The 55091-nt window shown below is 39.8% G+C and carries 68 protein-coding genes and 2 pseudogenes (1 of these 70 running past the window's edge); 23 read left to right on the top strand and 47 right to left on the bottom strand.

Features of this window, described 5'->3' with window-relative positions; translation table 11 throughout:
• The 7 genes from O3611_RS04980 to O3611_RS04950 all read right to left on the bottom strand — a co-directional run.
• Positions 1 to 351, bottom strand: partial view of a purine-nucleoside phosphorylase gene (locus O3611_RS04980; protein ID WP_371607996.1) — the 5' portion only. The gene continues 459 nt to the left of window position 1, outside the view; only the first 351 of its 810 coding nucleotides appear in the window; it begins with the start codon at positions 349 to 351; its stop codon lies off the left edge, out of view.
• Positions 348 to 908, bottom strand: coding sequence for a DUF1697 domain-containing protein (locus O3611_RS04975; protein ID WP_315638913.1), 561 nt, complete (start codon positions 906 to 908; stop codon positions 348 to 350). The genes O3611_RS04980 and O3611_RS04975 overlap by 4 nt, the downstream gene beginning before the upstream one ends.
• 1 nt (position 909) lies before the next feature.
• Positions 910 to 2121, bottom strand: coding sequence for a phosphopentomutase (locus O3611_RS04970; protein ID WP_371607995.1), 1212 nt, complete (start codon positions 2119 to 2121; stop codon positions 910 to 912).
• Between the two features lie 12 nt (positions 2122 to 2133).
• On the bottom strand, positions 2134 to 2817 hold the full coding sequence (gene rpiA, locus O3611_RS04965) for a ribose-5-phosphate isomerase RpiA (RefSeq protein WP_045763755.1): 684 nt from the start codon (positions 2815 to 2817) through the stop codon (positions 2134 to 2136).
• 105 nt (positions 2818 to 2922) lie between these two features.
• Positions 2923 to 3852, bottom strand: a complete 930-nt coding sequence (locus tag O3611_RS04960; RefSeq protein WP_371607994.1) for a peptidase U32 family protein — start codon at positions 3850 to 3852, stop codon at positions 2923 to 2925.
• 127 nt (positions 3853 to 3979) lie between these two features.
• Positions 3980 to 4660 carry an ABC transporter ATP-binding protein gene (locus tag O3611_RS04955; RefSeq protein WP_371607993.1) on the bottom strand — a complete coding sequence of 227 codons (681 nt, stop codon included), beginning with the start codon at positions 4658 to 4660 and terminating at the stop codon, positions 3980 to 3982.
• A gap of 13 nt (positions 4661 to 4673) precedes the next feature.
• Positions 4674 to 5729 (bottom strand): ABC transporter permease, encoded by a 1056-nt coding sequence (locus tag O3611_RS04950; RefSeq protein ID WP_371607992.1) that lies wholly within the window; start codon positions 5727 to 5729, stop codon positions 4674 to 4676.
• Positions 5730 to 6078: 349 nt separating this feature from the next.
• Between O3611_RS04950 and O3611_RS04945 the strand changes: the two genes are divergently transcribed.
• Complete coding sequence (locus O3611_RS04945) at positions 6079 to 6354, top strand: DUF3270 family protein (RefSeq protein WP_001145235.1); 276 nt, start codon at positions 6079 to 6081, stop codon at positions 6352 to 6354.
• A 108-nt stretch (positions 6355 to 6462) separates the two neighbouring features.
• Here the strand turns inward: O3611_RS04945 and O3611_RS04940 are convergent, their stop codons facing one another.
• The 15 genes and pseudogenes from O3611_RS04940 to O3611_RS04870 all read right to left on the bottom strand — a co-directional run bounded on the left by O3611_RS04940 (position 6463) and on the right by O3611_RS04870 (position 18833).
• Positions 6463 to 7797 (bottom strand): sensor histidine kinase, encoded by a 1335-nt coding sequence (locus O3611_RS04940; RefSeq protein WP_371607991.1) that lies wholly within the window; start codon positions 7795 to 7797, stop codon positions 6463 to 6465.
• A complete protein-coding gene (locus O3611_RS04935; RefSeq protein WP_371607990.1) occupies positions 7790 to 8461 on the bottom strand; it encodes a response regulator transcription factor in 672 nt (223 codons plus the stop codon). The genes O3611_RS04940 and O3611_RS04935 overlap by 8 nt, the downstream gene beginning before the upstream one ends.
• Before the next feature lie 114 nt (positions 8462 to 8575).
• Complete coding sequence (locus O3611_RS04930) at positions 8576 to 11122, bottom strand: M1 family metallopeptidase (RefSeq protein ID WP_371607989.1); 2547 nt, start codon at positions 11120 to 11122, stop codon at positions 8576 to 8578.
• A 122-nt stretch (positions 11123 to 11244) separates the two neighbouring features.
• Positions 11245 to 11685 (bottom strand): ASCH domain-containing protein, encoded by a 441-nt coding sequence (locus tag O3611_RS04925; protein ID WP_371607988.1) that lies wholly within the window; start codon positions 11683 to 11685, stop codon positions 11245 to 11247.
• Positions 11682 to 12530: a putative PEP-binding protein gene (locus O3611_RS04920; RefSeq protein WP_371607987.1), complete on the bottom strand. Its 849-nt coding sequence runs from the start codon at positions 12528 to 12530 to the stop codon at positions 11682 to 11684. Before O3611_RS04920 ends, O3611_RS04925 begins: the two co-directional genes overlap by 4 nt.
• Positions 12508 to 13011, bottom strand: coding sequence for an NUDIX hydrolase (locus O3611_RS04915; RefSeq protein ID WP_371607986.1), 504 nt, complete (start codon positions 13009 to 13011; stop codon positions 12508 to 12510). The genes O3611_RS04920 and O3611_RS04915 overlap by 23 nt, the downstream gene beginning before the upstream one ends.
• Before the next feature lie 39 nt (positions 13012 to 13050).
• Positions 13051 to 13656, bottom strand: a complete 606-nt coding sequence (locus O3611_RS04910) for a DUF6707 family protein (protein WP_371607985.1) — start codon at positions 13654 to 13656, stop codon at positions 13051 to 13053.
• 51 nt (positions 13657 to 13707) lie between these two features.
• The gene (locus O3611_RS04905) at positions 13708 to 14070 is read right to left on the bottom strand and encodes an Imm51 family immunity protein (protein ID WP_371607984.1); all 363 of its coding nucleotides are present in this window, start codon (positions 14068 to 14070) and stop codon (positions 13708 to 13710) included.
• A gap of 61 nt (positions 14071 to 14131) precedes the next feature.
• Entirely contained in the window at positions 14132 to 14470 is a 339-nt protein-coding gene (locus O3611_RS04900) for a hypothetical protein (RefSeq protein ID WP_371607983.1), read from the bottom strand.
• 12 nt (positions 14471 to 14482) lie between these two features.
• Complete coding sequence (locus O3611_RS04895) at positions 14483 to 14908, bottom strand: SMI1/KNR4 family protein (RefSeq protein WP_371607982.1); 426 nt, start codon at positions 14906 to 14908, stop codon at positions 14483 to 14485.
• 18 nt (positions 14909 to 14926) lie between these two features.
• Complete coding sequence (locus tag O3611_RS04890) at positions 14927 to 15262, bottom strand: hypothetical protein (RefSeq protein WP_153224807.1); 336 nt, start codon at positions 15260 to 15262, stop codon at positions 14927 to 14929.
• Between the two features lie 36 nt (positions 15263 to 15298).
• Positions 15299 to 15997 (bottom strand): 3-oxoacyl-ACP reductase, encoded by a 699-nt coding sequence (locus tag O3611_RS04885; protein WP_371607981.1) that lies wholly within the window; start codon positions 15995 to 15997, stop codon positions 15299 to 15301.
• Positions 15990 to 16226 (bottom strand): DUF2829 domain-containing protein, encoded by a 237-nt coding sequence (locus O3611_RS04880; RefSeq protein WP_033584053.1) that lies wholly within the window; start codon positions 16224 to 16226, stop codon positions 15990 to 15992. The genes O3611_RS04885 and O3611_RS04880 overlap by 8 nt, the downstream gene beginning before the upstream one ends.
• A gap of 96 nt (positions 16227 to 16322) precedes the next feature.
• Positions 16323 to 17467 (bottom strand): annotated as a pseudogene (locus tag O3611_RS04875) (tyrosine-type recombinase/integrase).
• Between the two features lie 652 nt (positions 17468 to 18119).
• Positions 18120 to 18833 (bottom strand): helix-turn-helix domain-containing protein, encoded by a 714-nt coding sequence (locus tag O3611_RS04870; RefSeq protein WP_315638896.1) that lies wholly within the window; start codon positions 18831 to 18833, stop codon positions 18120 to 18122.
• A gap of 152 nt (positions 18834 to 18985) precedes the next feature.
• Between O3611_RS04870 and O3611_RS04865 the strand changes: the two genes are divergently transcribed.
• The 15 genes from O3611_RS04865 to O3611_RS04795 all read left to right on the top strand — a co-directional run bounded on the left by O3611_RS04865 (position 18986) and on the right by O3611_RS04795 (position 27439).
• On the top strand, positions 18986 to 19216 hold the full coding sequence (locus O3611_RS04865) for a helix-turn-helix domain-containing protein (RefSeq protein WP_000090006.1): 231 nt from the start codon (positions 18986 to 18988) through the stop codon (positions 19214 to 19216).
• 15 nt (positions 19217 to 19231) lie between these two features.
• Complete coding sequence (locus O3611_RS04860) at positions 19232 to 19858, top strand: Rha family transcriptional regulator (RefSeq protein WP_315638895.1); 627 nt, start codon at positions 19232 to 19234, stop codon at positions 19856 to 19858.
• 374 nt (positions 19859 to 20232) lie between these two features.
• Positions 20233 to 20685, top strand: coding sequence for a hypothetical protein (locus O3611_RS04855; protein ID WP_315638894.1), 453 nt, complete (start codon positions 20233 to 20235; stop codon positions 20683 to 20685).
• Positions 20682 to 20912, top strand: a complete 231-nt coding sequence (locus tag O3611_RS04850) for a hypothetical protein (protein ID WP_248034458.1) — start codon at positions 20682 to 20684, stop codon at positions 20910 to 20912. Before O3611_RS04855 ends, O3611_RS04850 begins: the two co-directional genes overlap by 4 nt.
• Positions 20893 to 21234, top strand: a complete 342-nt coding sequence (locus O3611_RS04845) for a DNA-binding protein (RefSeq protein ID WP_248034457.1) — start codon at positions 20893 to 20895, stop codon at positions 21232 to 21234. Before O3611_RS04850 ends, O3611_RS04845 begins: the two co-directional genes overlap by 20 nt.
• A complete protein-coding gene (locus tag O3611_RS04840) occupies positions 21227 to 21502 on the top strand; it encodes an XRE family transcriptional regulator (protein ID WP_248034534.1) in 276 nt (91 codons plus the stop codon). Before O3611_RS04845 ends, O3611_RS04840 begins: the two co-directional genes overlap by 8 nt.
• A complete protein-coding gene (locus O3611_RS04835) occupies positions 21495 to 21641 on the top strand; it encodes a hypothetical protein (protein WP_371607980.1) in 147 nt (48 codons plus the stop codon). The genes O3611_RS04840 and O3611_RS04835 overlap by 8 nt, the downstream gene beginning before the upstream one ends.
• 1 nt (position 21642) lies before the next feature.
• Positions 21643 to 22503 carry a primase alpha helix C-terminal domain-containing protein gene (locus O3611_RS04830; RefSeq protein ID WP_248034456.1) on the top strand — a complete coding sequence of 287 codons (861 nt, stop codon included), beginning with the start codon at positions 21643 to 21645 and terminating at the stop codon, positions 22501 to 22503.
• A 79-nt stretch (positions 22504 to 22582) separates the two neighbouring features.
• Positions 22583 to 24025: a phage/plasmid primase, P4 family gene (locus tag O3611_RS04825; protein WP_248034533.1), complete on the top strand. Its 1443-nt coding sequence runs from the start codon at positions 22583 to 22585 to the stop codon at positions 24023 to 24025.
• Positions 24026 to 24320: 295 nt separating this feature from the next.
• A complete protein-coding gene (locus O3611_RS04820) occupies positions 24321 to 24854 on the top strand; it encodes a hypothetical protein (RefSeq protein ID WP_248034455.1) in 534 nt (177 codons plus the stop codon).
• A gap of 102 nt (positions 24855 to 24956) precedes the next feature.
• Positions 24957 to 25460, top strand: a complete 504-nt coding sequence (locus O3611_RS04815) for a hypothetical protein (protein WP_371608047.1) — start codon at positions 24957 to 24959, stop codon at positions 25458 to 25460.
• A gap of 321 nt (positions 25461 to 25781) precedes the next feature.
• Positions 25782 to 26201, top strand: a complete 420-nt coding sequence (locus O3611_RS04810; protein ID WP_248034454.1) for a DUF1492 domain-containing protein — start codon at positions 25782 to 25784, stop codon at positions 26199 to 26201.
• A 236-nt stretch (positions 26202 to 26437) separates the two neighbouring features.
• Entirely contained in the window at positions 26438 to 26617 is a 180-nt protein-coding gene (locus tag O3611_RS04805; protein WP_001132280.1) for a type II toxin-antitoxin system HicA family toxin, read from the top strand.
• 43 nt (positions 26618 to 26660) lie between these two features.
• Entirely contained in the window at positions 26661 to 27113 is a 453-nt protein-coding gene (locus O3611_RS04800) for a type II toxin-antitoxin system HicB family antitoxin (protein WP_261050117.1), read from the top strand.
• A 116-nt stretch (positions 27114 to 27229) separates the two neighbouring features.
• Positions 27230 to 27439 carry a BOW99_gp33 family protein gene (locus tag O3611_RS04795; protein WP_315638885.1) on the top strand — a complete coding sequence of 70 codons (210 nt, stop codon included), beginning with the start codon at positions 27230 to 27232 and terminating at the stop codon, positions 27437 to 27439.
• 568 nt (positions 27440 to 28007) lie between these two features.
• On the opposite strand, the gene O3611_RS04790 is transcribed toward O3611_RS04795, so the two are convergent.
• From O3611_RS04790 to O3611_RS04770, 5 genes are all read right to left on the bottom strand, one after another.
• The gene (locus O3611_RS04790; RefSeq protein WP_371607979.1) at positions 28008 to 28934 is read right to left on the bottom strand and encodes an aldo/keto reductase family oxidoreductase; all 927 of its coding nucleotides are present in this window, start codon (positions 28932 to 28934) and stop codon (positions 28008 to 28010) included.
• Between the two features lie 101 nt (positions 28935 to 29035).
• Entirely contained in the window at positions 29036 to 31033 is a 1998-nt protein-coding gene (gene metG / locus O3611_RS04785; protein WP_371607978.1) for a methionine--tRNA ligase, read from the bottom strand.
• 135 nt (positions 31034 to 31168) lie between these two features.
• Positions 31169 to 32428: an ABC transporter permease gene (locus O3611_RS04780; RefSeq protein ID WP_371607977.1), complete on the bottom strand. Its 1260-nt coding sequence runs from the start codon at positions 32426 to 32428 to the stop codon at positions 31169 to 31171.
• A 1-nt stretch (position 32429) separates the two neighbouring features.
• Entirely contained in the window at positions 32430 to 33131 is a 702-nt protein-coding gene (locus tag O3611_RS04775; RefSeq protein ID WP_371607976.1) for an ABC transporter ATP-binding protein, read from the bottom strand.
• Entirely contained in the window at positions 33115 to 34302 is a 1188-nt protein-coding gene (locus O3611_RS04770; RefSeq protein WP_371607975.1) for an efflux RND transporter periplasmic adaptor subunit, read from the bottom strand. The genes O3611_RS04775 and O3611_RS04770 overlap by 17 nt, the downstream gene beginning before the upstream one ends.
• 238 nt (positions 34303 to 34540) lie before the next feature.
• Here O3611_RS04770 and gor point away from each other — a divergent pair, with 238 nt between their 5' ends.
• Positions 34541 to 35887, top strand: coding sequence for a glutathione-disulfide reductase (gene gor, locus O3611_RS04765; protein ID WP_371607974.1), 1347 nt, complete (start codon positions 34541 to 34543; stop codon positions 35885 to 35887).
• A 139-nt stretch (positions 35888 to 36026) separates the two neighbouring features.
• Positions 36027 to 36566 (top strand): biotin transporter BioY, encoded by a 540-nt coding sequence (locus O3611_RS04760; protein ID WP_371607973.1) that lies wholly within the window; start codon positions 36027 to 36029, stop codon positions 36564 to 36566.
• Between the two features lie 54 nt (positions 36567 to 36620).
• On the opposite strand, the gene O3611_RS04755 is transcribed toward O3611_RS04760, so the two are convergent.
• Positions 36621 to 36836, bottom strand: coding sequence for a YdbC family protein (locus O3611_RS04755; RefSeq protein WP_000807425.1), 216 nt, complete (start codon positions 36834 to 36836; stop codon positions 36621 to 36623).
• Between the two features lie 98 nt (positions 36837 to 36934).
• Here O3611_RS04755 and O3611_RS04750 point away from each other — a divergent pair, with 98 nt between their 5' ends.
• Positions 36935 to 37255 carry a hypothetical protein gene (locus O3611_RS04750; protein ID WP_049509144.1) on the top strand — a complete coding sequence of 107 codons (321 nt, stop codon included), beginning with the start codon at positions 36935 to 36937 and terminating at the stop codon, positions 37253 to 37255.
• 30 nt (positions 37256 to 37285) lie between these two features.
• On the opposite strand, the gene O3611_RS04745 is transcribed toward O3611_RS04750, so the two are convergent.
• From O3611_RS04745 to rpsP, 6 genes are all read right to left on the bottom strand, one after another.
• Entirely contained in the window at positions 37286 to 37624 is a 339-nt protein-coding gene (locus tag O3611_RS04745) for an ATP cone domain-containing protein (RefSeq protein WP_001196044.1), read from the bottom strand.
• A gap of 12 nt (positions 37625 to 37636) precedes the next feature.
• Positions 37637 to 38356: a tRNA (guanosine(37)-N1)-methyltransferase TrmD gene (gene trmD, locus O3611_RS04740; protein ID WP_371607972.1), complete on the bottom strand. Its 720-nt coding sequence runs from the start codon at positions 38354 to 38356 to the stop codon at positions 37637 to 37639.
• Entirely contained in the window at positions 38346 to 38864 is a 519-nt protein-coding gene (gene rimM, locus O3611_RS04735; RefSeq protein ID WP_311522653.1) for a ribosome maturation factor RimM, read from the bottom strand. The genes trmD and rimM overlap by 11 nt, the downstream gene beginning before the upstream one ends.
• 71 nt (positions 38865 to 38935) lie before the next feature.
• Positions 38936 to 39271 (bottom strand): MazG nucleotide pyrophosphohydrolase domain-containing protein, encoded by a 336-nt coding sequence (locus tag O3611_RS04730; protein ID WP_371607971.1) that lies wholly within the window; start codon positions 39269 to 39271, stop codon positions 38936 to 38938.
• 42 nt (positions 39272 to 39313) lie between these two features.
• Positions 39314 to 39553, bottom strand: coding sequence for an RNA-binding protein KphA (gene kphA / locus O3611_RS04725; RefSeq protein WP_000379617.1), 240 nt, complete (start codon positions 39551 to 39553; stop codon positions 39314 to 39316).
• A gap of 19 nt (positions 39554 to 39572) precedes the next feature.
• On the bottom strand, positions 39573 to 39845 hold the full coding sequence (gene rpsP, locus O3611_RS04720; RefSeq protein WP_000268760.1) for a 30S ribosomal protein S16: 273 nt from the start codon (positions 39843 to 39845) through the stop codon (positions 39573 to 39575).
• 179 nt (positions 39846 to 40024) lie between these two features.
• Here rpsP and O3611_RS04715 point away from each other — a divergent pair.
• The 3 genes and pseudogenes from O3611_RS04715 to O3611_RS04705 all read left to right on the top strand — a co-directional run bounded on the left by O3611_RS04715 (position 40025) and on the right by O3611_RS04705 (position 42057).
• Positions 40025 to 40556, top strand: a pseudogene (locus O3611_RS04715) (hypothetical protein).
• 400 nt (positions 40557 to 40956) lie between these two features.
• Positions 40957 to 41172, top strand: coding sequence for a hypothetical protein (locus O3611_RS04710; RefSeq protein ID WP_060956389.1), 216 nt, complete (start codon positions 40957 to 40959; stop codon positions 41170 to 41172).
• Positions 41173 to 41253: 81 nt separating this feature from the next.
• A complete protein-coding gene (locus O3611_RS04705; protein WP_075231938.1) occupies positions 41254 to 42057 on the top strand; it encodes a peptidylprolyl isomerase in 804 nt (267 codons plus the stop codon).
• 53 nt (positions 42058 to 42110) lie between these two features.
• Here O3611_RS04705 and abc-f read toward each other — a convergent pair whose 3' ends face one another.
• The 10 genes from abc-f to O3611_RS04655 form a co-directional block, all read right to left on the bottom strand.
• Positions 42111 to 43652, bottom strand: a complete 1542-nt coding sequence (abc-f, locus tag O3611_RS04700; protein WP_049549120.1) for a ribosomal protection-like ABC-F family protein — start codon at positions 43650 to 43652, stop codon at positions 42111 to 42113.
• A 1-nt stretch (position 43653) separates the two neighbouring features.
• The gene (locus tag O3611_RS04695; protein ID WP_371607970.1) at positions 43654 to 44127 is read right to left on the bottom strand and encodes a VanZ family protein; all 474 of its coding nucleotides are present in this window, start codon (positions 44125 to 44127) and stop codon (positions 43654 to 43656) included.
• Position 44128: 1 nt separating this feature from the next.
• Positions 44129 to 45214 (bottom strand): 23S rRNA (adenine(2503)-C(2))-methyltransferase RlmN, encoded by a 1086-nt coding sequence (gene rlmN / locus O3611_RS04690; RefSeq protein WP_153224790.1) that lies wholly within the window; start codon positions 45212 to 45214, stop codon positions 44129 to 44131.
• Positions 45215 to 45234: 20 nt separating this feature from the next.
• A complete protein-coding gene (locus O3611_RS04685; RefSeq protein ID WP_371607969.1) occupies positions 45235 to 45765 on the bottom strand; it encodes a YutD family protein in 531 nt (176 codons plus the stop codon).
• 162 nt (positions 45766 to 45927) lie between these two features.
• Positions 45928 to 46797, bottom strand: a complete 870-nt coding sequence (gene gla, locus O3611_RS04680) for an aquaglyceroporin Gla (RefSeq protein ID WP_281335100.1) — start codon at positions 46795 to 46797, stop codon at positions 45928 to 45930.
• 158 nt (positions 46798 to 46955) lie between these two features.
• On the bottom strand, positions 46956 to 48122 hold the full coding sequence (locus O3611_RS04675; RefSeq protein ID WP_371607968.1) for an acetyl-CoA carboxylase biotin carboxylase subunit family protein: 1167 nt from the start codon (positions 48120 to 48122) through the stop codon (positions 46956 to 46958).
• 12 nt (positions 48123 to 48134) lie between these two features.
• On the bottom strand, positions 48135 to 48875 hold the full coding sequence (locus O3611_RS04670; RefSeq protein ID WP_371607967.1) for an esterase family protein: 741 nt from the start codon (positions 48873 to 48875) through the stop codon (positions 48135 to 48137).
• Between the two features lie 21 nt (positions 48876 to 48896).
• The gene (locus O3611_RS04665; protein ID WP_371607966.1) at positions 48897 to 49721 is read right to left on the bottom strand and encodes an alpha/beta hydrolase; all 825 of its coding nucleotides are present in this window, start codon (positions 49719 to 49721) and stop codon (positions 48897 to 48899) included.
• Between the two features lie 135 nt (positions 49722 to 49856).
• The gene (gene thiI, locus O3611_RS04660; protein WP_153224784.1) at positions 49857 to 51071 is read right to left on the bottom strand and encodes a tRNA uracil 4-sulfurtransferase ThiI; all 1215 of its coding nucleotides are present in this window, start codon (positions 51069 to 51071) and stop codon (positions 49857 to 49859) included.
• 8 nt (positions 51072 to 51079) lie between these two features.
• Positions 51080 to 52222, bottom strand: a complete 1143-nt coding sequence (locus tag O3611_RS04655; protein WP_153224783.1) for a cysteine desulfurase family protein — start codon at positions 52220 to 52222, stop codon at positions 51080 to 51082.
• Positions 52223 to 52358: 136 nt separating this feature from the next.
• Here O3611_RS04655 and O3611_RS04650 point away from each other — a divergent pair, with 136 nt between their 5' ends.
• A complete protein-coding gene (locus O3611_RS04650; protein ID WP_153224782.1) occupies positions 52359 to 52778 on the top strand; it encodes a DUF6556 family protein in 420 nt (139 codons plus the stop codon).
• A gap of 281 nt (positions 52779 to 53059) precedes the next feature.
• Here O3611_RS04650 and O3611_RS04645 read toward each other — a convergent pair whose 3' ends face one another.
• From O3611_RS04645 to O3611_RS04635, 3 genes are all read right to left on the bottom strand, one after another.
• Positions 53060 to 53761: a CPBP family intramembrane glutamic endopeptidase gene (locus O3611_RS04645; protein WP_228113861.1), complete on the bottom strand. Its 702-nt coding sequence runs from the start codon at positions 53759 to 53761 to the stop codon at positions 53060 to 53062.
• Positions 53762 to 53812: 51 nt separating this feature from the next.
• Complete coding sequence (locus tag O3611_RS04640; protein WP_153224781.1) at positions 53813 to 53977, bottom strand: hypothetical protein; 165 nt, start codon at positions 53975 to 53977, stop codon at positions 53813 to 53815.
• Between the two features lie 706 nt (positions 53978 to 54683).
• On the bottom strand, positions 54684 to 55091 hold a 408-nt coding region (locus O3611_RS04635), incomplete at its 5' end, for an SIALI-17 repeat-containing surface protein (protein ID WP_371607965.1).

The raw sequence follows: 55091 nt of genomic DNA, 5'->3' as shown, positions 1-55091 counted from the left end.
GATACCACCAGCAGCATTGGTAACAATCACACCTTCACAGCCTAAAACTTTCATAACACGAACTGGGAAAGTAACGACTTCAAGAGGATTTCCTTCGTAGAAGTGGAAACGTCCTTGAAGGGCCAAGACTTTACGTCCTGCAAGTTCACCGTACACCAATTTTCCAGCGTGTCCAACAACAGTCGAACGTCCCCAGTTTGGAATCTCAGCATAGTCTACCACAACTGGATTTTCGATTTCTTCAGCAAGTTCTCCAAGTCCTGATCCAAGAATCAAGCCAAACTCTGGTGCTTTTACTCCCTTTTCTTTTAAGAAAGCAGCTGTTTCATTGATTTTTGCTAATAATGTCATTGTCTGTCTCCTTCATAATCTTTTAAAAATTGACCGATTTTGTCAAAGGTTTTTGCATTTCGAATAGTAATATTACGATAGAAAGGCATCTTAAGCAGGTACTTGTGATAGGCTGTTTTGCTATAGGTTTCTTCTGAGAATTTGCCCCAGAAGATTCCCAGTTTCCCGAAATGAAGCACTTCATCTACCAGTTCCATACTTTCGACTTTCTCGATAACTTGCTTGATATCCAGTCCCTCAGTATAAAAGAGAACATCCTTTCGAGCTATTTCTTGGAACCACCATTCCGGAAGAGTTCTAAGCTCCTCTTCGTAATCTTCTTGACTTAACAAGGAAAAATGTTGAATAAATGGATAATGTTCTTTAAAGAAATCCTGTAGCCTCTCAACCAACTGAGTTCTAGGCATGCTAGTATCAAAGAAAATATTGCCACTATTGATGTAGGTTTCAACATTTTCTAATCCCAACTCTGTCAATTCTTGACGAAGCTGGGCCATGACCACCTTATGTTTCCCACCGACATTGATCCCTCTAACCAGTAATGCCAAGCGAGTCATCTTAAACCAATTTATCTAAGAAGCTTTCACCAATCATAGCCTTATCTACGCCAAAGTTATCAGCGATTGTCGCAGAAATATCTGCAAAATGACCGATTGGTAGGTGTCCATTTCCTTTTAGTGATGGGCTACAGACCAAAAGTGGAATGTATTCACGAGTATGGTCTGTACCTGCATAAGTAGGGTCATTACCATGATCTGCAGTAATCATGAGTAGATCATCTTCTCTCATAGCAGCGATAAGCTCAGGCAAACGTTGATCAAACTCATGCAAGCAATCGCGGTAACCATGTGGATCACGGCGGTGACCGTAAAGTGCATCAAAGTCGACCAAGTTAGTGAATGAGAATCCTTTTTCAAACTCAGCAAGGCCCATTGTTGTCAAAAGCGTATCAATTCCATGGCTATTAGACTTATTGTGGCCCATATCATGGTTCACCCCAGCACCATTAAAGATATCGCTAATCTTACCTACTGAGTAAGTATCAATACCTGCTTCGTTAAGTTTGTCCAAAACTGTTGGAGCAAATGGTGATACAGCCAAGTCACGACGATTTGCAGTACGTGTGAAGTTTCCAGGCTCACCAACATAAGGACGAGCGATAATACGTCCAAGAAGAGCTGGACGCTCTAAAGTAATCGAACGAGCGTATTCACAGATACGGTAGAGTTCATCCAAAGGAATAATGTCTTCGTGAGCAGCAATTTGAAGAACCGGGTCAGCTGATGTATAGATGAGCAACTCGCCTGTTTCCATTTGGCGTGGTCCAAAATCATCGATAACAGCAGTTCCTGAGTAAGGTTTATTTGCTTCACGGATTACTTTACGACCTGAGAATTCTTCAATCTTTGTAAGGATTTCTTCTGGGAATCCATTCCAGAAAGTATCGAAAGGTTCAGTGATATTGAGGCCCATGATTTCCCAGTGACCTGTCATGGTGTCTTTACCTAATGACACTTCCTCAAGTTTAGTGTAGTAACCACTAGGATTTGCTTCTGCGGGAACCGTTTTAAGGGCTGTCTCACGCTCGATGTTCCCAAGACCAATCTTAGCCATGTTAGGAACATTCAAACCAACAGATTTTGAAATATGCCCAAGTGTATCAGATGCTCCATCTGGAACCCCTGCATTGACGAAGTTATTAGCATCTGGTGCTGCACCGATTCCTACAGAATCGAGCACTACCAAATGAATACGTTTAAATTTTGACATCGTTTGCCTCCTTTATTTCCCTTTTGTTGAAGTTAAAACCTGAACGCCAGCTTGCCCTGCTACAATCACTTTATCAACCATTTGATTAAATAAACCGTGCTCAACAATACCGACCTGAAGATCCAGTTGATGACCAAAAGCAATCGGATCTTCAATAACACCTAAATCAAGATCAATGATGAAATTTTTCATATCCGTCACAAAGCGTTGGCCATCTTTTTCACGAAAACTTGGCTTGTAACCAGCTTTTTCAAAACGACGGAAAACCTGTTCTGCTCCGTATTGGACAACTTCGACAGGTAGTTTGAAAGCGCCCAGTTTCTCAACCATTTTGCTCTCATCTACCACCCAGATATACTGTTTGGTTGGTGTCGCAACTACTTTTTCCATTAGAAGCGCACCACCGCCTCCTTTGATACCATTAAACTGGCGATCTACCTCATCGGCTCCATCAACAGTCACATCAACCTCATCCACCTCATCAATCGACTTAAGTGGGATATTTAATCCTTGTGCCTGTTTTGTTGTTACACTCGAGGTCGTTACGGCTGTAATTTGAAGTCCTTCTTCTTTAATTCTACGTCCGATCTCCTCTACGAAATAATAGGCAGTCGAGCCTGTTCCAAGTCCTACAACCATTCCGTCGGTTACGAACTCAGCAGCCTTGATGCCTGCTATTTTTTTCAGATTTTCCACTTAAACACCTCCAAACAAAAAGCTACTTTTATTATAACATGAATACGCTTTAAATTCATCCTTGCACTAGAAAAACCCGAACATTTTATTTCGGGTTTTTGATTCTTATTTAACCATGTCAGGATCGTAGTCATAAAATCCTGTGTCAAGGAAACGATTTTTTGGATGGAGTTTACGGACTTGCTCATCCAACAAGAAGGCTTGGTCATGCGTAAAGCTTCCCTCTTGAATCAAGCTACGGGCTTGGATGAAGAGTTTTGCAATCTCAACAAAATCTTGACCTGGAGTATAAAGTCCCTCTAGTTTCCAATGAGTGAAACCATGCTCTACCAACTCTGGCAATTTGGTCATCAAATCAAGGTCGTTGTTGGCAAAAATGTGAGTTCCATGATTATCCTCAAAAATAGAGTAATGACTCTCTGGGTCACTCGGTTCTGCAAGGAACAAATCACGTTGACGGGTTTTTTCATCATCAATCTGAGTAAAATTATAGTAATTCTGCAAGAGTGGACGCTTAGAGTGGTGGATGACACTAGCACCGTAAACCAAAACTTCAGCAGGAATTTCTAAAATTTCAGGCATTTTGAAAAGTTCTGCAGATGGGATTTCACGCGCCAAAACTGCTTCTGACGCTCTTGCTTTTTGTCCCCAGAAATTAATCTGACGACTACTTGTGACCATGGTTGAGGCATCGTAAATCGTTTTGAAAGAATATTTATCACGGTTAACCACATAAAAGACACCTGCGTCCCCAACTGTGATATAGTCCGTTTTGATTTCTTCTAAAAAGTCCAAGAAGGGCTTGATACGGTCCATCATGTCTTGGTGCATAAGAGCATTGACCGCAACGATTAATTCCTTACCGGCATCATGAACAATTTTTGCGATTTCACGCAATTCTTCATGACTAAAGGTAGTTGGCAAACGAAGACCAAAATCTTTCTCACCAACATAGATGCGGTCAACTCCCGCCTCTAGTAATTCTTTTACTTGTTCAATGCTTTCAGCAGTTGCTGTAATAATAATCTTTTCCATAAGAAAAATTATACCACATTTCTGAAAAATCAGCTATGGGCAATCTATTTTTTAAGAAAAGTTATACTCTTCACTTTTAGAAACATAAAAAGTGAACTACCTTTACTAGAGTTCACTTTATATTCTTTTATGCTTGTATTTCTTCAACAAGGTGACCATCATTCATGATAAAGACACGATCGACCTTATCGAGAAGTCTGGTGTCATGCGTAATCATCACTACTCCTCTTCCCTGCTCATGTGCAATTGAAGCAAGCATATCCGTTACTTGGTAAGCTCTTTGGGTATCAAGACTAGCCGTTGGTTCGTCAGCAAGAACGATGCTAGGATTGTTATAGAGTGCTCTGGCAATTGCTGCTCGTTGACGTTCTCCCCCAGATAAGGCCTTGGGATAATAATTTTGAACTTTGTTCAGGTCCAACAAATCAAATAACTCTTGGCGGTCACTTTTCGAAGATTTGTCTTTATCTAGTCGATCAATTAGGTCTAATTGTTCCTTAACAGTTAAAAAAGGAATCAGGTTTGAAGCCTGTAATATAAAACCAAATTCCTTAAACCGAAGATCTGTTTTCTCTTTTTCAGTCAAATTACCCGTTTCTGTTCCCTTTACTAAAATCTTCCCACCTGAAGGCTCCTGCAACTGCCCTAAGGTGGTCAAAAAGGTTGTTTTACCAGATCCAGAAGGACCAACTATGGCAACAAATTCACCTGCATTTAGTTGAAAGTTCGTCTCGTGTAGTGCAATGACTTTCATATTTCCTTCTCCATAGCTTTTCGTCACTTGCTTCATTTCTATCAATGGTGTCATGTAGGTCTCCTTATCATTCTGCAATAGCCGTTATTGGATCAACCTTGAGCAAACGAGGGAGAGAAATCACTCCTCCAAGTAATGCCATCAAGCAAATTCCCAAACTCAATCCTAAATATGCTAACCAACTTGGATAGAAAACGAAGGTTGCAGGTAGAACAAGAATGACACCTACAATCGCCAATAAGGCTAGACCGATCCCAAAACCTGCCAGCAATATAATTTGACAAAAAAGCGACCAAACAATAGTTTTAACCTGAATTCCTTGAGCTCTCATAATCCCATAGAGGCCTAGTTTTTGAATAGTAATAATATAAATAAAAATCCCAACAATCAGACCTGTAATGACAATCATAGCTAGAATCATCCCTGAGAATACATTGACCTGAGGGGTATAGCCAGGAATTTTCGAAATCATTTTTTGAATAGAAATCTGCTTCAAACCATCGCCAGTCACTTCTACATCATTTTGCAATACCAATGCAGAGATCGAACGATTGCCTTTTGTTGTTCCTTGTAAATTCCAATACGTTGTTAAACTTGTAAAGATAACAGGTTCCGTGAAAAATTTATTTTCTCTTGTCAAACCAACAATCTTAAAACTTATCTCACTTCCGTTGAGTTGAATAGCGTCCCCGAGTTTGATGCCGTAATTTTCAAAAGACTGATCAACTACCACTTCTTGGTCATTTTCTGGGTAACGCCCTTCAATCAAGGTTGGCGAGATAAAACTGTTCCACTCTTGACCAAAAATAGAGACATTTATCTTGTCACCGTTGTTAACAAGGTTTGTTACCGCAAACATGTAGCTTAGGGGAACAGCATCCCCAGACACTTTATCTTTGTAGTCTTTTTCAGGTATAAAGGATGCAGTCAGATTATCATTTGCATAATCGGATAGAACAACTCCTGTTGCTTGCCAATTATCAATAGCAACCCTATTATTTCGAACGAGTCCTAAAGCCAAACTAGTCATAAAAAAGACCATAAAAGCAATGAGAAAAATGGTTGTTAGAATTAAACTGTATCGCAGTTTATTCTGTAAAATTTCTTTGATAGCAAGATACACCGCAAATCTCCTTTTACTTTTCTAAGAGTGGAAAAAGCTCACTCAGCATCAAAAATAAAAGACAGAAAAATCTGTCTTTCATGCAAATCTTTTCATTCATCCTACAAAGTGGTTCTAAATCTACGGAAACAACCAGCAATTGCTACTTATATTTATTTCGCTTCCTCATTACAAAAACTTGAACAGCCAAGATGTTTTGAGTGTTTACCCATCCTATCATCTTTGGGTAAGAGTGTCAAGAAATTTGTTTCATCATTTGAAAACAGACTTTATTCTTTTTGTAACCTTACTGTAATAATTTTTTTCTTGAAAAATGGTAAAATGAAAGAGTACTGTTAAGGAGAGAATCATGCCCGTAAGAAAATATCAATCGTATGAGTTTGAAGAAGAGGAAACTCAAACAACGCTATACCAAGACTATGTTCCAGAAACAACTTCCGTTGCTAGTTTGAAGGAAGTTCTTTTCTTTGTAAACATTGCTTGTTTTTGCGTCTTTTTAGCCTTGTTTAGCTTTATCTTTTTAGCCCTCAAGTTCAATACAGTTCTGGCTTTTAGCCTAGCAATTGCCTTGAGTTTAGCGGCATCAAACTTTCAACGTTCAATGATTAAGAAGAAATTATATTAGATTCAAAAGGTCGGGATTTTTGTCCCGACCTATTTTTTATAAGATAACTAAAAGACTGCAACTAGAAAAGCGATACTTGGTCTACCGCTTTCTAAGTCACAGCTTTTTTTATTTATTTTTACGCTTGGATGGTGTTTGGATGGCGATTTTTACTTCAAAAATCGTACCATGTGGTTTGTTATCCTTAACACTAATGGTTCCTTTTAAGGCATCAACAATCTGTTTAGCTAAAGACAAACCTAACCCAAAGCCGCCTTTTTGGCGAGTACGAGCCTTGTCAACTCGATAAAAGCGATCAAAAATTTTCTTTTTATCTGCTGCAGAAATACCAATTCCATCATCAGCCACTGACAAATAGAGATTACGCTCTGTAGCAGCGATTACAAAATGAATAACTCCTTCTTCTTCAGTATACTTGACAGCATTGTCAAACAAGGTAGTCATCAGTTGCTTAAGAAGAAGCTTGTCTGTTATGATGGTCCGATGAATACGATTTTCAAAATGAAAAACGCGGTTATTTTCAGATGCGATCATCTCATAGTTGGTAAAGGTTGTGTTAAAGAAGTCTGGCTGTACCTCTCCTAGTTCAGGATTGATACCATCATCACGATGGGCTAAATTTAGGAGATTGGTTGTTAAAAAGCGCATGTTTCGAACTTCTTCTAAACTAGAAGCAATACTCTCGCTAGATTCCATAATAGTAGCTTCCGGCTTTCGAAAAAGAGTTTCTAGACGATTTTGGAGAACAGCAAGTGGAGTACGTAGCTCATGACTGGCATTTTCGACAAAACTCTGCTGCTTCTGCATACTTTCAAGCAAGGGTTTGACACTAACGCGAGCAAGATAAAGACTAGCTATTAGTGATAAAATCCAGAAGCTGGCCATGACTACTACGATTAACTGCTCATGATTTTGACTGATTTGCTCTAGCTGACTGGTATTAATTAAAACAGCTGCATACTTAATATTGGTCGATACAGATTCAATATTCATCTCAGTCAGAATCACTCGATAAATCTCATCCTGCCCATAGCTATTCTGGACATGAAGCTGTCTAATGTGATTCAAATCCTTTTTATTAAATGTAACCCTATCAAGACCTAAAAAGCGATTTCCAGCTACTAGTTGATTTAAACTAGAGTCCAATAAAATTACTTCCGTATTAGAACTGACTGTAGGTTTACTATTTGAAGGCGGCCCTACCGATTCACTATTCAAATCTTTTACATCTTCTGTCGCACGGTTGACAGCCAACTGGATAACATCCTGAGGATTAGCACTGAGTGACAAGAGCTTCTCATCAACTGAGGTATAAAGACTCGAGTGCATAACCTGCAAGATAATCAAGGTCATAGCGGAGAAAATCAGAGTAAATACTCCAAAGTTACGAATAAAGTAACTAAAATCCTCCTCATACCAATTCTTTTTAATTTTTTTAAACATGTTTTAAAATATACCCAACACTACGCAAGGTTTGGAGGTTTTCAGCAAAGACTGAGCCCTTTAATTTTTTACGAACTTTTGATACATAGACTTCTACCACGGAGATGGTTGTGTCACTGTCAAATCCCCACAAACGGTCAAAAATTTGTGTTTTTGGTAAGATAACATTTTGATTTTGGAGGAAATAAACCAAGAGATCAAATTCTTTACCCAATAATTCAACAGCAGTCTCATTGACTTTTACCTCATTAGTAGCGAGATTGACAGTCAAATCACCATAGGAAAGGGTGTTTTCATTGAACTTACCAGAACGTTTGAGCAGGGCCTGGATACGCATCTTGAGTTCTTCTAGATAAAATGGTTTTGTTAGATAATCATCTGCCCCAAGCTCAAATCCATGTCCCTTATCATCGAGACTTTCCTTGGCTGTCATGATCAGAACAGGAGTCGAAATCCCTTTTTCACGTAATTCTTTTAAGACTTGGAAACCATTTTTTTCAGGCAACATCAAATCAAGCAGAATCAAATCATAAACGCCACTTTCAGCCTCATAGAGACCTTCTTCTCCATCAAAAACCTGCATGACATCCGCAAAATCATCCAGAAAGTCAAAGACTGAATTTGAAAGGCCTAGGTCATCTTCCACTAATAGAATCTTGATCATCAAAAATTCCTCCTTATTATACCTATTATAGCAAAAATATCTTAATAAAAACTCAACTTCCCTTGTTTTTTCAAGAGAAAGTTGAGTTTTTATAGCTTTTATAACCTTTGAATTTTAAGCATTTCCATATTGAGCAACAACTGCTTCAACTGCTGCTTTTTCACGCTTGATCAATTCAACACGTGCTGCGATTTCCTTGATTCCCATACCGATGTTACGGCTAAGGGCAAGGTCAGAAAGTTGTGGCTCAAAGAAGGCCTTGTATTCTGTCAAGCGTTGCTCTGTCTTAAATACATGGGCAGGCAGAATAACAAAGCTATCAAAGCTCATATCTCCACCAAGAGCAGCCTTAATCCAATCCCAGTTTTCACGCGCCCAAGCCCAAACTGGTTCCTGAGTTTCCTTATGACCTAAGAACTGATAATACCATGCAGACAAATCTTGTGGTTTCACGACAAATTTGTCCTTCCAAGAAGCAATCAAGGTTTGGATATTATCCGCATCTGTACTGTAGGCAAGAGCAGCTGCCAATTGGCGTTTAAAGGCGGCATCTGTGGCATGAGTATAAAGATCGAGATAAGTTGCGACCAATTCCTTAGTCTCATGGTGTTTCATTTCATTGATGAGAACTTGTGAACGAATAGCTGCTGGAAGTCCTGAAAGATTATCCTTGTGGGCTTCGAAAATTTGGCTAGCAACTTGACTAGCTTCTTCATCATTTGAACGAATCATCATAGAAATTGTCAATTGACGAACCAATTCATCTTCATCAGATTCACCCTCTTTAGCTTCAAAGCCAAGACGGTCATAGTTGTAACGAGCCAGTTTAGCAATAAGGGCTTTAAAGGATTTTTCTGTCTCAGTTCCTTCATCGATAAAGCGATCAAGGGCAGAAATCACTTGAGAAACGGCTGAAACGACGAGGTAAGATTCTTCTTTAGCAAGTTTATCAAGAACTGGGAGCAAGTCAGCATAAGAAATGTGTCCTGCTTCAGCAAGTAAACGACGTTCTTGAACGATTTGCAGTTTGCTTGTGTTATCAAGTTCAACCAATTCTGAAAGGATAGCATCCAGTAATTGACCTTGATAGTCAGTAATGTAGTGGGCAGTATTTTCAGTGTTGAGACGAAGAGCTGATTTGTTTTCAGCAAGAAGCGCAGCGTAACCTGGAATTTCGATGCTTTCAGTTTCGAGAGTATCTGGTAGGCCTTTCCAGTTGCTGTTAAGCGGCACTACCCAAAGACGGTTCTTGTCTTCATGCTCACCGATGAAGAATTGTTTTTGCGAAATCTTCAAAACATCATTTTCAACTGTGGCAGTGAGAACTGGGTAACCAGGTTGTTCCAACCAAGAATCCATAAATGCTGCAACATCACGACCTGATGCTTGACCAAGGGCATTCCAAAGGTCACGACCAATGGTGTTTCCGTACTGATGTTTTTCAAAATAAGCGTGCAAACCTTTAGCAAAATCAGCATCTCCTAGCCAACGACGAAGCATGTGCATAAGACGGCTTCCTTTGGCATAAACGATAGCACCGTCAAAGAGCGTATTGATTTCATCTGGGTGTTTGACTTCGACGTGAACAGATTGAACACCATCCGTCGCATCGCGTTCAAGAGCAAGAGATACTCCACCTGTTTGGAAGTCCTCAAAGATATTCCAACTTGGCTCGATAGCATCCACACAGACGTATTCCATCATGTTAGCGAAGCTTTCGTTGAGCCACAGGTCATCCCACCACTTCATAGTCACAAGGTTACCGAACCATTGGTGAGCAAGCTCATGGGCAATGACAAGAGCAACTTGTTGACGGCTGGCAAAAGTAGAATTCTCATCCACAACCAAGTATACTTCACGGTAGGTAACTAGACCCCAGTTTTCCATAGCACCTGCTGAGAAGTCAGGAAGGGCGATATGAAGAGATTGAGGAATTGGGTACTTGACTCCGTAGTAGTCTTCGTAAAACTCGATAGAACGAACGGCGATATCTAGTGAGAACTCAAGGTTTGAAAGTGGATGCGCCTTGGTTGAGTATACACCTACTAAAGTACCATTTTTTGTCTTAGCAGTTACCCCCTGTAAATCACCAGCAACGAAAGCTAGCAAGTAAGAAGACATACGTGGAGTTGTCTCAAATTTCCAGATACCAGTTTCCTTGCGGTTTTCAACGTCAATCTCTGGCATATTAGACAAGGCCAATTCACCTTCTGCTTGGTCAAATCGAAGAGCTAGGTCAAAGGTTGCTTTTGCTTCTGGCTCATCCACACATGGGAAGGCTTCGCGGGCAAAGTGACTTTCAAACTGAGTCGACAAAACTTCCTTCTTAACACCATCAACTGTATAGTATGATGGGTAGATTCCTGTCATGTTGTCTGTGATTTTACCTGAAAATACTAGAACCAATTCAACTGAACCAGCTTCTTCAAGTTCGATATGAAGAGCTTCGTTTTCATTATCAACTGTAAATGGACGAGCTTGGCCTGCTACTTCAACAGAAGCAATCTCCAAGTCTTTTTGGTGAAGGGAAATACGGTCACTTTTAGCTTGACCAGTGATGGTTACTCTTCCTGAAAACGTCTTAGTCTCACGACTCAAGTCTAAAAACAAGTCATAATGTTCAGGAACAAATTTTTCGATATAATGTTCTACTGCTTGCATCATATTCTCCTATTCTAAATTTATGAGCATATGCTCTAGTTCAAACATACCTATTTTATCATATTTTAAGTCAGAAAAAAGCTTTGGACGGTGATTTCCAAAACTTTCTTCCTTCTAGTAGTCTACAGAGGATAAACCTTGCGAAATTCTTCTAAAACGACCTTGCTGTCAGGTGTAAAAGTCAGTCCGGCCTCGCTCATCCACTCGGTGAAAACCTCCTCATGAACCTGACGCCAATAGGTCAGAGATTTGTCGCCTTCACCTTCCTTGTAGGCATGGTCGGCTGACACTTGATGGAAAGGCTGAACAGAAACCTTTGTAATTTCGATAATGCAGACAGCTTGATCTTGACTGTCTAAAACGACATCAAAGGTCCCTTCTAGTGGAAGGGGGTCGTTATCTACTGCGTAAAGATCGTAAGCTGAGGCAGTTGCTGTTTTTTCGCCTGTAAACACCAGATCCGCTAAAAGGTCTGGATCCACTCCAAAGGCCCAGGCGTCTATCTCATCTCCGATAGAGGGGTTGATTTGCTTGTAGGCATTCCACATTTCTTGAGGTGTCATAGGTTGCTCCTTTGTATTTTTTTACTTTCTTCTTTTACACGTTTGAGATGGTCTGGATGGTCAATCTCTAAATTAAAAATCTCTGGAATAGAACTGTAGTGGATCATGCATTTGATATCCATCTGATTCATTTTTTGTATGAAAGAAGTATTCAGATAGCCTGCTACGGCGAATTCTATCTTTTTCGCCCTTGCTTTGTCCTGCATCTGTCTCAGCATTTCTAACATAATGGGACTTTCCATATCATGCCAATGACTATTCCTCACAGTCGCAAAAACAAAAGAAGTCAAATCATTCATTCCCACTACAATCTTTGAAATACCAGTTTCCAGTATCCTGTCCAAGTCAAAATAAGCTGACGGTAATTCAATCATTGTTCCAACTTTTCCAGTAAAACCATGCTGGCGCAATACTCTAATAGCTTGTTTTAATTGTTCGGCATCATTGACAAAAGGAAAAATAATAGACAGATTGGGATTGGTTTGAAAAACTTCTGTAACAACATGTGCCTCAGCCTGAAATTCATCCAAACACGCCAGTAAACGCCTAGTTCCTCTATATCCAAATAAGGGGTGGCGTTCATCAAAATACTCTTTAGTCCCATCTAGACAATTTGCTTCTGCATTTGTTAACTCTGAAAAGCGATACCAGACTTCTTCATCTGGGTACAAATGGCAAATAGTGTCTAGATAATCTTTTACAAATTGCTGACAACTTGGTAACAGGATGTTTTGATTGAGCTCTCTCAACAAGTATTCCCCACGAATCATGCCGACGTGGTGCAATAGTTGAGAATAAACTTTTTCAAGAATTTTTTCGCCACTAAGAGCCAGTTGGTTTTTCATAGCCATTCACCTTCCAATTCTTATAGCTTATCATGTCCAATTCTGGAAATCCTCGTAACTCTGCCTTCACCTTCAATACTAAGGGTGAGGCATTTTCTTCGGTAATCTGCTCAAGAGGAAGCCAAATTGCCTTTGCTGAATCATTGCTTCCGTCAAGAACCTCCTGAGGAAGGGATTTTTGAGAGCGTTCTAAATCAAGTACTATATCATAAAAGGCCATGATATGATGTACTGCGAAGTCTTGCCCCTCTTCTTGAACCATCACATCATAAATCCTAGGATTTGAAGAACTGCTAAGAGTATAGCCTGTCTCTTCCAAAACTTCTCTCTTGAGGGTTTCTGTCAACCCTTCACCTGCTTCCTGACTACCACCAGGTAAATCAAAACGATGCTGATAAGGTCCTCTCGTTTTCTCAATGCAGAGTAATTTCCCTTTCTCATAGCAAATGCCATATACACCAAAGTGATTTTTGATTTCCATATTCCACTCTTTCTAAAAGTCCAAGATTACTAGCTCACCTTATCCCTTAAAAGGAAAGAGGCTATAGATCTCATGCTCCTTGATATACTTCTTCAGTATCTCCATATTCTCTTCAATTTTTGCCTGAATATCTGTCTCTTCACACGTTGACTCAGCAATAAAGAGGTGAATCTTCAATAAATCTGTCAAGTATAGCAGACGACGTTCCATTTCTGATTCAAGACTTGAAGCTTGCTCGATTTTTGCAAGCTTTTGCTCCAAGCTATCACCATTCAAAAATCTCTGATGAACTTTCCTTCTTATGTTTTGAGTGGATTCCTCCCCTTGTTCTAACGGAGACAAAAGGAGTTTTTTATAGGCAGATAGCTTATTTTCTGTTTCTCTTTCTATATAGGCCAATAAAACCAGAGAGCTATCAACAAAGGTCCAAGTGTTATAATTCCCTTCAAATGGGACTTGTATGACACTCTCCAATAATTTCTTAGCCATTTCCTCTTGACTATCCAGATAAAGTAAATAGGCCAGATGATTTAGCGATTCGAGATAACTAACTTGGGTCTTCTTATTCTTTTTTAAAATTTTATCTAAATAGAGATGTAGGTCTGGATGATTTTCCACTAGCTCAACTACTTCTGATAGCTTCATCTGAAATCCTTTCTATTCTTTTTTAAAATAATTTAAAGAGATTTTAGTCAACTAATCCAACTCTGCTCTACTGAACAAGTCTTTCATAGCTTCGATATCATCGCAAAATTCTTTAAATTCTAAAGAGAATTTAGCCAAGGCGTCCACCTTGGAAGAATAGGCACAAAACATACTTCCTTCAGGATCAAAGTCGATAGCATCGCTTAATTCAGGCATTTTTTCCTCCAAAAATACCAAAGCTAGCGATTCCCAATCGTAGCCATTTCCTTCGTCTTCTCGAGTATCAAACACTTCCTGTCTGTATTCTCCATCAGGGTAATAAATGAGTGACCCTCGAACATTTTTAGGATCCTCATCATATACAAGCAGGCTAAAAGGGGCAATTTTTTCATTTATGTTTTCGTAATCTATCATTTCTTAACTCCTTATTGTATTTGTTAATTATCAATGAAACTGCATAAATCTAGTATGCTTACTAGCTTTCAAAGTTCATAAAGCAATCATGCTGATTATAATAATTCAAAGCTTCGACCAAGTCTTGGAGACTTGCATCTGGTTTTTCTTCAAGTGCGACTGCAAGAACGTCAATCAACTGCTCTCCATAGTAGACTAGCTGGAGATCTTGCTCCGATGCATCAGCTGGGTAGACATCACGGTCTTCTATGACATCCGGATAATCTGATACCCAATAGAGCCTATCTAGTGCTAGCTCTCCATCCTCCTTGCCATAGAGGCAAAAATCATCTGATACCAACTTGTCCATGCGTACCTGCTCGATGATCTGCTCTAGTGAAAGTTCTTGGTATTTTCGCATCTCTTCTCCTTTTTAGTCTTGTTCTTCAACAAAAGAATTCAAAAATTCTTCAAAAGACGGCCATTGACCATACACCTCAGCTGTTTCTTCTAGAACATAGAAATACACCTTGCCAAAGTCCTCTTCCCTTAGTGAAAGAGCATAATTGCCAGATCCAGGATCATAGGCAAAATGGAGAAGATCTGCGCCCTTAAATCCCTCAGGCACAGCCTCATCGTCAAACCATGTAAGAGACTTCCTCATCTCATCAAGTGAATTAAAGGAATTGAAAGGAAATAAATGACGGTCATCGTGAACACCCCTTACTTGGGGCTGACCACCGTTATACTTGAGATAAAAGCCCAACATAGTTTTTGGCAATTTCTTCCCAAGAATCTCCTCAAATTGTAAAAAATCTTCTTTTGAAATCGGTGAATCTGCATCTATCACTCTAAACATGATTTCTCCCTCCCAGTTTTACAACTCTTCCTCTAAACTCTTATCAATAAAGTCATAGACGTTTGCAGCAATTTTTTGCATTTCTAAGGAGCCTAAAGCACCCAAGTCATTTTCATAAATGCAATCGTCAGCATTTTTCTTGATAAAGTAGGCCAAATCTCCTTCCTGTCCAATCATAAAATAATCTGGCTCTACTTCCTCAATCTGATAAGTTTCATTACGCTCCTCTAGATCCTCCTTGGCATACAAACAGATACCTGTATCTCCAATTTCATAGGTGTCAATCTCTTTCCAGTCCGATAAAAACTGATAGTAGAGATTGGGCAAGACAAATCCAAACTCATCTCTTTTCATAGCTTACCTCCACATATTTATAGAATAGCAACTATGCTACTTCAAGCTCCAACCACCATCAATAGTCAGAATCTGTCCCTGCATAGCACTCGCTTTTCCGCTTGCTAAAAAGAGGCTGACTTCAGCTATTTCACTTGGCTCAATCCAGCGTTTGATAGGTGTTTCACTGGCTACCCAGTCTGCCAGACCACCTGGTTCAAAGTCGGCAGCGGTCATACCTGTCTTAACTGCACCAGGAGCAATGCCAAAGACCTGAATCCCAGCTTCAGCATAGTCTAAAGCCAACTGCTTGGTAAAGCCTGCCAAGGCATGTTTGGACGAGGTATAGGCGTGACCACCCCCGCCTGCTAGACTTGAAGCAATGGAACACATATTGATGATGATCCCTTTTTTATTCTCTAGCATTTGCGTAAGATAATGTCGCGTCAGCTCTACTGGTGTCACATAGTTGATTTCAAAAATTTCTTGGATTTCCTGAGCAGATTGTTCTAGTAAAGGTTTGTAGTCATCCAAAACTCCAGCTGTATTGCAGAGAACATCCACCTGAGGGCACCAGTCAAAAATTGGTTCTAAGTCAAGTGTTAAATCACGTTGTAGAAAGCAAAAGTCACCTTGTAAGGCAGGCTTTTCACCCTGATCTACTCCAAAAACCTGATAACCTTTTTCTAAAAAGAGTCGAGCTTGAGCCAGACCAATCCCTGAACTAACGCCCGTAACTAAGACACGTTTAGTCATGGACTTCAACCCAATCCGTCGCTAGGATATCACATGGTGTCGGACTCCACATGGAAAAACCTTCCCCTTCTCCAGATACGTTGATGAGGAAATAGGGTGTCACTTCAAGAGCGACGCCATTTTGTTCAATGGTATCAAAGAGCTGGACATAATTTTCAGCTCCACCCCAGCCAGTACGTACATATTTCTTTTTCGCCTTTAGTCCAGGCAAGATTTCTTCGAATGTCATGTTTTTCTCCTTTTTTGTCTATAAACGTTGATTTAATAGGCTTTTTAGTCAGCCTATGAGTTTTAAAAATATAAATTTGTTCACCTTTTTGTGGACTTACAAGCTATTCATGGCTTTTTCAAAATATGAAACCGCCTCTTTTTCTTTATCTGCAGATAGGTGGCTGTATATATCCATGGTCATAGCTAAAGTAGCATGACCTAAACGGTATTGTAATTCTTTATAGCTGATACCAGCATTTAGCAATAAACTAGCGTGAGTATGGCGGAAAGCGTGGAAAGTAAAGCGAGGAATAGAAATCTCGGCACACCGTCGATCTAAAGCCTCTTGTCTGGTTGCCAGGTTCTGGTACTCTCTCGTAGGTGTTGCAAACACCACAGACGAAGCACGCGCCCCAGACTGCAAATATAATTGGCGTTGCCTATTCTTGTATAGACGTAGCAGTTGACTGTTTTCTTGTCTATGCTGATTGTCCTAACTCCTGCTTTGCTTTTTGGTGTACCTATTAGCTTTAAAAATCTATTGTAGTTCTTGCTTATGCTGACGGTTCCATTCTCTAAGTCAATATCAGACCATTCCAGGGCTACTACTTCTCCGAAACGGCACCCAGTAGCAAGTAAGACACTATACAGAACAAAATCAAGATAATAACTGTATTTCTTAAACGCTAGTTTTTCCATGTGGAGCAACAGAGCCTTTAAATCGTCTGAAGCTATGAACTTGATTGCTGTATTCTCACGTTTAGGCTGTTTAGGAAGAATAATGTCTCTAGCTGGATTAAATGGCAAGAGCTGGAGAGATACCCCATACTGTAAGACACGCCTATTTATTGAATGAACCACTGCATAATGGACTATCTGAGTAGATAAATCGTTGATAAAGCTTTGTATATAGCTAACAGATAACTTGGCCAGTCTCAGACTACCAAAGACAGGTATAAGGTGATTATAGAGCATTTGCTTAGTTGCTACAAAAGTCTGAGGCTTTACTGTTAGCTGATAACTATCTAGCCATAGATCAGCTAACTCCTGATAATTCTTTACAGGTACTACTTTTGTCACAGTACAACCGTTCGATATAAAATCATCTTGCGCGTGCTTTGCTTTCTGCTTGACCTCTTTCCTTGTCCTACCCGTTACACTTGTTTTAACTTTCTTTCCTGTTACCTGGTCAATTCCTAGATATACATTAGTACGATAGACTTTACTACCGTCTTTTTTTATAACTTCAGTTATTTTCATGATGATAAACCTTTCTAAAATACATCAGCAGGCAAGCTATTATTAAAAAGGTTTTAGATTGTGGTTTAAATCATGCTAGGGCTTCACAGATTGCCCCACATTCGATTTTAAAGAGTCAGGCGGTAAATAATACCAGAGTAGGAAATAAGGCGGATATGGGGCTATTATGGGCTTGTTTATAGTAAACAGGCCTGTATTTAAAGTTTTTTCAAAATCTGAGTTTATCTTTTGGGTTTTGTTGACATCAACAAAATTGGCAACCACGGTTTTTCCGGAGTCTTCACAGGCTATTTTGCTTTGTCTATAACTTGGTTAAAGTTACGCCACTCCATATATTCTAGAATGGTTTGTAATTCTCTGGCGTACCAAGATTTTACTCCGTAAAATTGGTAGATATAGAGCTTATACGGGTAAATGTTGGAAAAAAGTCGGATTTTCAAGAATACTGGAAAAAAACAATTTTCTTCATTTTCTGAGTCCCTAAAAAGCGATGGGGTAAACAATTCCAAACCCGTTTCTATTAGTTCTTAATAGTTGGAAAACTAACATTTCTAACACCCTAAAAAGTGGCAAGGTTTAGACAAGGTCAGCGGACTTGCTGAAGTACGAGAAAGTACGTGCTTCAGGATTGTTGGATATTGTGGCGCGTGGGTTAGTCTATACCCCAAAGTAACGCAAAATCATCTAGATTTTCTTTATCTTTCTCAGCTTCTTGAAGAGCTAAAGACTTAATTTCTTCAAATAGATTTTCAAACTTTTTATATAATTTGTTGTAATATTCTTGGTTGAATTCCTTATCTTCAAAAACTATGTAGAATTCACTACTTGTTTTTTGAAATACAATATCTAGCCAGAATAGGATATTACTTGTCTTTAGCGCAAGGGCATTTAAAACTTCATAGTTGTCTTTGGGATTGTATTCATTTAATGATTCAGTGATAGTAGTGAGAAACTCTTCAGGACTGATTGGGAAATTTTTACTCTTTGCTAGTTCAATTATTTCCTTGTCCCTTTTCTCTCTCTCTTTTACTTTCTGAAAAATTTTATCTTTTGAAACATTTTTTACGAGGTATTTTTCTTCGTCTAATTGTTTATCTAACATATATAAAAATTCTTTGTAAACATCTTTGTCAGAAAAGCGAGGGTCAAGATCAGATTTTTTCACTCCCAAATAATCAGCAAGTTTTTGAAGATTGCCAGATGTTGGCATTGATCTACCTTTTACATAACCAGTTATTGTACTTTTAGGAATTTCTAAAGCATTATGCAGGTCTATCTGTCTGATACCTTTTTCTTTCATAACACGGTTAAGATTATTAGAGAAATATTCTCTATTCTTTAAATCCTGAGGGCTATTTTTTGCCATTGTTAAAAACTCCCTTACTTTAATTCTACAACCTGATTATAACACAAAAAAGACAAAGTACGAAAAAAATAAAATTTTTCAACAACAGCGTTGACAAAGTACGAAAAAAATAGTACCATGATTTTATCAATCTTGAAAGGAGCTATAAGAATATGGCACAATGGACGCTAAGAGCGTGTCGAGTAAATGCAGGTTTTACTTTGCGCCAAGTGGCTAAGAAGGTCAACAAGAATTTTCAGACTATCTCAAAGTACGAAAAAGATAGTACGCTAATCCCTTTTGAGCTACTTAAAGAGTTATCGGAATTGTATCAGGTAAAACTGGACGATATTTTTTTAGGAGATAGTACGAAAAAAATAGAACTAAATCAAAAGGAAATCTAAGAAAGGAGTGAACCAATGGAACTAGTCTACATGGACGGCAAGAAAGAACCGTATACACTGAGTAGTATCGTAGCAGAGTGTGCAGAAGTTAAGCACAGACATTTGAAGATTTTGCTGAATAAGCATCGAGAGGACTTTGAGAGCTTCGGAAAGGTGCAATTTAAAATTTCACCTTCAGAGAGTGGGCAAAATGTACGGGACTATATTTTGAATGAGCAACAAGCAACCTTGCTGATCACTTACTTACGAAATACAGAACCTGTAAAAGAGTTTAAGAAGAACCTAGTCAAAGCTTTCTTTGAAATGCGTGATGAACTTTCTAAGTTCCGTATGCAGAGGGCGCTAGAAAAGCCAAAAAGAAAAACCTTGCATGACAGTATTGAGAACTGGGAACAAGCACCCAAGCACGCGCATAGCACCATGAACAACCTGATACTGAAGGCAGTGACCGACAGGAACGCTAAGCAGTTAAGGGAAGAACGTGGGGGCTATAATGGCATCGATAGCTTGACCAGTGACGAGCTAGAGCAATACCAGGCATTTGAGGATATGGTAATAGCCATGATTTGCTTGAATATGAGTTATCAGGAAATTAAGTCCCTGGTATTCAGAAATAAAAAACCACGCACTAAATGCGCGTGATTGTAACAAAAAAGGCTTACCGAGACCAATCAGCAAAGCCTTTCACACTAACACTAAAACGAATTTAACAAAGCAGGCAAGCTATTATCAAAGAGGTTTTAGTAAAGATTTATAACTAGATTATAGCATATCTAGGACATTTTGACCATACGGAGAGAGCCAACTCTTAAAACTGGTACTTTCTCACGCTTTCAAATATTGGCGACTCTGAGCGTGAGGCTATGAATTACAAGAAACAATGTATAAGAAACAACCATTAAAAATCCCCGCGCTCAAATTTTGGTCGAGGAGAGTGTGAGGAAATCATGTATAGTAAACGACAATTAAAAGGCCATCAGGGCAATTACACAAACATAGAAAAAGGAGTAAACACCATGACAGAAACAACATACGAGAATTTAACTAGACGTATAGACAGAATTAGCGCAGAGATGCGAGAAATTGGCGAAAAAAATGGGCTTAATAGACTTTCGTTATTGGCAAGTCAGACAAAATCCATCAAAGAAAATTTACACCGCTTACTTTGGATTGAACTTTCTGAATTGAATGAAAGTCATAAAATCGAAGCTGTTTCTAAAAGCACTACTGGAATGTTTTTCCACCCTGGTATTTTTGAAATGGACGCTATGCGACTAGCTTTCTTTAAACGCCAAGCCAAGCACTTTTTTGACAACGAAGCAGAGCAACAGGCGTATATAGAGCATGCTGAAAAGGAGTATTTAGAGGCTACTATAACCTTAAAAGATATTCTTTTTAATTCTAAAAATGCTAATCGGAAAGTAAGTAAAGATCATCTTATAGAGCAGTTTGAGGAGGCGATGAAATGAACGAACTAGATTTAACCAACACACAGGCAATTATCTTTCTTGTGGTACTTATTGGTTTACTACTCTATCTAAACCACCGAGACCGGCAAAAAAGCGCCCAAATTGAGCGAGAAAACAAACAGACGATAGAAACACCTAGCGAGGATTTAAACCCTGATTATGGCCGTTATATCCAGCTTGCAGGGGTCAACTATGGGGAGGAATTGAATGAGTCTGACAGAGAATGACAAGCGAGTATTAAGACTAATCAAAGTGGGGGCTGAAAACTCCATCACAGGGGCAGAAATCAGCTTAATCACCAAGCTGGCAGAAAGAACTGTACAGGACATTATCAGTCGCCTAATCACGCGCTACGGTGTTCCTATCATCGGGGTACGTCACGGAGCTTTCAGAGGCTACTTTATCCCAGCTAACAAAGAGGAGCTACTGGACGGAGCAAAGGCATTCTATAACCAGGTACAGGAAGAACAGAAACGCCTAACAGTCCTTTTAAATGCTGATTTAGAGAGTTACAAGCAACTACTGAAGGGAGCGGATGAATATGTTTAGTTTAAGCAAAGAAAGTGAAAACGAGTTAGCTCATGGCGTTTTAAACCTTGTAGAAAAATACCTGGATGCGCGTGCTATACTCAAACTACGGTTGACAGGGTTAATCTCAGCTCAGGAAGCCATGGACGAGTTAGATATAAAGTACAAGACACTCCAAAAGTGGGAAGATGCTGGGCTAAGACGATACCAGCCCCCACTAGAAGATACTAGGAAAATCTATTATAGAATTTCTGACATCTGGAAGTTTCTGGGGGTAGAAAATGGGTAGATACATGACAGAACCAGCTTATGAGGGTATGAAGTTAGCCCAGGAAGATAAAACCAAGGACAGACTCCCAAAGTTGAAGCAACTCAAAGAACGGAAACAACTGAAGAAACTGAAGAAAAAACGCAAAAAGGGGCGATAGTATGACAATTTATGAGGCTAAAGGCTTTCAGAGTAATCTTGTCTATCCATTTGATAAGATTGAGCCGTTCCAGTACATTGAACGCTTTAAGCCTTTGGTAGTCCCTGAAGGGGCAAACATTGAAGAATTTAAACGTACACAAGCGCCTTACTGTATCAGTGGGAAAGTGACACCAGAAAAGAATGGCAGTTACAAGCGAAACAACTCCAGTCTAATCTATCGGGATTTGATTTTTCTTGATTATGACGATATACAGGGCACGTCTGAGGACTTCATAGAAGCCGTTTCTAGCGCCTTGTTTGGCTACTCCTATATTTTATACCCCACTATCAAACATTGTTTAGAAAAGCCCCGTTTTCGCCTTGTGGTGAAGCCTGACAACGTGATGAATGAGGCAACCTATAAGCAGGTAGTCAAGGAGATAGCGGACAAGATAGGGATATCCTTTGACATGGCCAGTCTGACCTGGTCACAACTCCAAGGGCTACCAGTAACAACAGGAGAACCATCAGAATATCAGAAAATTGTCGAGCACGGCCTAGATTATCCAGTCCCCAAGGTTGAACCAAGAGCGAAGCAAGAAACTACTGGAAAATTCACACCCAGAACGAGTGGCCAGAGATCAATGACCATGAGAATCATTGACACGCTTTTCAACGGATTTGGAGACGAGGGAGGGCGTAACGTGGCACTTACACGATTTGTAGGCTTACTCTTTAATAAGTGGGTTGATTGTGATCTAGAAACCGCCTACGAACTTACAAAGATAGCCAATAGCGTGACGGCTGAACCTTTACCAATCGAGGAACTAGATCGTACATTCAGTAGCATAGCACGGGCAGAATACAGAAAGAGAGGGTAGAACCATAGAACTAGAAGAATTAGAAAACCTAAAAAGTGAAATCTTGGAGGTGAGAGAACAAGAACAGCCTTCTAGAACGATGAAGGAATTAGAAAATCGTATCTTTAAAGCTGGTGAAGAATGGCGGGCAGAACATACCGAAACAAAGGTAAACGAGTCCACAGGGGACGTTACTGAAAAGGTTGCTATGCCCCAAACATTCACAGTAGCTAAAATACTGAGCGAGATTGTCACGTTTACTTTTATCAGCAAGAGCAACATAGCTGATTATAGCCTACTCTATATCTATGATTTAGATGAAGGTATCTATACCGCTAGTAATGATCTTTTCAATCTTTTGTGTAAGACTTTTGACGTGAGAATTAAACCCAGAGAGTGGCCTCAGATTAAGTTAATGGTTAGAACACTGACAAAGATACAAAAGCCTTTAGAAAGTGCTGACCTTATCCCTGTAAAAAATGGAATTATTAACCTAAAAACAAAGGAACTACTCCCTTTTAGTCCTAAGTATGTAATTACAAGTAAGATAAGCACGGCTTACCACGCGCCCACACATGTTCCAAGAGATAGAGAAGGTAAAACCTTTGATGATTGGTTAAACTCAATCGCCTGTAATGACAGTGAACTGGTAACACTATTTTGGCAGATTATACTTGAAGCTATTAACCCTAACCATACCCTAAATAAGTTTGCTATCTTCTACGGGGACGGTAACAATGGTAAGGGAACATTTCAGCGCTTCCTTATCAATCTGATAGGAGAAAGCAATATATCAGCCTTAAAACCTGCACAGTTTGCTGAAAAGCATAACCTAGAAACCCTGGTAGGCAAAGTTTGTAATATTGGGGATGAAGCACCTAACGAATACTTAAAAAATCCGTCGGATTTAATGAGTATCACTAGTGGCGACACCGTTCTAGTCAATCCAAAAGGTCGGCCAGCTTTTGAAGCTACTTTTAAGCTATTCAACATCTTTTCAGGCAACTATATCCCCAATGGTGGGAACAAGACAAAAGGCTGGTATCGTAGAATTATGATCGTACCTTTCAATGCGGACTTTAATGGGGAAAAGGAAAAACCTTGGATAAAAAACGAGTTTTTAGCAAACAAGGAAGTCCTAGAGTATGCCCTATACAAAGCTATCAATCAAGAGCCATTTACTCACTTTATCGAACCTAAATCAGTCAAAGACCTGCTAGAAGAATACCAAGAGGATAATGACTACTTACTTTCATGGGTTAAGCATGAATACATGGAAAGAGGTTGGCATGAGCTGGACGTGGTACCCGTTTTTATACTGACCAGATCACTGAAACATTATGCTGAAGATATGGGCATACCCAAGCCCAATGTTTACGGGGCAGGAAAAGATACTATCAGACACCTACAACAGTTAACACCTAATAAGTATCAACTTAAAAAAGCTCGTGTTAGGATTGAAGATTTTGACAAACTGGATCCGTTGGAGTTTGAGAGACCTAAATTGGGTCGAGTAAATCACGCTATAACTAAAAAAGAATAATGTTGACCTTCTCATAACGCTCTAAACCATTGATATGACTGGGTTTTTACGAAATTTGTTGACCTTCTTGTTGACCTTGTTACCTTCTTTTTAACTCTCTATATAGGAAAAAATAGTATTTATATATATAAGGGCAAGGACTTCAAAAGAAGGTCAACATGGTAACAAAGTGACCTAAACCCTTGTGGCAGTAAGGGTGAACTATGTTACCTAGAAGGTCAACAAAATACCAAAGAAGGTCAACAGATTGCAAAAATTACATAATTTACCTTAAAATAAGAGAGGAAAAAACAACATGACATTAAAAACATTTTCAGACAAAGCAAAAACATTCACTTTCACTTACTATTTTTGTGATCAGGCGACCGCTCAAGTAGCAGGTCACGCGCTACTGGGATACATGACTGGGACATATTGCCAGCCTGTAATCTCATTGACCTACAAGGATAAAGGCACGCTTGTTGCTGAGTATGTGGAAGATCACAAGCTAAACAAGACTTTCAAGCGTATTTGTGACAGCTTTAAAGACTACCACAAACAACCAGGAGAGGCTGCAGCGTTTGAAGAATGTTACAAACGGGAGCGCGTGCTTCAACTCAAAGAGTCAGAGGATTTTGAGAGTTTGCTCAATAAGGTTACAGACTACGAGCTAGAACTATTAGACTATGCTGATCGCTTGCTTTCTGATGAGCCTATCCCTATGGACTCTATGACCGCTTTTGGTACGTTGGAAATGCTGGGCGATGAAAGTATTAGCCTACTCCAAAAGCTGGACGTAGAAGGCGAATATAAAGGTCTTGCTGATTATGTGGCAGAGACAGAAAGCTAGAACTATCAAGAGAGGCGCTAGCCTCTTTTTGTGGTTTCATTGCTACTGAACCCAATCGATTTGGGTTTTTCTATATAAAGGTATTTTGAACGAATGGAAATTATAAAATCAATAACCATAGAAACGTTTATAAAGCCAATGAAAGGCAAGAATATTAGTTATGGAATAGCTGAGTTGGACGGTAGAAAACTAGAAATAGACCTAGATAATCTGTATATCACCTTTGATCGTGATCATTTTGATTTAGCAAGCATACCAGGAACTAAGGGAGGAAATCGCTACTTCTTTCTCTGTCCTATTTGTGGTAATCGATGCAGAAAACTCTATAAGAGATTTTTGCTATATGGTTGTGGATCATGCCAGAAAATACACAAATCAACACTGAACCGAAGTAAGACAGATTGCCAATACTATTGGGAGCTTGCGCTGAGGGAAGCTAGAAAGGTAGAACCAGTTTGGAGTCCCAAACGTGGCGGATATATGTTCGATGGTTTTCCTGAAAGACCAAAATATATGAAACGTGACAAGTATTATAAGCATTATCAAAAGTTTGTGAACTACACCAAGAAAGGAGATAGTTTTTGGCTGAATGGATTGAGATTGTGAGACAATATGAAGTAGTTTTTTGGAACATTTTCAAAAAAATCAAAATAAAGATCACAGTTACAACAGTTCAATTACAAGATACTAAACATGTATGAATACGAGACAGGAGGCAGAGCTACCCCCTTTATTTTTAGACGGGGGTATATTTTGCTAAAGTACAAGAACGCCGCCCTCGTTTGTGCAGAAAATTCCTTTTTTGAAATGTTTTTGAAGTTGGTAGCATGTGGTTTTACTAAGTGTTTAGCTTGATTTTTTGATCGATAAAGCTACTACTCAATTATCCCTTTTCCAACCACAAAAAAAGTATAAAGGAGTCCCAGCGTGAACGTTGAACAGATTGAGAAAAAGCTGAAGAATTGTAAAAAGTCAGATATGATCATTAAAAAATTGCAATTAAAGCTAGACAGTTTAAACCATGGACTATTAGCTGGATCTAACCAAACTGACATAAGAGTAACAACCAGCAAAACAAATACTACTGAAAATAAGCTACTTGAAACCTTGCAACTAAAAGACGAGGTAATAGAGCAGCTCAACGCTATTGTGAATGAGCGTATAGAAGTCATAGATTTAATAGACCAGTTAGATGAAATTGAGGAATGGTTAGTATTGACAATGTTATATGTGAATAACCTCCCTTTGGCTCAGGTTTGTAAGGAGTTGAAGATAAGCAAGGTTAACGTATATAGAATTAGAAAGCAAGCTTTAGAAAACTTGGCCAGAGTGAAAAATACTGTTTAGATTAAACCTTACTACAAGAATTAGAAGCATGTGAGTAGGCAAATGTAGGCATAGGCTCCATATTTACCTGCTATTTTGATTTATTTTCGTACTGGACAACTAAAAACACCATGTATAAACTACAAGCCCTTAGAAACGAATCTGGGGGCTTTTGCTATTTGAGAGATAACAAGTATTATCCCTTTACAATACGTGTAGTACGTGTTATAATAATACTGTCAGGAGGTAAAAGCGCTATGCCTATGACACAAAAAGAGATGGTCAAACTCCTTACGGCTCATGGTTGGATAAAAACCAAAGGCGGTAAAGGCTCCCATGTTAAAATGGAGAAGGAAGGGGAAAGACCTATCACAGTCCCTCATGGTGAACTGAATAAGTACACTGAAAGAGGGATAAGAAAGCAAGCAGGACTGTAATAAAGGCAGTCCCCCTGCTTGTCTTTGATTTTGGAGGTAAACTATGCTTGTCACTTATCCAGCTTTATTTTATTATGACGATACAGACGGAGCTAACGCCCCTTACTTTGTAACTTTCCCAGATTTTGAACATTCAGCAACTCAAGGGGAGGATATGGCAGACGCTATGGCAATGGCCAGCGATTGGCTCGGTATTAACCTAGCTGATTATATCGAGAATGGGCGAGAAATTCCTACCCCTACTCCTATTAACGCTTTATCTTTGGCTTCTAACAACCCTTTCCAGGATGATGAGGACATAGATCTAGTCTATGATCCTAGTAAATCTTTTATCTCTATGGTTATGGTTGACGTTGCAGAATATCTAGGCAGTCAAGAACCTGTTAAAAAAACCCTAACCATTCCACGTTGGGCGGATACATTAGGGCGTGACCTAGGCTTAAACTTCTCACAGACCCTAACAGACGCTATTGCTGATAAAAAAATCCATGCTTAATAATTAACTATGATATAATTGACTTATAAACAGGGCTTTTCCATCTCCCCTTGAAACAGTTCATTCTGCAGTAGGAGGTGGGACGGTTCTGTTTTTACCATAAAGGAGTATTTAACATGGCAAAAGTTAAAGAAAAATGGAATCCAACAATAACCCATATTGTCCCTAAAGGTACTAAACTAGCAGACGGTACAATATTAGACAAAGAAACCACCTTAACACAAGAAGAATTTGCTAAAAATCCCCCTGTTATTCCAGCAGGACACCCTGTTTATAATATTTTAGCTGGCATTATCAGAGAGAAGATAGAAAAAGGAGAGTTATAACATAAAGACACAGTATATTTCCACTTGATATTCGCGTAAAACAGTATTGTAAAAGGCAACAAAATTAGCAACCACGCGATTTTAGGTATCTTATCTTTTCGATAGATAAATAACCAATGCGCGTGATAAACATGTTATAATATTTTCACAGCTTGAGGCTTGCATAGTCTACCCAAAAAGGGAGAGTAAGACCGAGAGGTCACACACTCCCTTTTTGGGTATAATAAACCTATCAGATAAGCAAAAACAACTAAAAAAGCGTAGCTGGTGACTACGCTAGTTCTTGCCTGCTGAACTCGTAAATTATTGACCTATTTTAGGTCTTTTTTTACTCCCCTTTTTGTGGACTTTGGGAGAATATTAAAGGTCATTTGTGACTATGTTTTTTCAAAAAGTCCACAAAAATAAAGCCTATAAACTCCTATTTGAAGCCATTCCTAGACGCTTTTCAGAATTTCTTCAAATGTCATGTTTTTCTCCTTTGTTATCTATAAATCTTAATTTAATTATAACAAAAAACCGTTTTCCAACGGCTTTTTGACTGTGATTTCTTAAAATGCATTTTTTCCTAAGGCAAATCATTCCCTGCTGCTAGGTAAATCTCATACCATTCTTTTCGAGTTAGAGTCAGGTTACTTGCTTGACTGGCTTCTAGCAAATGTTTAGGGTTAGTTGTCCCTACCACCGCTTGCATCTTAGCTGGATAGCGTAACACCCAAGCGATAGCAATAGCTGATGGGCTTACACCATATTTTTGCGCAAGACGGTTTAAAACTTGATTCAAAGCTTGAAACTGCTCATTACCAACAAAATTGCCCTTAAAATAGCCAAACTGCAAGACTGACCAGGCCTGAATAACCATGTCGTTTAATTTGCAGTATTCAAAGACGCTTCCATCACGCACAGCTGCCTTGTTGCCTTCCATATTGACATGAAATCCTGATTCAAAACCAGGTGTGAAAGCTGCACTTAATTGTAATTGATTGATAGATAGAGGTTGTTTGACTTCTTTCTTCAGCAATTCCATCATCATAGGATTTTGGTTGGACACACCGAAGTCTCGAACTTTGCCTGATGTATGTAGAATGTCAAAGGCTTCCGCCACTTGATCAGATTCCATCAAAGCATCTGGTCGATGAAGAAGCAAGCTATCTAAATAATCAACCTGCAATCTTTCTAAAATCTCATCAACTGATTGTAATATATACTCTTTTGAAAAATCAAAATAGGTAAATTCTTCTATGCGAATGCCACATTTGGACTGAATCCACATCTTTTCTCTTAAATCTGGACGATTTTTTAGGACAAGACCTAACAGTTCTTCACAACGACCACGACCGTATATATCTGCCAAGTCAAAGGCATTGATTCCAACAGAAAGTGCTGTTTCTACAAGCTCTTCAACTTCTTTGACAGACTTATCTTTTATTCTCATCATTCCGAGAACAATTTCTGATAATTCTTTGTCATCTTGACCAAATGGAATGTATTTCATGGCAATTTCCTCCGTTTTTCTTCATTATAAAGCAGAATGACACTTTTATCAACTGCTACCTAAAAAAGAAAAGAACCAGCTTAAACTGGTCCTTTTAAATCTTACCCAATCACACTTCCGTTTGGTACAGACGGATCAACTGTGAGAAGGGTTAATTTGCCATCATGTTCAGCTGAGAGGATCATACCTTGGCTAACATATTTTTTCATCATCTTACGTGGTTTGAGGTTGGCAACGATTTGGACTTTCTTGCCGACCAATTCTTGTTCATTTGGATAGTATTTTGCAATTCCTGAGAGGATTTGACGGTCTTCTCCATCACCAGCATCTAGGCGGAATTGAAGCAACTTGTCAGAACCTTCTACTTTAGAAACTTCTTTGACTTCTGCGACACGGATTTCGACCTTGTCAAAGTCCTCAAACTTGATTTCTTCTTTGTTAAGTTTGAGTTCTACTTCGTCTGGATTCCATTCTTTTGCAACTGCTGGTTTGTTGCCTTCCATTTGTTCCTTGATATAGGCGATCTCTTCTTCCATATCGAGGCGTGGAAAGATTGGTGTTCCTTTAGCAACTACTGTTACACCTGCAGGAAAGTCTGCTAGATTTAAGTTTTCAAGGCTAGAAACTTCTGCTAGACCAAGTTGAGTCAAGACTGCACGACTAGTTTCCATCATAAATGGCTCAATCAAGTGAGCTACGACACGAAGGCTAGCTGCCAAGTGGCTCATCACACTTGCCAATTGGTCACGGTGCGCTTCGTCCTTAGCCAGTACCCATGGAGCTGTCTCATCGATGTATTTATTTGTACGTGAGATAAGAGTCCAGACTGCTTCAAGTGCACGTGGATAGTCAACTGCTTCCATGTAGGTATGGTAGTCAGCGATTGATTGTTCTGCAACGTCAGCAAGAGCATTGTCAAATTCTGTCACACCTTCTACATAGGCAGGAATTTGACCATCAAAGTACTTGTTAATCATTGAAACCGTACGGTTGAGGAGGTTTCCGAGGTCATTTGCTAATTCATAGTTGATACGCCCTACATAGTCCTCTGGAGTGAAGGTTCCGTCTGAACCAACTGGAAGGCTACGCATGAGGTAGTAACGAAGTGGATCGAGACCATAGCGCTCTACCAGCATTTCAGGATAAACGACATTCCCTTTAGACTTAGACATCTTACCGTCTTTCATGACAAACCAACCATGGGCAATCAAGCGGTCAGGTAATTTAACATCCAACATCATAAGAAGGATTGGCCAGTAGATGGAGTGGAAACGAAGGATGTCTTTCCCAACCATATGGAAGACTGTTCCATTCCAGAACTTATCAAAGTTACCATGTTCATCTTGACCATAACCAAGAGCTGTCGCATAGTTAAGAAGGGCATCGATCCAAACGTAGACAACGTGTTTTGGATTTGATAGGACTGGTACACCCCAGGTAAAGGTTGTACGAGATACTGCTAAGTCTTCCAAACCTGGCTCAATGAAGTTACGCAGCATTTCATTCAGACGACCATCAGGAGTGATGAAGTCAGGATGTGATTTGAAAAATTCGACCAAGCGGTCTTGGTATTTGCTGAGGCGAAGGAAGTAAGACTCTTCAGATACCCATTCCACTTCGTGGCCTGATGGAGCGATACCGCCCGTCACATTTCCAGCTTCGTCACGGAAAACTTCCGCAAGTTGACTTTCTGTAAAGAATTCCTCATCTGAAACTGAATACCAACCAGAGTATTCACCTAGGTAGATGTCATCTTGAGCAAGCAAGCGTTCAAAAACTTGAGCCACTACTTTTTCATGGTAGTCATCAGTTGTACGGATAAATTTATCGTATGAGATATCCAATAATTTCCAGAGTTCTTTGACGCCAACCGCCATCCCATCAACATAAGCTTGTGGTGTAATTCCAGCTTCTTCTGCTTTTTGCTGGATTTTTTGACCATGCTCATCAAGACCTGTCAAATAAAAGACATCGTAGCCCATGAGGCGTTTGTAACGAGCTAGGACATCACAAGCGATGGTTGTGTAGGCAGAACCAATATGAAGTTTCCCAGATGGATAGTAAATCGGTGTTGTAATATAAAAATTCTTTTCAGACATAATATTTCCTTTCCAGGCAAATGAAACCTGTTTTTCTAACACTTCATTATATCACATTTTTAATGAATTTCGATAGGGAAATCCATACAAAAACAAGATAGACAAGTGTCCATCTTGTTTTTCCTGTTGATTATCTTATTCATAGCGAAGAGCTTCAATCGGATCTAGCTTAGAAGCTTTATTGGCTGGTAGAACACCAAATATCATACCGATGCCAGCTGAGACAGCTAAGCTAAAGAGAGCGATTGGGATGGATACGCCAACTTCGATTCCTGCAATCATATTTTGAAGAAGAACTCCTGCAAGCATGGTCACCCCTACAGCAAGCAGTAGACCAATGAATCCACCTAATAAGGTTAAAATCATGGATTCAATCAAGAACTGAACCAGAATATTAGCCCGTGTTGCTCCTAGTGCTTTCCGTAAACCAATCTCACGGGTACGCTCTGTCACTGAAACAAGCATAATGTTCATAACACCAGTACCACCGACAAAGAGGGAAATACCCGCAATAGCACTAATAATCGTTGTTATGAAGCCAAAGAGTTGTTGAACTTCTTGGAAGGCAGCAGACGCATCTGCAACTTGATATTCCCCTTGTTGAAGACCTGCAATCTCTGTCATTCTTCTTGCTAACTCTGGTCCTAAAGTCTGGGTTAAGCTAGTATCATTGACACGGAAGACAATATTTGAAATCTCATCTGTGTTAAAATTAGCTGCTAAGGAAATATTGGTCGTAATTGGTAGTCCTCCGACTCCAAATGTTTTCGCAGCCTTAGCTTCTTTACTTGCATAAACACCAATAACACGGTAACTGATTTCATTTACTTCAACAATTTGGTTGAGGGCTTCTTTTGCTGAACCAAAAAGGCTATTGGCTAGTTCTTCATCTAGGATGATAACACTTGCGAAATCCTTATAATCTTGTGCTTTAAGTCCACGACCTGCAATGATTTCATTTTCGACCGCATCCATATAAGTGACATTTCCACCCGTCATGTTCGCGTGTTCGACCTTTTTATCCTTATAAGTCAAGGTCACATTGGCTGAGTTGGTTACATAGTAGCTATCCACTCCCTTGAGTTTAGCAGCTTCCTTAACCCAGGATTCTTGAGGTTTTGGTGGTTCAACAAAAACATCTTCCTCTTTACCAGACAGAGTTAGAGCAGACTGCTTCTGGGTAAAGGAACCGTCCTTACTCTTGGTAGGTGAGAAAAAGACATGGATGTCTTTCTGGGACTTGGTCATATTTTTATTGACCTGACGAGACATGGAATCTCCCAAGGCCATGATAACTACAACAGAGGAAACACCGATGATAATACCGATCATGGTCAAGAAGGAGCGCATCTTGTGAGCCATGATAGATGAAAAGGCAAATTTCAGATTCTGCATCTTAATTTTCCTCCTTTTCTACTTGGACACTATCAGACGAAATAACACCATCACGGATGACAATCTGACGTTTGGCATAAGCAGCAATTTCAGGCTCATGCGTTACCATAATAATTGTTTTTCCTTCTTTGTTTAATTCAACCAAGAGCTGCATAATCTGGTTTCCTGTTTTAGTATCAAGGGCTCCAGTAGGCTCATCTGCCAAGATAATCGAAGGATTATTAACAAGTGCACGCGCTATGGCAACCCTTTGCTTCTGACCACCTGACAACTCCGAAGGTAAATGATGGCTACGCTCGGTCAGTTCAACCTTTTCCAGATATTCTTCTGCTAATTTGCGACGTTTTGAAGCACCAACTCCTGCATAAATCAGAGGAAGTTCCACATTTTGGAGAGCATTCATTTTAGACAAGAGAAAGAATTGTTGAAAGACGAAGCCGATTTCCTGATTTCGAACCTTGGCTAATTGTTTTTCACCCAAACCAGCTACTTCTTTGCCATCTAGAAAATACTGACCACTTGTAGGAGTATCCAACATCCCAATGGTGTTCATGAGGGTTGACTTACCTGAACCGGATGGTCCCATGATAGCTACAAATTCTCCCTCTTGAACTTCTAGGTTAATGTTTTTAAGGACTTGAAGTTCTTGGTCACCATTTCGATAGCTACGGCAGATATTTTTGAGGCTAATTAGTTGCTTCATCAGTCTTCACCTCTTTCCCTTCTTCTAAGGAAGCTGTCGGATTACTGATGACTTTTGCTCCATCTGTCAAACCAGATGTGATTTCTTGGTTTTCTGCGTCCGCATTGCCCAATCCAACTTCAACTTTTTTGGCCTTTTGATTTTCATCAAGAATCCAAACATAGTTTTTGTCTTCTTCCATAACTACACTCGAAATTGGAACGATCAAGGCCTTGCTCTTATTCTTGACTTCAACACTAACAGTAAATCCTTGCTTCAAATCGCCAATTTCACTAGTTACATCGACCGTATATGGGTACTTAGATCCTGAGTTTGAACCAGCTAAGCTACTACTTGCTTCGCTACTGTTCTTTGGATAATTTGAAATATAGCTAATCTTACCATTCCAAGTTTTATCTGGGTAAACCTTTGAAGTAAAGGTTACTTCTTGGCCGACAGAAAGATTGGCAAGATTGTACTCAGAAAGCTCTCCCTTGACCTGCAAATTGTCATTGCTTACGATATGAACCAAAACTTGGCTACTTCCCGTTGGTGATTTTGAAACATTGCGGTTTACTTCAACAACTGTACCTTCTACAGTACTCAAAACTGTAGCGGCATCCAACTGAGCCTGGGCTTTTTCAAGTTGTGCCGCTGCGTCCGCACGAACATCACGGGCATCACTGATTTGTGAATCAATAGAAGCTGTAGCTGATGTAGAAGATTGCGCTTGGGCTTGGTCCGTAGCGCCTTCAATCCCTGCTTGAGGGAGCACAGGTGTTGCTGCAGCAGTATTTCGAGCCTCATTCAATTCATTGATATGACGGTCAGCTTTAGCAACTGCACGACTGGCAGCATCATAGGCTGCTTGAGCATCTGCACTACTATACTTGACTAAGGCCAGGCCTTCGCTTACCTTGTCACCAACTGAAACTAGAACCTCATCCAAATCTCCCTTGCTGCCATCAAAATAAACATATTGTTCTTTTTGTGCAGTTACACTACCCGATAGAAGAACCGATGAAGCAACCGTTCCTTCTTTAGCTACAGCAATTTTAGCAGGTTCGTCAATTGCTGCACTTTGGTTTGGTTGTCTAAATAAGAGAATAGCTCCTGCACCAATTACGAGGGCTGATGCAACTCCGATAGCGGTATATAAAGGCCATTTCTTGGCGATTTTCTTTCTTTTCATAAGAACTCCTTCTTTACAAATATATATTAAGATTATAGCACAAGTCCCAAAAATGGACAATTGATTTCTTATTATCCAAAAACATTTGCTAAATCTTTTATTGTTGTATTAGTTATATAATACACTTTCTTTTTTATTTTTGCAAGCATTTTCTTAAAAATTTTTAAGCGTAGCAGATTTTTGCATTGACCTCCAAAAAAAGATAGAATATGACTAGAAAACAACAAAGGAGCTTTCTATGAGAGAATACGATATTATCGCCATTGGAGGAGGTAGCGGGGGTATTGCTACCATGAATCGTGCTGGTGAACATGGTGCTAAAGCGGCAGTTATTGAGGAAAAGAAATTAGGTGGAACCTGTGTCAATATTGGCTGCGTTCCTAAGAAAATTATGTGGTACGGAGCTCAAATCGCAGAGAGCATCCACAAATATGGACCAGACTATGGTTTTACAAGTACTGGTAATGAATTTGATTATGCAAGGCTTCGTAAAAATCGTGAAGCCTATATTGATCGTGCTCGCTCTTCTTATGGTGGAAGCTTTAAGCGTAACGGAGTTGATTTGATTGAAGGACGCGCCGAGTTCGTTGATGCTCATACTGTTAGTGTCAATGGAGAGTTGATCCGAGCTAAGCACATCGTGATTGCGACTGGTGCACATCCTCAAATCCCTGCCATTCCTGGTGCAGAACTAGGTGGTAGTTCTGATGATGTCTTTGCTTGGGAAGAGTTGCCTGAATCTGTAGCCATTCTTGGGGCAGGTTACATTGCTGTCGAATTAGCTGGCGTGCTCCATACTCTTGGTGTACAGACTGATTTATTTGTCCGTCGTGAACGTCCACTTCGTGGATTTGATAGCTATATTGTTGAGAGCTTGGTTCAAGAAATGGAAAATACTGGATTAAACCTCCACACCCATAAGGTTCCTGCTAAACTTGAAGAAACTGAACAAGGCATTACCATTCATTTCGAAGATGGTAGTACTCATACTGCCAGTCAAGTTATCTGGGCAACTGGTCGCCATCCAAACGTTGAAGGACTCCAGCTAGAAAAGGCAGGCGTTACTCTCAATGAACGTGGTTTCATCCAAGTTGACGAATACCAAAACACAGTCGTTGATGGTATCTACGCCCTTGGTGATGTCACCGGTGAAAAGGAACTGACTCCTGTTGCTATCAAGGCTGGACGTACACTCTCTGAAAGACTTTTCAATGGAAAAACCAATGCCAAAATGGACTACACTACTATTCCAACTGTTGTCTTTTCACACCCTGCTATTGGAACTGTTGGGCTAACTGAAGAAGAAGCCATTAAAGAGTATGGACAAGAAAACATCAAAGTCTATACTTCAAAATTTGCTTCTATGTATTCAGCAGTTACCAGCCACCGTCAAGAAGCTCGCTTCAAGCTCGTTACAGCTGGTGCAGACGAAAAGGTTGTTGGTCTTCATGGTATCGGCTACGGAGTTGACGAAATGATTCAAGGTTTTGCAGTTGCTATCAAAATGGGAGCTACAAAAGCTGACTTTGATGCTACCGTTGCTATCCATCCAACTGGTTCAGAAGAGTTTGTGACTATGCGTTAATCCCTCAAAGAGACCCCTTGGTCTCTTTTTGGTTTAAATCGGCCGTTACAAGTTTGTAACCTTTATTTTTAAAATAGGTTGACATTTATATCTCTTTCAGTATAATAGTTACTATAAATTATAAAAGAGGTTAACTATTATGAAAAAAGCACACATTTATGCTATTCCAGCAATAGGCGCTGCTCTGATTGCAGTATTAGCCCAAATTAGCATTCCAATTGGACCTGTTCCATTTACTCTGCAAAACTTTGCTATTGGTCTCATTGCTACTGTTTTTAGATCTAGGGAAGCTGTTCTCTCTGTAGGACTTTATCTTTTGCTTGGTGCTATTGGACTTCCCGTTTTTGCTAGTGGTGGAGCTGGTTTTCATGTTCTGATTGGCCCAAGCGCGGGTTACCTTTGGTTTGACCTTGTCTATGCAGGGATTGCTTCCTACTTAACTCACACAAATAGTAGTGTTATACGTATTTTCCTAGCTAATCTCTTGGGTGATTCACTTGTTTTTGTCGGTGGTATCCTCAGCCTCCACTTCCTTGCTGGTATGCCTATTGACAAGGCTCTCGCTGTCGGTGTGCTTCCCTTTATCATTCCTGATCTTGCAAAAATTATTGCCATCAGTTTTATCGGACGCCCACTCCTTCAACGCCTTAGTAGCCAACCTTACTTTTCACAAAAATAAAAAAGAGGCCGGGATTTTTTCCCTTCCTCTTTTCATTTATGTTTGCATAAACGCTTATTGATTTTTAAAGGCATCCACCATCACTTGGAACTCTTCGTTTGAGAGGGTGATTCCTTTCCCCATCTTAGTGTGGTCTGGACTCCAAGCACGAATGTCAAACTTCGCTGGTGCTCCATTAAAGCTAACACGATTGATTTCCTTAGTCCAACCTTTTTCATTCTCTGAGAGTGTGAGTAGGTGTTCTTCGATTTCAAATGTAAATTCTGCCATTATATTCTCCTTTTGATTGTCTTCACTTGATTATTCGTAAAATCTTGTAGATTTTTTTAAAATTGTATATAATAATGTTAAAAAGAAGGGAGGCTCCGATGAAAGATTTATTTAAACACATTCAACAAAAGTTCCAAAGCTTTCTCGACGGGCGAGAAGAACCAGATCATTCCAAAGCCGACTCCCTGACAAGTGCCATTAAAGAGGCGCTCCTAAAAAAAACTGCTGTCCACATTATTTTTTCTGATACGAGTTTTACAGGTGATATCATCAAATATGATACGGACCGCCAGCAAATTATCGTTAAAAATTTTGCAAAAAATGTGACCCGAATTATTCGAATCCCAGATATTCGGAAAGTGAGTTTTGTTCCCTCAACTGTCCAAACTGCCCAAAAAAATCGATTTAAGAAAGAGTGAGATGAGTTTTCTTCATCTCACTCTTTTCTATTAACGAATTTGTTCAAAATGAAGGTGAACAGCAATGTGTTCTCCGTAACCACTTCTCTCTAAATCACGTTGCAAACGGTAAGAGATATAGTGTTCAGCGATGGTAATATAGCCTGCGCCAAGCAAGCGATGCTCAACCATTGATTGAATCATGCTGATCGTCGCACGCTCCACTTTTGCCTCTTCTAGATCCAAGACAACTTTTTTAGTTACTTGAGCTAGATTTTGACGTAAATCATCTGTCAAAACATAAACTGTTTGAGCAGCTTTGAGAATGGCTTGATAGATTTTATCTGGATCAAAGTCGGCAACTTGTCCATCACGTTTAATGACTTGCATAGGCTTCTCCTTTTAATTTATATTTTCTTTAATGTCTGCTAACATTTTGGCTTCTTCTGCTGTTAATTCGTAATGTTCCAACAAATCTGGTCTACGTTCATAAGTTTTTTTGAGACTTTCATAGAGACGCCATTGACGAATCTTCTCATGGTGCCCACTCATAAGCACTTCTGGAACTACCATGCCACGATAATCATAAGGACGTGTGTACTGAGGGTATTCAAGAAGTCCTGATGAAAAGCTATCATCTTGGTGACTCGTTTCTTTACCAATTACTTCTGGTATCAAGCGAACCGTCGCATCAATCATAGTCATTGCTGCCAGTTCTCCACCCGTTAGCACATAATCACCTAGAGAAATCTCATCAGTCACTAGGGTCTTGATCCGTTCATCATAGCCCTCGTAGTGACCACAGATAAAGATGAGTTCTTCTTCTTGAGCTAAATCTTCAGCATAGGCTTGATCAAACGGCTTACCAGCAGGATCGAGGAGAATCACGCGTGGATTCTTCTTTTCAATGGCATCAAAAGCATCAAAGATTGGCTGCGCACGTAGCAACATCCCTTGACCACCACCGTAAGGTTCGTCATCGACATGACGGGCCTTTTCAGCATATTCACGAAAATTATGATACTGGATATCTAAAAGCCCTTTTTCACGTGCCTTCCCAACGATGGAATGTTCTAGCGGTGAGAACATCTCTGGAAAGAGGGTTAAAATATCAATCTTCATCGTCTAACCCTTCTAAGAGTTCTACATCCACACGCCTATTGGGAATATCAACATTTAGCACAACCGGTGGGATGTATGGTAAAAGCAGGTCACGTTTCCCCTTGCGCTTAACTACCCAGACATCATTGGCACCTGGTTGAAGGATTTCCTTGATGGTTCCAATCAAATTGTCACCCTCGTAGACCTCTAAGCCGATAATTTCGTGATAGTAAAATTCACCCTCATCCAGGTCATTAAGGTTTTCTTCCGCAACCTTCAAACTGTAGCCCTTGTATTTTTCAATATCATTGATGTGATACATATCCTTAAATTTGATAATATCAAAATTCTTATGCTTACGATGACTTGCGACAGTCACTGTTCTAACAAATTGATCCTTCTCATCAAACAAGGCCAGCTCTGCACCTTTTTTAAAGCGTTCTTCCGAAAAATCCGTCACAGATAAGACTCTCATCTCACCTTGTAAACCTTGCGTATTGACGATTTTTCCAACGTTAAAATAGTTCATTTGATCTCCTGTGTATGTTTCTCCCTTTATTTTATCACGTTCTAGGTATTTTCACAAGTTGGAGGAAAAAGCTAGTTCTGACCTTCGGCTTCTAAATATCCTTCCAAATCTCGTTCATGGTGATACTTGATGGCAGCCTTTTTGTCTTTTTCAAAAATGATCTTGGTTAAATCTATATCGTTGATGGCCGCAATTGCGACAGTGTAGTGAATAATATCAGCAAGTTCTTTAGCAAGTTCCTCGTTAGAATCCTGAACCCCTTCTTTTCGACCAGAGCGTCCATTCAAAACCTCGGCTACTTCTCCAACTTCCTCCACTAGCTTGATAAAAAGACCTTCCTCAGTCCGAGACTGCTGGTAATGTTCTAGCAAATAGGCTTGTAGTTGTCTAACTGTTAAATCCTTCATATCCTACTCCTAGCAAAAAAGCGAGACATCCGTCCCGCTTTTTTATTTTTCGTCAATAACGATTCTTACTTTTTTGTCTTCAGTTGGGACAGAGTAGACAATCGTTCTTATCGCAGAGATAGTGCGACCCTTACGACCAATCACACGACCCACATCGCTTTGGTCAAGATCCAAATGATACTCCAAAAATTCTGGTGTATCTTCAATCTTGATAGTTAAGGCATCTGGTTGTGAAATCAAAGGTTTCACAATTGCAATAATGAGATTTTCAATCGTATCCATCTGTCAACCTACTTTAGAATTATTTAGAGAATTTAGAATCGTGGAATTTCTTCAATACGCCTTCTTTTGAAAGGATGTTGCGTACTGTGTCTGAAGGTTGAGCTCCATCAGCCAACCATGCAAGAACGCGGTCTTCTTTCAAAGTTACTTGGTTTTCAGCAACAAGTGGGTTGTAAGTTCCAACTGTTTCGATGAAACGTCCGTCACGTGGTGAACGTGAATCTGCTACGTTAATACGGTAGAAAGGTTTTTTCTTAGAACCCATACGAGTCAAACGGATTTTTACTGCCATTTTTAATATCTCTTTTCTTTTATTTTTTTAGTTTGGTGAAATAGCTGAGCCATTTAGCACATGTTCTATTATAGCAGATTTCTAAGAGGTGTCAAGAAAAAAACTTGACAGACTTTAAAATTTTTAAATTTTTTAGAAATTTGTTAGACTAGTAGGTATAAATTAGAAAGAGAAACTTTATGAATACTAGTCTAGAGAATATTTACAAAGACCATCAAGTCAAACCTTATATCTCTCCTGATCGTGATATAGAGGCTTGGCTACTAAATCCCAAGCCTGTCCCAAAACGAAATATGGAACTACTAGAAGACAATCTCCTGGCAGGAGATATTATCCTCCTCTGGCGAATTCAGTTTGGTACCTTTACTACAGAAACTTGGTTTCCTAAGTATTTTGAATACACATATGGCATTGATGCCCCAAAACATTTAGAAACGCTTGTTGAAAAAGGCTATGCTCTTGTCGAAACTGCTTTTGACTCGCTTGACCATCTAAATAGCACCATGAAAAAGAATCTCCTGAAGAAGGAGTTACTGGACTTTCTAAAATGAAGGCTGCCGACCTGAATCAAGCCCTTCATGACCATTTTTCAAAAGAAGAATTAACTGGTCACTTCTCGATTCGCGGTTATAGACTAACTCCAAAAGGAGAGAACAGGTACTCAAAGACCATCAAGCAATCATTGACCGCCATCCAAAGAAGAATCTTTAATCAACCAAGTCAGGTTGATTTTTTTGAAAACAGTTTCTAAAAAAATCTAATCAATTCACTTACGAGAAAAATTTTTTATGATAAACTGATGTCTAATCAAAAAGAAATGGAGACTATAATGCCTAGAAATTTCAAAGAAGCTCTTTTATTTACAACACTAATGTGTTCCATGATGGTACTCGGTATGTCTATTTGGAATCTTTTTATTGTTGGTCAACTTTCACTACATCATTTAGCCCTTGGTTACATTCCTGGTTTTGTCACAGCCTTTTTATTGGATGTCATCCTTGTTGGACCAATCGTTAAGTCAATTGCCTTTCGTATCCTCAAGGATCATCATAAACGCTGGCAGAAAATCATTACAATTTCTGGAGGAATGGCAGTTCTCATGGTCACTTTCATGTCCTTCTATGGACTTTTCTACAATGGCATTGCTATCACACCCAAGACCTATCTAAGTGCCTGGATCGTAAACTTTATTGCAGCTCTTCCTCTAAACTTCCTAATTGTCGGACCAATTGCCCGTTTTATACTAAGTTCTTTTCAGAAACCATTTGCTGGGGAAGAAGAAGTTGAAGATTTTCAAGATGATGATGAAATCCCAACTATTATCTAAGCCAGTTCTGTAAACTACTAATATTTGAAATCCACTTTCAATTAGGGTACAATGGTAGAAATGATTTTTGAAAGGATTCCCATGAAAAAAATAGCAACACTTCTATTAATCTCAACTTTTGCCCTTGCTGGATGTAGCAGTATCCAACGTAGTCTGCGAGGCGATGACTATGTAGATTCTAGCTTGGCTGCCGAAGAAAGTTCCAAAGCAGCTGCCCAATCTGCCAAGGATCTTAAAGACGCCTTGACAAATGAAAATGCCAATTTTCCACAACTATCTAAAGAAGTTGCTGAAGACGAGGCTGAAGTCATTCTCCATACAAGTCAAGGAGATATCCGTATCAAACTCTTTCCAAAGCTAGCCCCTCTTGCGGTTGAAAATTTCCTAACTCACGCTAAGGAAGGCTACTACAATGGCGTTACCTTCCACCGAGTGATTGATGGCTTTATGGTTCAGACTGGTGATCCAAAAGGGGATGGTACAGGTGGCGAATCCATCTGGCACGATAAGGACAAGACTAAAGACCATGGAACTGGTTTCAAGAGCGAAATCTCTCCATATCTCTATAACATCCGTGGTTCTCTCTCCATGGCTAATACTGGCCAACCAAATTCCAATGGTAGCCAGTTCTTCATCAACCAAAATACAACAGACATTTCTGCCAAACTTCCTACAAGTAGCTATCCAAAGAAAATTATCGAAGCCTACAAAGAAGGTGGGAACCCTAGTCTAGACGGAAAACATCCTGTCTTTGGTCAAGTTATCGACGGTATGGATGTTGTTGACAAGATTGCCAAAGCTGAAAAAGACGAAAAAGACAAACCAACTACTGCTATCACTATCGATAGTATCGAAATAGTGAAAGACTACAATTTTAAATCTTAAAAACCAAAAAATACAGTATCCTCGTTAGGTACTGTATTTCTTTTACTCTCATTTTAAGTTAAGTTGTTAAAATCCCAGATTTGGTCCATCCATCCTTCGTAGAAGTCTGGTTCGTGGCAAACCATAAGGATAGAGCCTTTATATTCTTTCAGAGCTCGTTTTAGCTCATCCTTGGCATCCACATCCAAGTGGTTGGTAGGCTCGTCTAGCACCAAAACATTGTTTTCACGATTCATCAAGAGACAGAAACGAACCTTGGCTTGTTCCCCACCTGATAGAACTTGAATCTGACTTTCAATATGCTTTGTGGTCAAACCACAACGAGCAAGGGCTGCACGAACTTCTGCTTGGTTGAGAGCTGGAAAGGCATTCCAAACAGCCTCTAGTGGTGTTTGGCGATTACCACCTTCTACTTCCTGCTCAAAGTAACCAAGTTCTAAGTAGTCACCGCGTTCAACTTCCCCAGCAATGGGTGGAATAATCCCCAAAAGACTCTTCAATAGAGTTGTTTTACCGATACCATTGGCACCGATGATAGCAACCTTCTGATTGCGTTCAAAGGTAAGATTTAATGGTTTTGTAAGTGGGCGGTCGTAACCAATCTGCAAATCCTTGGCTTGGAAGATAAAGCGACCTGGTGTACGAGCTGGTTTAAAATCAAAGGACGGCTTTGGTTTCTCACTTTGAAGTTCGATAATGTCCATCTTATCCAATTTCTTCTGGCGAGACATGGCCATGTTACGAGTTGCGACACGCGCCTTATTACGGGCTACGAAATCCTTGAGGTCAGCAATTTCCTTCTGTTGACGCTCATAGGCTGCTTCCAGCTGCGATTTCTTCATGGCATAGACTTCTTGGAACTGGTAGTAATCCCCGGAATAGCGAGTTAACTGTTGATTTTCTACATGATAGACGATATTGATCACATCGTTGAGGAATGGAATATCGTGCGAAATAAGGACAAAAGCATTCTCATAGTTCTGGAGATAGCGCTTAAGCCAGTCAATATGCTCAGCATCCAGGTAGTTGGTTGGCTCGTCAAGCAACAAGATATCTGGCTTTTCAAGAAGAAGTTTGGCCAAAAGTACCTTGGTTCTTTGTCCACCAGATAAGGCTGTTACGTCTGTATCCATACCATAATCCATGACACCAAGAGCACGCGCGACTTCGTCAATCTTAGCATCCAAGGTATAGAAGTCACGACTTTCCAAACGGTCCTGAAGTTCGCCGACTTCTTCCATTAGGGCATCAATATCAGCGCCCTCTTCTGCCATTTCCATGTAGAGTTCATTGATACGTGCTTCAGCTTTGAATAATTCGTCAAAGGCAGTGCGAAGAACATCACGCACAGTTTGACCTTCTTTGAGAACTGCATGCTGGTCCAGGTAACCTGCTGTCACATATTTAGACCATTCCACCTTACCTTCATCAGGTAACATTTTACCAGTTACGATGCTCATGAAGGTTGATTTTCCTTCACCGTTAGCACCAACTAATCCGATGTGTTCACCTTTAAGGAGACGGAAGGACACGTCTTCAAAAATCGCACGGTCACCAAAACCGTGACTCAAATTTTTAACTTCTAAGATACTCATTTTAATTCCTTATCTTGTTTTTATGTAGTAGTTTATAAAGGACCCAAGCCAGGTAGCCACCCAAAGTGTTGGTCCATAAATCATCAATCTCAAAGACCCGATTGAAATCAAAGAAAAAATCCAAAACTAATTGTGTGCACTCGATGCTTAAGCTCAATAAAAAGCTAAACAAAATCACTCTCTTCGTTTTTCTTAGACTAGGGATGAGATAGAGAAGCTGGAAAATTAATGGGAAGAGCAAGAGGATATTTAAGGCGTTTTGCAAAAAAATCCAAAACAGTTGTATAGGGCTGGTTACTTCTCCCAGGTTCCACAAAGAGTTAAAAGGCGTCAAAAGAAAAACCAGGCGTCCAAAAGTTTGAATACCTGGAGTTTCCACTCCTGTAGGAAGTTGAGGCTGGGGACTAAAGCAAAAACAGACGATACTAAGACTGTATAAAAGCACTCCAAAGCTTAGTAATGTTTTTCGATTCATCTTATGGATTTACTTCAGCTACTGCTTTTTGACGATCACGCTTCATGGTATTTGAACGCAACTGTCCACAAGCTGCATCGATATCTGTACCATGTTCCTGGCGAACGACACAGTTGACACCTTTTTTCTTGAGTGTATCATAGAAGGCCATGACACGCTCTTTAGGGCTTCGGCTATACTGATCATGCTCACTAACTGGGTTGTAAGGAATCAAGTTAACATAGGACAATTTCTTAATGTTCTTAAGCAATTCTGCCAACTCAAGTGCTTGTTCGACTCCGTCATTGACTTCATTTAGCATGATATACTCAAAAGTTACACGGCGGTTGGTTGTTTCGATGTAGTACTCGATAGCTGCAAAGAGTTTTTCAATCGGAAAGGCACGGTTAATCTTCATAATGCTTGAACGCAGTTCATTGTTTGGAGCATGAAGAGAAACAGCAAGGTTAACCTGTACTCCTTCATTGGCAAACTCACGAATCTTGTGAGCCAAGCCAGAAGTTGATACGGTGATATGACGAGCACCGATTGCCATTCCCTTATCATCATTGATGGTACGGATAAAGTTCAAGACATTATTGTAGTTATCAAAAGGTTCTCCAATACCCATAACAACGATATGACTAACACGTTCATCTTGTCCACGTTCGTCAAAATACTTTTGAACCAACATAATCTGAGCAACGATTTCACCGTTATTGAGGTCACGTTGCTTCTTGATCAAGCCTGATGCACAGAAGGTACAACCGATATTGCAGCCTACCTGCGTGGTTACACAGACTGACAAACCATAGTGTTGACGCATCAGTACCGTCTCAATCAACATACCGTCTGGCAACTCAAAGAGGTACTTCACAGTACCATCGGCTGACTCTTGCACGATGCGTTGTTTCAAAGGATTTACCACAAACTGATCGTTGAGTTTGGCAATCAAATCCTTTGACAAGTTAGTCATTTCCTCAAAAGACTGAACACGTTTACGGTAGAGCCATTCCCAGATTTGATCTGCACGGAATTTTTTTTCTCCCTGTTCAAGTGCCCATTCTTGCATCCCTTGGCGGGTTAAACTATAAATCGACGGTTTCATGTTTTCTCCTTATTTTCTACTCACTTCTGACGAATGACGAAATGACGCTGCCCCTTGTCTTCTTTCTGGGATTTTTGTTCTTTTGAACGTCGTCTATTTCTTTTATCTGTATGATTTCTTTTCTTGTTTTGAGAAGGTTTCTTTCCTTTTCGAGAATCTTTTTCTTCCTCTTTTTTGCGCATTTTTTGGTCAAAGGACGCCCGCTTAGGCACTTGGTTTTCTAAGACAAAATAGGCACAACCATAGCTACAATACTCAAGTAGGTAATCTTGTAAACGACTGATTTTCTCAAGAGACTCTTCTGCTCGCTCATTCTTGTAGAAACCACGTAAGCGCAACTGCTCATTACTCCAGTCTCCAACAATATAATCGAACTTACTTAAAACTTCAGAAAAGCGTTGAGTAAATGCCGTTGCATCAAAAGCATCCTTACTATTTTCAACCAAAGTAAAGGTAAACCCTTCAGCTTCGACTTTATCTCCAGATAGATGAAATTCAGGACCAGGGAATTTATTGTAATTATATAATTCGGGTGCAATCTCTTTACGCATAATATTCCTTTTTAACGTTTACTTAGTACTCTATTTTACCATATTTTCGCCACATTTTCACTTTTAGCATTAAAATGAAAAAAGTCTGACGATTTAAGAATCTCTATTTAAAAACTCGACTTTCCTAGACAAAAAAAACTGGGATTCCCCAGTTTTGAGTGATTATAGGTAAAGTAATTTGAAGAGCGCTACTGCTGCAATAGCTGCTGCAATCGGTGCAACTACTGGTACCCAAGCATACCACCATTTTGAATCACCCTTGTGTTGACCAAGGATTGATTTTGGAAGGAAGGCATGAAGGAGACGTGGTCCAAAGTCACGAGCTGGGTTCAAACCAGGTCCTGTAGGCCCACCAAGAGAAGTTACCAAGGCCATTACTAGGAAACCAAGTGCCAAGTGAGCAACAGAAAGTCCTGAAGCTGTATGAGGCGCTACTTGAGCTTTAATTGCCAAATCAGAGAAGTCAACATTTTGACCAGCTTGAGTTGCCATTTGTTTCATGTATTGGAGAACTTCAGCTCCAAAGAAGTTCTTTGTCAAACCAAGTGCTGCAAAGAAGAGAACGAATGAACCAACGAACTCGTTGATAAAACCGTTAACTGTTGCTGCGAAGCGTGATTCTTTTGTACCGTGGTCCAAACTTGAAATTGTTGAGAAAGTTCCCAAGATATTGTTTGCTTTTTCAGTTTGCAAGTAGTAAGGACGGTGAGTTGCAACAACCAAGGCTTGTCCGAAGATTGCTCCCAAGACTTGTGCAACGATGTATGGTGCTACTTGTGCCCAAGGGAAAAGTCCGCTAACTGCTAGACCAAGAGTGAAGGCTGGGTTGATGTGGTTACCAGAAACATTACCAAACATCAAGGCAGGGATCATAACCCCCATACCGTAACCAACAGCGATAACGAGCCAGCCACTTTGGTGACCTTTCGTACCTTTAAGTTCAACGTTGGCAACTGCACCATTTCCCAAGATGATCAAGATGGCTGTTCCCAAAAATTCAGTGGCATATTTGACTGCCCATGCGAAATCCATTGATAGATTCTCCTTAATATTTTTTAGACAATCCCTATTCTATCAATTTTTAAGCCTTTTAGCAACAGATTTTCTAAAAGAATACTGCGGGAAAACGCTTTTATTTTTGTTCTTAAAAAAAGACCTAACAAAGCTAGTTTGTTAAGTCAAAATTTTGATTATTCTTGACGCTGACCAAAGTCCTTAATCATCTGATCCATTTCTTCACGACTTGGTGTCGTTAGCATATAGAGAAAGTCTCCTTGCAATTCAGCAAAGGCCGCTGGCATGATTTTCTTTACTTTGAACTGCTGACCATATTTAGCGAGCAAGTCTTCTTCTGAATAAACATAGTTAGCATTGGCGCGACGAGATGTTGCCAAGCAGTACAGGGGCTCGAATTGTGAAGCAGGGAATGGCTCATCCGCAACGATCGCTGCATAGCCCTTGTACAAATCAAAAGAATGGGCATAGTTGTAAACATCAATGGTGAACCCACCCGCTGGACGGTTATTGTACTCAATGGCAATATAATCATCACCCTCACGGAAGAACTCGATATGGAAGAATCGCTCTTTCATGCCAAATTCTTTAACGATTGCCTCACCATACTTGCGCAATTTCGGATCCATATCTTTAAGAACATAATAAGAATTGTCCATCTTGTAAATCATGAGATCAAGCGGTGTATGGGCATAGTCAAAGGTCGTAGAAAAGACGATATTTCCATCTCTATCTACCAAACCATCAAAGGTACAGATTTCACTAGAAGTAACAAATTTTTCAAAGAAATAAACGGTTGAATGGTCCCACTCTGCCTTGAAATGATGGATATCCTCTTCTGTTTCAAGCTTGAAGGTTGCTGCTGCTCCCACTCCATTGTCAGGTTTGGCAATCATAGGAAGGCCAATTTCTTTCACAGCTTTGTCAACATCTGCTTCTGTTTCAATGATAGCACCTGGCACAACTGGAACTCCAGCTTTTTTGAAGAGTTTTTTCATCTCAGACTTGAACTTGGTCTTCTTGAGGTCGTCTGGTTTGGCACCAAAGACATTAAATTGTTCACGAAGAGCAGCATCCAACTCTAGCCAGTATTCATTGTGTGATTCGATGCGGTCAATTGGACCATGCTTATAAAAGAGAAAGGCAACTGCACGTTTAACTTCATCAATATTTTCAAGATTATCAACTCGGAAATACTCAGTCAAACTATTGCGCAGTGGCTCATCTAGTTGTTCATAGGGTTCTTGCCCAATCCCTAGAACGGTGATTCCTTTATTGGCTAGCTCAATACTAAACTGTTGGAAATTTTGTGGGTAATAGGGTGAAATTACAAGATAATTCATATGCGACTCCTTTTATAGACTCATGTGACCGAGGAAATATGGCATTTGTTTGCGCCACCATTCCCAGTCATGGGCAACATCGTGCCCCCATTCAGCAAACCAGGCAGGAATTTGTTTTTGGTCAAAGGCTTCTTTTAACTTGTAGTAAGAAGGCAGGCCATCATGCTCCCAAGCACCTAAACCAGTACAAATCACAATCTCAGCCTGACGGTAACGGTCAATAAACCAACCATCATTTTGATTCCAGATATAGTCTACTGGTGAATTTTGATAGATGGCATCGTCGTTGTAGTAATCACCAACGAAGAAACGTGCATCGTAGACACCACTAAGAGTAATGACTTTGGTGAAGACATCCGGATGTTGTAGGAAAAAGTTAAGAGCATGGTAAGCTCCCATAGAGCAACCTGTCGTCATCATGCCATCGAACCAGCCCGTCTTATGCTTGATAAAAGGAATAGCTTCTTCAATAACGTATCGCTCATAAGCACGGTGCATTTCAGCTTGGTCATGACCGTTTTTCCATGTCGCAAGCCAGCTCTCGCTATCGACACTTGAAAGTGTAAAGAACTGAACACGGCCCTCCTCAATAAAGGATGCACATGCATCAATCATGCCAAAATCATAGTATTCATTGTGGCTACCACCTGAGGACGCAAAGACAACAACTGGGATACCTGCGTGTCCGTAACGATTGACGTACATTTCACGATTTAGATGACCACTCCAGTGGCTAAGATGTTCAATATTCATATCCTGTCTCCTTTATACTATTTACCAATTTTCTGCAAAAAAACGTAGACAAGCTGGAAGATTTTCTGACCATGGCACTTCATGGTGAATGGCTCCAGCCTGAACCTTGAGTGAGAGATTTTCCAACTGCACTCCTCCCGCTATCAAATCATGATAATAGCGAAGGGAAGAGTCGATATAGGCCTGCTTAATATTGCCAGCCATAAGTGTCTTATCTGTGTCATCTGCTTCTTCAGTTCCAACATAGATAAAGACACGCTGGTCAGGCAATAGTTTTTTACGCTCGATATAGCGATCAAAGGCTTCTTGGTGAAGCCAGTTAGCTGATGAGAAAACTCCCAAGCACCCAATCTGATCTTGATACTCCAAGCCGATAAACTGGGTAATATTGCCACCAAGTGAAGAGCCTATCATTGCAGTGTGTTTACGGTCTGCTTTTGTCCGATAGTTTTCATCGATAAAAGGCTTAACCACTTCCATGACAAATTCTGCGTACTCGACTCCCTTACCACCAAATTGTTGACCAGGAATATTAGACTCTTGGAATTTCCAAGCTGCATACTCATTCATTCGACCAAGACCATCATTGTCAATAGCCACAACAATCATACGGCTGATATCTGGATTTCGCTTGATAGCAGGAATAATCTTCCAGGAATGTCCAACGTAAGATTCCTTACTATAAAAGACATTTTGTCCATCATGGAAATACACCACAGGATAACTTCTATCCGTGTCTTTTTCATAGTTTTTTGGGAGGAGAACACGAACCCGGCGCTCCTTACCTGTGTAGGGAACCACTAATTTATGCTCTCGCATTTTCAGGTAAAAATATGATTGATTCATTGTCAGAAAACTCTCTATATTCAAAATTTTATCTAATTATATCATAAAAATAGAAAAAAAGTCAGTTTCCGTCCAAATTTAGGACAATAAACTAACTTTTTTTACTTATTTTATCTTTTCCTCTGGTTTTTCTGATTAAAGGAGATCATCGATCAACTCATCGACTGCATCCTTCTCAGCTTGAGGCGTAATTTCAGTAATCATAATTCCTGCTACTGCACGTTCAACCAAACCTTCGACATCCATACGCGCTTCATACTGCTCAGCATTCTTAATCTTAGGATTTGTCTTCGGACGATCGGGTGCAAAAATCGTACAACAGTCTTCAAATGGCTGAATAGAAATTTCAAAGGTATCAATTTCTTGTGCAATGTCAATGATTTCTAGCTTATCCATAGTCACAACTGGACGGATAATTGGGGTATTGGTCACCGCGTTGATAGCCTGCATACTTTCAAGAGTTTGGCTTGCTACCTGACCAAGGCTTTCCCCATTGATGATGACCAAGCCATTTCGTACCTCACGGACACGGTCAGTAATCCGCATCATAAAGCGACGAGTCAGTGTCATCAGATAGGCTTCTGGAGCTTTAGCCTTGATTTCCTCTTGAATCTCCGTGAATGGCACTTCGATAAACTGGATATTACCACCGAATTTGGTCAATTTACGGGTCAAATCTTGCGCTTTCTTGAGGGCACCTGGACTTGTGTAAGGAGGGCTAGCAAAGTGAACAGCCTCAATATCTACACCACGTTTTAGAGCTAGATAACCAGCAACAGGTGAGTCAATCCCACCTGACAACATGAGCATACCTTTACCAGAAGTTCCAACTGGTAAACCACCTGCACCACGAATGGTTTCATATGAAAGGTAGGCTGCTTCTTCACGAATCTCCACCTGAAGGTTAATGTCAGGATTTTTCATTTGTGCCTGCACATTTGGAATAGCTTCAAAAACTGCTCCACCAAGCGTTTGATTGAGTTCACGACTATCGAGTTCAAAGTTGTGGTCGCTACGCTTACTTGAGATTTTAAAGGTCATCCCTTCCTTGTAGATGTCCTTCATAATCTCTTGAACAGCAGACTTCAGAACTTCTACAGATTTTTCAACCTTATATACTGGAGAAAAGTTTTGAATCCCGAAAACTTGCTTGAGTGACTCGGCAACTGCTGTGTAGTCTGCACCATTTAGATAAGCATGGGCACGATCGCGGTCTGCTGTCACTTTGACTTGAGGATAGATGGACAAGACATCTGAGATATTATTACGTAGTTTATTGATGAAACGCATACGATTTTTACCCTTGGTTGAAAGCTCACCATAGCGAATCATAATTTCTGAATACTGCATGAATACTCCTATCTTACTTTTTTAGTTTGATTGTAGATTAATTTTAGTTTAGTCAAAAATTGCTCAACTTGACTCATATCATTTTCTAGGTCTAGACTGAGACGAACTGCTGACTGGGCTTTATCCTTATCAATGCCCATAGCAATCAGGGTCCCAGCAGGTTTCCCAGCCTTGGACGAGCAAGCTGACGTTGTAGAAATGAAAATATCATAGTCTTCAAAAGCATGAACGATGACTTCACCACGAACCCCCTTAATCCCAAAGGTCAGAATATGAGGTGCAAAGTCTTCCTCATCTGAGAAGACAAAAATATCTGGATATTCTAGAAGGGCTTGACGGATGACTTCCTTCATCTGACTTGTTTTGTTCGTAAACAAATCAAGTTTTTCCATAGACAAACGTAGAGCCTTGGCGGTTGCTGCAATACCTGCTACATTCTCAGTAGTTGAACGATAATCACTCTCTTGTCCACCACCAGTTAATAGTGGCATAATCTTCTTACCTGACTTGATATAGACAAATCCAACACCACGAACGCCGTGAAACTTGTGACTCGAGAAAGTCGCAAAGTCCACTCGGTCTGTCAAATACTTTTCTGTCGGAATCTTAGCCAAGGCTTGAACCGCATCAACATGGAAGGAGATAGTCGGCTTATCTGCTAAAAGTTCTGAGATAGCTTCAATAGGTTGGATTGAACCAATTTCATTGTTAACAGCCATGATAGAAACTAAGGTCGTATCAGCTCGAAGCAAATTTGCTAAGGCATCTACATCTACAAAACCTTTTTCATCTACTGGCGCAAAATCCACTTCAAAACCTTGACTTTTCAGCCAAAGAGCAGACTCCTTAACCGCTGGGTGTTCAATCTCAGACACAATAATGTGTTTACCAAACTGAGCTTTTTCAAACGCAACCCCTTTGATAACCCAGTTATCTCCTTCAGTGCCACCAGATGTAAAGTAGATTTCTTCGCTTTTCTTACCAATTAAATCTGCAATCTGTTGACGAGAAGCATCTAAGATTCGTGTTGCCTGCTCCCCCAAACGATGGAGACTAGATGGGTTACCAATAATTTTTGCAGACACCTGCATATAGGTTTCAAGTGCTTCTGGATAGGGCTTTGTAGTTGCCGAATTATCAAAGTAAATCATGGTTTCTCACGCTTTCTAAAATCACTCCTTCTATTGTATCACGAAACAGTTCAGGCGACAAGAAAGGCAGTTCAGGTTCATTTAAGTTTTTTTTAAAGATTTTCGGTATAATGAATTTTAGTAAAGGAGAGATATTATGTCTAATTATCGTAGAACATCAAAACCCAAAACGGAACACATCAAAAAAGGATTTACTGTTTTTCAAAAAACGATTGCTACTATCGGTAGTATTCTGGGGCTGATTACTGCAAGCATCACCATCATGAATGCTATGAATAACAACAACAATAATAATAACTCTAAAAAAGAAACTACGACAACCCAGACAACTGTCATAAAAGAGATTCAAAAGGAATCCCCTAAAGAGAACACTACTCCAAACAAGGACAATACTTCTACAAAGGACAACACACAAGAAGAGACGACAACACAATCTAGTAGTAGTGTAGAAGATAAGAAAGAAGATACTAGCAGTAAAAAAGAACAACCGACTGTTCCTTCTTCTAGCACTCAAACAACAGATACAAAAACGTCTACTACTAATGGAGCTTCCTAAAAGAACGATCTAACAGCCAGTGATTGAATCGCTGGTTTTTTTATTGCTGTCTCCAGCATTTATCAGCAAAAGTTGATCTTTGCAACAGAAAAATGATCAGCCTTTAAACCAATCATTTTTTGAATATATTTTATACTCAATGAAAATCAAAGAGCAAACTAGGAAGCTAGCCGCAGGTTGCTCAAAACACTGTTTTGAGGTTGTGGATAGAACTGACGAAGTCAGTAACAAATATACGGCAAGGCGACGCTGACGTGGTTTGAAGAGATTTTCGAAGAGTATTAGCTAAAAACTAAAAATAGATAGTTTAAAATAGATACCAGTACTAGAACTCCGTTATTTAGCAAATGAACAGCTATGGAATCAAGGATATTCCCTCTACGAGCATAGGCTAAGTAAAATATCACTCCCAGTAAAAAATAAGTTACAAACTCTATCGGATAAAACATATGCAGATAGCCAAAAATCGCAGAACTTATTAGCAATTTCAACCACTTTTGATCTTCTTTAAAAAAATAGTGGCTGAAGAATCCTCTAAATACTAATTCTTCCATGATTGGAGCAAATATACCAATTGCAAAATGAAAGGCGATGAAAAATAGAGGAAAAACACGAGTAACCTGCTCGCTTGTAGCCAGCAAGGCAGCATCGTTAGCGGATGTTGGATTTCCAGTAACCACTTGGATCAGGAGGGTACCTACAATCGCTACTAGTCGAGTAGCCACATAAAATAAAAGGGCTATTCCAAAATCCTTCCATGTGAACTTGAAAACCTTCTGCTGATTCAGAATTTTCTTTTTGTATTGTCGCCAAACAGCAACTAGCAAGAAAGTAGCCAGTACCAAATACCCAATACTAGTCGTCCACTTTAAGGGCAGAGAACTAGAATCTTCGAGAGCCAACATTCTCATGGGAAATGTATTTACATTTATAATCAGTAAGATCATTCCTACAAATTTTAAACTATTTTTCAACTTTTGCAAACCACTACCTCTTCTTTCCTGAACTCCAGCATCTCCACTTACTAACGATGCTTATCTATGCTTTCTTTCTTCTTTATAGATTTCTACTCCCTCAATCAGGGATAATAACACAAGGATGACCCCAATATCTAAATTGATCAAACTACCTCCATTAGCGAATAAATACAAACCCAAGCAGGCTTGCGCTAAGGGATAGGCATATTTATTAAATTTCATAGATACTCCCCAAAGCTTTTTACAAATAAATGAATGAATGAATGAATAGAATTAACTTCTTAGTCTTGCTCACATAAGAGCATCAAATTTCAGATTTACTTTTTTCTACTAGCTACCTCTAAATCCAATCTAATAATACTCTTCATGATTAACTTGTAAGATCAGCTCTATTCTTTTAGGGTTGAACCAGACCACCGATCTACTAAATCATGTTTAGGAACAATTATAGTTTAGCATTTATTTCTAGGAAAAGATTGCTCTTTCTTAAATTGTCATCAAAACATCCTAAATGGTAGAAATTGGCTTGCGACTTAACACAATCGTAAGTTCTTCGTCCCAAGTTAAAAAATTCTGGTCAAAGAACTTCAGTGGCCATCAGCTTCCTCACTTTAAGAAAAAGCGAACAAGACCAGATTCTGTTTATCAGAAAACTAGTTTTGTCCGCTTTTTATAATCGAGATTAGTCTCTTGATCCAATCTCTATGACTTATACTCTTCGAAAATCAAATTCAAACCGCGTCAACGTCGCCTTGCCGTAGGTATATGTTACTGACTTCGTCAGTTCTATTCACAACCTCAAAACAGTGTTTTTAGCTGACTTCGTCAGTCTTATCTACAACCTCAAAGCAGTGCTTTGAGCAACCTTCGGCTAGTTTCCTAGTTTGCTCTTTGATTTTCATTGAGTATTAGATGCTTTTACATCATCTTATTCGTCGTCTTTTTTCTTTCCCATAGCAAACATACCAAGAAGTGCACCTACAACACCAACGGCTGCAAGGCCGGCATTTTCTTTAGTACCTGTCTCTGGGAGCTTGTATGGATGACTTGCAGGTGCTTGGTAAGTCTTATCTTGTGACATAGCAAGAGCTACAAGAGACTGCTCATCTGTGTATTCTGGGATTACTTCTTGAACAGCTGCTGCTTCACCATTCACACCACCAGTAAATTCTGGGACTTCATGGATAGCTGCTTCTGCTCCATTGACACTGCCTGTGTATTCTGGGCTTACTTCCTGAACAGCTACTTCTTCACCTGCTGTACCAATAGCTCCTGTGTATTCTGGGATTTCCACTACTGGTGCTACTTCATCGCCTGCTGTGCCAATAGCTCCTGT

Source organism: Streptococcus sp. 27098_8_91 (genome assembly GCF_041432385.1).
In the GTDB taxonomy this organism is placed as follows: Bacteria; Bacillota; Bacilli; order Lactobacillales; family Streptococcaceae; genus Streptococcus.
Note: the sequence above shows the minus strand (reverse complement) of the source record. Positions and strands in the feature narration are given on the sequence as shown.

What these genes read in the sequence shown, in the direction of transcription:
- O3611_RS04800 (WP_261050117.1), top strand. Translation starts at nt 26,661, where the DNA reads ATGCTTGTCACTTATCCAGCTTTATTTTATTATGACGATACAGACGGA.
- O3611_RS04930 (WP_371607989.1), bottom strand. Translation starts at nt 11,122, where the DNA reads ATGCAAGCAGTAGAACATTATATCGAAAAATTTGTTCCTGAACATTAT.
- O3611_RS04775 (WP_371607976.1), bottom strand. Translation starts at nt 33,131, where the DNA reads ATGAAGCAACTAATTAGCCTCAAAAATATCTGCCGTAGCTATCGAAAT.
- O3611_RS04920 (WP_371607987.1), bottom strand. Translation starts at nt 12,530, where the DNA reads ATGAAAAACCAACTGGCTCTTAGTGGCGAAAAAATTCTTGAAAAAGTT.
- O3611_RS04750 (WP_049509144.1), top strand. Translation starts at nt 36,935, where the DNA reads ATGAAAGATTTATTTAAACACATTCAACAAAAGTTCCAAAGCTTTCTC.
- O3611_RS04650 (WP_153224782.1), top strand. Translation starts at nt 52,359, where the DNA reads ATGTCTAATTATCGTAGAACATCAAAACCCAAAACGGAACACATCAAA.
- O3611_RS04745 (WP_001196044.1), bottom strand. Translation starts at nt 37,624, where the DNA reads ATGCAAGTCATTAAACGTGATGGACAAGTTGCCGACTTTGATCCAGAT.
- rpsP (WP_000268760.1), bottom strand. Translation starts at nt 39,845, where the DNA reads ATGGCAGTAAAAATCCGTTTGACTCGTATGGGTTCTAAGAAAAAACCT.
- O3611_RS04790 (WP_371607979.1), bottom strand. Translation starts at nt 28,934, where the DNA reads ATGAAATACATTCCATTTGGTCAAGATGACAAAGAATTATCAGAAATT.
- trmD (WP_371607972.1), bottom strand. Translation starts at nt 38,356, where the DNA reads ATGAAGATTGATATTTTAACCCTCTTTCCAGAGATGTTCTCACCGCTA.
- O3611_RS04835 (WP_371607980.1), top strand. Translation starts at nt 21,495, where the DNA reads ATGGGTAGATACATGACAGAACCAGCTTATGAGGGTATGAAGTTAGCC.
- O3611_RS04805 (WP_001132280.1), top strand. Translation starts at nt 26,438, where the DNA reads ATGCCTATGACACAAAAAGAGATGGTCAAACTCCTTACGGCTCATGGT.
- O3611_RS04890 (WP_153224807.1), bottom strand. Translation starts at nt 15,262, where the DNA reads ATGAAAAGAGATGAGTTTGGATTTGTCTTGCCCAATCTCTACTATCAG.
- O3611_RS04670 (WP_371607967.1), bottom strand. Translation starts at nt 48,875, where the DNA reads ATGAATATTGAACATCTTAGCCACTGGAGTGGTCATCTAAATCGTGAA.
- O3611_RS04695 (WP_371607970.1), bottom strand. Translation starts at nt 44,127, where the DNA reads ATGAATCGAAAAACATTACTAAGCTTTGGAGTGCTTTTATACAGTCTT.
- O3611_RS04955 (WP_371607993.1), bottom strand. Translation starts at nt 4,660, where the DNA reads ATGACACCATTGATAGAAATGAAGCAAGTGACGAAAAGCTATGGAGAA.
- O3611_RS04895 (WP_371607982.1), bottom strand. Translation starts at nt 14,908, where the DNA reads ATGTTTAGAGTGATAGATGCAGATTCACCGATTTCAAAAGAAGATTTT.
- O3611_RS04885 (WP_371607981.1), bottom strand. Translation starts at nt 15,997, where the DNA reads ATGACTAAACGTGTCTTAGTTACGGGCGTTAGTTCAGGGATTGGTCTG.
- abc-f (WP_049549120.1), bottom strand. Translation starts at nt 43,652, where the DNA reads ATGAGTATCTTAGAAGTTAAAAATTTGAGTCACGGTTTTGGTGACCGT.
- O3611_RS04665 (WP_371607966.1), bottom strand. Translation starts at nt 49,721, where the DNA reads ATGAATCAATCATATTTTTACCTGAAAATGCGAGAGCATAAATTAGTG.
- O3611_RS04975 (WP_315638913.1), bottom strand. Translation starts at nt 908, where the DNA reads ATGACTCGCTTGGCATTACTGGTTAGAGGGATCAATGTCGGTGGGAAA.
- O3611_RS04705 (WP_075231938.1), top strand. Translation starts at nt 41,254, where the DNA reads ATGAAAAAAATAGCAACACTTCTATTAATCTCAACTTTTGCCCTTGCT.
- O3611_RS04825 (WP_248034533.1), top strand. Translation starts at nt 22,583, where the DNA reads ATGAAGGAATTAGAAAATCGTATCTTTAAAGCTGGTGAAGAATGGCGG.
- O3611_RS04760 (WP_371607973.1), top strand. Translation starts at nt 36,027, where the DNA reads ATGAAAAAAGCACACATTTATGCTATTCCAGCAATAGGCGCTGCTCTG.
- rimM (WP_311522653.1), bottom strand. Translation starts at nt 38,864, where the DNA reads ATGAACTATTTTAACGTTGGAAAAATCGTCAATACGCAAGGTTTACAA.
- O3611_RS04795 (WP_315638885.1), top strand. Translation starts at nt 27,230, where the DNA reads ATGGCAAAAGTTAAAGAAAAATGGAATCCAACAATAACCCATATTGTC.
- O3611_RS04755 (WP_000807425.1), bottom strand. Translation starts at nt 36,836, where the DNA reads ATGGCAGAATTTACATTTGAAATCGAAGAACACCTACTCACACTCTCA.
- O3611_RS04685 (WP_371607969.1), bottom strand. Translation starts at nt 45,765, where the DNA reads ATGCGTAAAGAGATTGCACCCGAATTATATAATTACAATAAATTCCCT.
- O3611_RS04730 (WP_371607971.1), bottom strand. Translation starts at nt 39,271, where the DNA reads ATGAAGGATTTAACAGTTAGACAACTACAAGCCTATTTGCTAGAACAT.
- O3611_RS04840 (WP_248034534.1), top strand. Translation starts at nt 21,227, where the DNA reads ATGTTTAGTTTAAGCAAAGAAAGTGAAAACGAGTTAGCTCATGGCGTT.
- O3611_RS04945 (WP_001145235.1), top strand. Translation starts at nt 6,079, where the DNA reads ATGCCCGTAAGAAAATATCAATCGTATGAGTTTGAAGAAGAGGAAACT.
- O3611_RS04910 (WP_371607985.1), bottom strand. Translation starts at nt 13,656, where the DNA reads ATGAAGCTATCAGAAGTAGTTGAGCTAGTGGAAAATCATCCAGACCTA.
- O3611_RS04675 (WP_371607968.1), bottom strand. Translation starts at nt 48,122, where the DNA reads ATGAATTATCTTGTAATTTCACCCTATTACCCACAAAATTTCCAACAG.
- O3611_RS04915 (WP_371607986.1), bottom strand. Translation starts at nt 13,011, where the DNA reads ATGGAAATCAAAAATCACTTTGGTGTATATGGCATTTGCTATGAGAAA.
- rlmN (WP_153224790.1), bottom strand. Translation starts at nt 45,214, where the DNA reads ATGAAACCGTCGATTTATAGTTTAACCCGCCAAGGGATGCAAGAATGG.
- O3611_RS04925 (WP_371607988.1), bottom strand. Translation starts at nt 11,685, where the DNA reads ATGACACCTCAAGAAATGTGGAATGCCTACAAGCAAATCAACCCCTCT.
- O3611_RS04960 (WP_371607994.1), bottom strand. Translation starts at nt 3,852, where the DNA reads ATGGAAAAGATTATTATTACAGCAACTGCTGAAAGCATTGAACAAGTA.
- metG (WP_371607978.1), bottom strand. Translation starts at nt 31,033, where the DNA reads ATGTCTGAAAAGAATTTTTATATTACAACACCGATTTACTATCCATCT.
- O3611_RS04970 (WP_371607995.1), bottom strand. Translation starts at nt 2,121, where the DNA reads ATGTCAAAATTTAAACGTATTCATTTGGTAGTGCTCGATTCTGTAGGA.
- O3611_RS04640 (WP_153224781.1), bottom strand. Translation starts at nt 53,977, where the DNA reads ATGAAATTTAATAAATATGCCTATCCCTTAGCGCAAGCCTGCTTGGGT.
- thiI (WP_153224784.1), bottom strand. Translation starts at nt 51,071, where the DNA reads ATGCAGTATTCAGAAATTATGATTCGCTATGGTGAGCTTTCAACCAAG.
- O3611_RS04900 (WP_371607983.1), bottom strand. Translation starts at nt 14,470, where the DNA reads ATGCGAAAATACCAAGAACTTTCACTAGAGCAGATCATCGAGCAGGTA.
- gor (WP_371607974.1), top strand. Translation starts at nt 34,541, where the DNA reads ATGAGAGAATACGATATTATCGCCATTGGAGGAGGTAGCGGGGGTATT.
- O3611_RS04655 (WP_153224783.1), bottom strand. Translation starts at nt 52,222, where the DNA reads ATGATTTACTTTGATAATTCGGCAACTACAAAGCCCTATCCAGAAGCA.
- O3611_RS04860 (WP_315638895.1), top strand. Translation starts at nt 19,232, where the DNA reads ATGGAACTAGTCTACATGGACGGCAAGAAAGAACCGTATACACTGAGT.
- O3611_RS04830 (WP_248034456.1), top strand. Translation starts at nt 21,643, where the DNA reads ATGACAATTTATGAGGCTAAAGGCTTTCAGAGTAATCTTGTCTATCCA.
- O3611_RS04845 (WP_248034457.1), top strand. Translation starts at nt 20,893, where the DNA reads ATGAGTCTGACAGAGAATGACAAGCGAGTATTAAGACTAATCAAAGTG.
- O3611_RS04880 (WP_033584053.1), bottom strand. Translation starts at nt 16,226, where the DNA reads ATGACATTCGAAGAAATCTTGCCTGGACTAAAGGCGAAAAAGAAATAT.
- O3611_RS04710 (WP_060956389.1), top strand. Translation starts at nt 40,957, where the DNA reads ATGTCCTTCTATGGACTTTTCTACAATGGCATTGCTATCACACCCAAG.
- O3611_RS04865 (WP_000090006.1), top strand. Translation starts at nt 18,986, where the DNA reads ATGGCACAATGGACGCTAAGAGCGTGTCGAGTAAATGCAGGTTTTACT.
- O3611_RS04940 (WP_371607991.1), bottom strand. Translation starts at nt 7,797, where the DNA reads ATGTTTAAAAAAATTAAAAAGAATTGGTATGAGGAGGATTTTAGTTAC.
- kphA (WP_000379617.1), bottom strand. Translation starts at nt 39,553, where the DNA reads ATGGATACGATTGAAAATCTCATTATTGCAATTGTGAAACCTTTGATT.
- gla (WP_281335100.1), bottom strand. Translation starts at nt 46,797, where the DNA reads ATGGATTTCGCATGGGCAGTCAAATATGCCACTGAATTTTTGGGAACA.
- O3611_RS04770 (WP_371607975.1), bottom strand. Translation starts at nt 34,302, where the DNA reads ATGAAAAGAAAGAAAATCGCCAAGAAATGGCCTTTATATACCGCTATC.
- O3611_RS04850 (WP_248034458.1), top strand. Translation starts at nt 20,682, where the DNA reads ATGAACGAACTAGATTTAACCAACACACAGGCAATTATCTTTCTTGTG.
- O3611_RS04780 (WP_371607977.1), bottom strand. Translation starts at nt 32,428, where the DNA reads ATGCAGAATCTGAAATTTGCCTTTTCATCTATCATGGCTCACAAGATG.
- O3611_RS04905 (WP_371607984.1), bottom strand. Translation starts at nt 14,070, where the DNA reads ATGATAGATTACGAAAACATAAATGAAAAAATTGCCCCTTTTAGCCTG.
- O3611_RS04855 (WP_315638894.1), top strand. Translation starts at nt 20,233, where the DNA reads ATGACAGAAACAACATACGAGAATTTAACTAGACGTATAGACAGAATT.
- O3611_RS04870 (WP_315638896.1), bottom strand. Translation starts at nt 18,833, where the DNA reads ATGGCAAAAAATAGCCCTCAGGATTTAAAGAATAGAGAATATTTCTCT.
- O3611_RS04820 (WP_248034455.1), top strand. Translation starts at nt 24,321, where the DNA reads ATGACATTAAAAACATTTTCAGACAAAGCAAAAACATTCACTTTCACT.
- O3611_RS04935 (WP_371607990.1), bottom strand. Translation starts at nt 8,461, where the DNA reads ATGATCAAGATTCTATTAGTGGAAGATGACCTAGGCCTTTCAAATTCA.